Origin of the sequence: Chryseobacterium taiwanense, from assembly GCF_000813825.1 — a bacterium.
Taxonomy (GTDB): Bacteria; Bacteroidota; Bacteroidia; order Flavobacteriales; family Weeksellaceae; genus Chryseobacterium; species Chryseobacterium taiwanense.
On the sequence record NZ_JWTA01000023.1, the window covers coordinates 1 to 42,258 of the forward strand.

At 34.7% G+C, this 42,258-nt stretch carries 37 protein-coding genes; 25 read left to right on the top strand and 12 right to left on the bottom strand.

Going from position 1 to position 42,258, the window contains the following annotated elements; genetic code table 11:
• Positions 1-31: 31 nt before the first annotated feature.
• On the bottom strand, positions 32-295 hold the full coding sequence (locus tag RM51_RS18590; RefSeq protein ID WP_039373162.1) for a hypothetical protein: 264 nt from the start codon (positions 293-295) through the stop codon (positions 32-34).
• A 151-nt stretch (positions 296-446) separates the two neighbouring features.
• On the opposite strand from RM51_RS18590, the gene RM51_RS18595 reads away from it, so the two are divergent.
• Complete coding sequence (locus tag RM51_RS18595) at positions 447-854, top strand: hypothetical protein (protein WP_039373165.1); 408 nt, start codon at positions 447-449, stop codon at positions 852-854.
• A gap of 199 nt (positions 855-1,053) precedes the next feature.
• On the opposite strand, the gene RM51_RS18600 is transcribed toward RM51_RS18595, so the two are convergent.
• Together RM51_RS18600 and RM51_RS18605 are read right to left on the bottom strand one after the other, a co-directional pair.
• Complete coding sequence (locus RM51_RS18600; protein ID WP_039373167.1) at positions 1,054-2,217, bottom strand: iron-containing alcohol dehydrogenase; 1,164 nt, start codon at positions 2,215-2,217, stop codon at positions 1,054-1,056.
• Positions 2,218-2,283: 66 nt separating this feature from the next.
• Complete coding sequence (locus RM51_RS18605) at positions 2,284-3,168, bottom strand: AraC family transcriptional regulator (protein WP_039373169.1); 885 nt, start codon at positions 3,166-3,168, stop codon at positions 2,284-2,286.
• 403 nt (positions 3,169-3,571) lie between these two features.
• Here RM51_RS18605 and purB point away from each other — a divergent pair, with 403 nt between their 5' ends.
• The 7 genes from purB (at position 3,572) to RM51_RS18640 (ending at position 12,428) form a co-directional block, all read left to right on the top strand.
• On the top strand, positions 3,572-4,999 hold the full coding sequence (gene purB / locus RM51_RS18610; RefSeq protein ID WP_039373172.1) for an adenylosuccinate lyase: 1,428 nt from the start codon (positions 3,572-3,574) through the stop codon (positions 4,997-4,999).
• A gap of 145 nt (positions 5,000-5,144) precedes the next feature.
• A complete protein-coding gene (locus RM51_RS18615) occupies positions 5,145-8,840 on the top strand; it encodes a phosphoribosylformylglycinamidine synthase (protein WP_039373175.1) in 3,696 nt (1,231 codons plus the stop codon).
• Positions 8,841-8,950: 110 nt separating this feature from the next.
• Positions 8,951-9,652, top strand: a complete 702-nt coding sequence (locus RM51_RS18620) for a DUF3667 domain-containing protein (protein WP_039373177.1) — start codon at positions 8,951-8,953, stop codon at positions 9,650-9,652.
• Positions 9,653-9,900: 248 nt separating this feature from the next.
• Positions 9,901-10,830 carry a LamG-like jellyroll fold domain-containing protein gene (locus RM51_RS18625; protein ID WP_039373178.1) on the top strand — a complete coding sequence of 310 codons (930 nt, stop codon included), beginning with the start codon at positions 9,901-9,903 and terminating at the stop codon, positions 10,828-10,830.
• Positions 10,831-10,917: 87 nt separating this feature from the next.
• Positions 10,918-11,301 (top strand): ribonuclease inhibitor, encoded by a 384-nt coding sequence (locus tag RM51_RS18630; RefSeq protein WP_052248577.1) that lies wholly within the window; start codon positions 10,918-10,920, stop codon positions 11,299-11,301.
• Positions 11,302-11,469: 168 nt separating this feature from the next.
• Positions 11,470-12,096: an SGNH/GDSL hydrolase family protein gene (locus RM51_RS18635; RefSeq protein ID WP_084111239.1), complete on the top strand. Its 627-nt coding sequence runs from the start codon at positions 11,470-11,472 to the stop codon at positions 12,094-12,096.
• Positions 12,096-12,428, top strand: coding sequence for a gamma-glutamylcyclotransferase family protein (locus RM51_RS18640; RefSeq protein WP_039373181.1), 333 nt, complete (start codon positions 12,096-12,098; stop codon positions 12,426-12,428). Before RM51_RS18635 ends, RM51_RS18640 begins: the two co-directional genes overlap by 1 nt.
• 156 nt (positions 12,429-12,584) lie before the next feature.
• On the opposite strand, the gene RM51_RS18645 is transcribed toward RM51_RS18640, so the two are convergent.
• Entirely contained in the window at positions 12,585-12,941 is a 357-nt protein-coding gene (locus RM51_RS18645) for a diacylglycerol kinase family protein (RefSeq protein ID WP_039373184.1), read from the bottom strand.
• Between the two features lie 197 nt (positions 12,942-13,138).
• On the opposite strand from RM51_RS18645, the gene dnaN reads away from it, so the two are divergent.
• The 9 genes from dnaN to RM51_RS18690 all read left to right on the top strand — a co-directional run bounded on the left by dnaN (position 13,139) and on the right by RM51_RS18690 (position 24,507).
• Positions 13,139-14,269 (top strand): DNA polymerase III subunit beta, encoded by a 1,131-nt coding sequence (gene dnaN, locus RM51_RS18650; RefSeq protein WP_039373185.1) that lies wholly within the window; start codon positions 13,139-13,141, stop codon positions 14,267-14,269.
• A 194-nt stretch (positions 14,270-14,463) separates the two neighbouring features.
• Positions 14,464-15,768 (top strand): TolC family protein, encoded by a 1,305-nt coding sequence (locus RM51_RS18655; protein ID WP_052248578.1) that lies wholly within the window; start codon positions 14,464-14,466, stop codon positions 15,766-15,768.
• 29 nt (positions 15,769-15,797) lie between these two features.
• Entirely contained in the window at positions 15,798-17,054 is a 1,257-nt protein-coding gene (locus tag RM51_RS18660) for an efflux RND transporter periplasmic adaptor subunit (protein WP_039373186.1), read from the top strand.
• A gap of 87 nt (positions 17,055-17,141) precedes the next feature.
• The gene (locus RM51_RS18665) at positions 17,142-17,879 is read left to right on the top strand and encodes an ABC transporter ATP-binding protein (protein ID WP_039373187.1); all 738 of its coding nucleotides are present in this window, start codon (positions 17,142-17,144) and stop codon (positions 17,877-17,879) included.
• A gap of 170 nt (positions 17,880-18,049) precedes the next feature.
• The gene (locus tag RM51_RS18670) at positions 18,050-19,267 is read left to right on the top strand and encodes an ABC transporter permease (protein WP_039373191.1); all 1,218 of its coding nucleotides are present in this window, start codon (positions 18,050-18,052) and stop codon (positions 19,265-19,267) included.
• A 222-nt stretch (positions 19,268-19,489) separates the two neighbouring features.
• Positions 19,490-20,518, top strand: a complete 1,029-nt coding sequence (locus tag RM51_RS18675) for a sensor histidine kinase (protein WP_039373192.1) — start codon at positions 19,490-19,492, stop codon at positions 20,516-20,518.
• Positions 20,519-20,520: 2 nt separating this feature from the next.
• Positions 20,521-21,246, top strand: coding sequence for a LytR/AlgR family response regulator transcription factor (locus RM51_RS18680; protein ID WP_039373194.1), 726 nt, complete (start codon positions 20,521-20,523; stop codon positions 21,244-21,246).
• A gap of 160 nt (positions 21,247-21,406) precedes the next feature.
• On the top strand, positions 21,407-23,809 hold the full coding sequence (gene pheT, locus RM51_RS18685) for a phenylalanine--tRNA ligase subunit beta (RefSeq protein ID WP_039373254.1): 2,403 nt from the start codon (positions 21,407-21,409) through the stop codon (positions 23,807-23,809).
• 293 nt (positions 23,810-24,102) lie between these two features.
• Positions 24,103-24,507: an META domain-containing protein gene (locus RM51_RS18690; RefSeq protein WP_039373197.1), complete on the top strand. Its 405-nt coding sequence runs from the start codon at positions 24,103-24,105 to the stop codon at positions 24,505-24,507.
• Between the two features lie 73 nt (positions 24,508-24,580).
• On the opposite strand, the gene RM51_RS18695 is transcribed toward RM51_RS18690, so the two are convergent.
• The 8 genes from RM51_RS18695 to RM51_RS18730 all read right to left on the bottom strand — a co-directional run bounded on the left by RM51_RS18695 (position 24,581) and on the right by RM51_RS18730 (position 32,015).
• On the bottom strand, positions 24,581-24,820 hold the full coding sequence (locus RM51_RS18695; RefSeq protein WP_002977986.1) for a hypothetical protein: 240 nt from the start codon (positions 24,818-24,820) through the stop codon (positions 24,581-24,583).
• 38 nt (positions 24,821-24,858) lie between these two features.
• On the bottom strand, positions 24,859-26,178 hold the full coding sequence (locus tag RM51_RS18700; protein ID WP_039373207.1) for a hypothetical protein: 1,320 nt from the start codon (positions 26,176-26,178) through the stop codon (positions 24,859-24,861).
• 81 nt (positions 26,179-26,259) lie between these two features.
• Positions 26,260-27,150 carry a 3-hydroxybutyryl-CoA dehydrogenase gene (locus tag RM51_RS18705; protein WP_185095021.1) on the bottom strand — a complete coding sequence of 297 codons (891 nt, stop codon included), beginning with the start codon at positions 27,148-27,150 and terminating at the stop codon, positions 26,260-26,262.
• Positions 27,150-27,572 carry a hypothetical protein gene (locus RM51_RS18710; RefSeq protein WP_039373210.1) on the bottom strand — a complete coding sequence of 141 codons (423 nt, stop codon included), beginning with the start codon at positions 27,570-27,572 and terminating at the stop codon, positions 27,150-27,152. The genes RM51_RS18705 and RM51_RS18710 overlap by 1 nt, the downstream gene beginning before the upstream one ends.
• A gap of 30 nt (positions 27,573-27,602) precedes the next feature.
• Positions 27,603-28,481, bottom strand: a complete 879-nt coding sequence (bla-A, locus tag RM51_RS18715) for a CGA/CIA family class A beta-lactamase (RefSeq protein ID WP_039373212.1) — start codon at positions 28,479-28,481, stop codon at positions 27,603-27,605.
• A 68-nt stretch (positions 28,482-28,549) separates the two neighbouring features.
• Positions 28,550-28,996, bottom strand: a complete 447-nt coding sequence (locus tag RM51_RS18720) for a hypothetical protein (RefSeq protein ID WP_052248579.1) — start codon at positions 28,994-28,996, stop codon at positions 28,550-28,552.
• Positions 28,997-29,058: 62 nt separating this feature from the next.
• Positions 29,059-30,780: a cellulase family glycosylhydrolase gene (locus RM51_RS18725; protein ID WP_039373218.1), complete on the bottom strand. Its 1,722-nt coding sequence runs from the start codon at positions 30,778-30,780 to the stop codon at positions 29,059-29,061.
• Positions 30,781-31,052: 272 nt separating this feature from the next.
• On the bottom strand, positions 31,053-32,015 hold the full coding sequence (locus tag RM51_RS18730; protein ID WP_039373220.1) for a Gfo/Idh/MocA family protein: 963 nt from the start codon (positions 32,013-32,015) through the stop codon (positions 31,053-31,055).
• 125 nt (positions 32,016-32,140) lie between these two features.
• On the opposite strand from RM51_RS18730, the gene RM51_RS18735 reads away from it, so the two are divergent.
• The 8 genes from RM51_RS18735 to RM51_RS18770 all read left to right on the top strand — a co-directional run bounded on the left by RM51_RS18735 (position 32,141) and on the right by RM51_RS18770 (position 42,151).
• The gene (locus RM51_RS18735; RefSeq protein ID WP_039373224.1) at positions 32,141-32,791 is read left to right on the top strand and encodes a protein-L-isoaspartate(D-aspartate) O-methyltransferase; all 651 of its coding nucleotides are present in this window, start codon (positions 32,141-32,143) and stop codon (positions 32,789-32,791) included.
• A 131-nt stretch (positions 32,792-32,922) separates the two neighbouring features.
• The gene (locus RM51_RS18740) at positions 32,923-33,318 is read left to right on the top strand and encodes a DUF1801 domain-containing protein (RefSeq protein ID WP_039373226.1); all 396 of its coding nucleotides are present in this window, start codon (positions 32,923-32,925) and stop codon (positions 33,316-33,318) included.
• A 64-nt stretch (positions 33,319-33,382) separates the two neighbouring features.
• On the top strand, positions 33,383-33,613 hold the full coding sequence (locus RM51_RS18745) for a hypothetical protein (protein ID WP_039373229.1): 231 nt from the start codon (positions 33,383-33,385) through the stop codon (positions 33,611-33,613).
• A 99-nt stretch (positions 33,614-33,712) separates the two neighbouring features.
• The gene (locus RM51_RS18750) at positions 33,713-34,696 is read left to right on the top strand and encodes a 2-hydroxyacid dehydrogenase (protein WP_039373232.1); all 984 of its coding nucleotides are present in this window, start codon (positions 33,713-33,715) and stop codon (positions 34,694-34,696) included.
• A 52-nt stretch (positions 34,697-34,748) separates the two neighbouring features.
• Positions 34,749-35,039, top strand: a complete 291-nt coding sequence (locus tag RM51_RS18755; RefSeq protein WP_039373238.1) for a hypothetical protein — start codon at positions 34,749-34,751, stop codon at positions 35,037-35,039.
• 196 nt (positions 35,040-35,235) lie between these two features.
• Positions 35,236-39,435 (top strand): T9SS type B sorting domain-containing protein, encoded by a 4,200-nt coding sequence (locus RM51_RS18760; protein ID WP_084111242.1) that lies wholly within the window; start codon positions 35,236-35,238, stop codon positions 39,433-39,435.
• A 172-nt stretch (positions 39,436-39,607) separates the two neighbouring features.
• Entirely contained in the window at positions 39,608-40,027 is a 420-nt protein-coding gene (locus tag RM51_RS18765) for an endonuclease domain-containing protein (protein WP_052248580.1), read from the top strand.
• 138 nt (positions 40,028-40,165) lie between these two features.
• Complete coding sequence (locus RM51_RS18770; protein WP_039373243.1) at positions 40,166-42,151, top strand: urocanate hydratase; 1,986 nt, start codon at positions 40,166-40,168, stop codon at positions 42,149-42,151.
• The last annotated feature ends 107 nt before the right edge of the window (positions 42,152-42,258 follow it).

The following is a 42,258-nucleotide window of genomic DNA, read 5'->3' on the forward strand; positions in this document are numbered from 1 at the left end:
TGAGTGGCTTTTTTATTTATTGTCAAAGAGTTTATATATGGATTATACCTAAAATATCTAATATTCCCATAAGAGAAAAGAAAAAACCAATAAGGGTTAGTATAAATATTCCAACCTTATTAATAGTTTTTTGATCCGAAATTATAAATTCTTTTGGGTTATTAGGGTTGTATTTTATTTCAATGGGCTTATCAATATAATTTTTAAAAGAGCGGAACTTATTTATATCAGCAGCAGAATATAAATAAGGTTCGGATTCAATGATCTTTCCATCTTTTATTGAAAAATTAATCATGGGTGTTTGATAACCTTTCCAACCGCGGTTATATTTTAGGATTTTTCCTGTAGTCTAAAAACAACATTTTTTTGTAATTTAGAAAGAAATAAACTGATACCATATTTTTTGGTGTAATTTTTACCAAATTATCAACTTAATATTTAAAAACATGAAAAAAACAATTGTGTTCAGTACCTTGTTCGTTACTGCTTTGGCTTTTGCTCAAAAAGCTCCGGTCGTTGGAGGTGACAGAGATGTTCATGGCTGTATAGCTTCTGCAGGCTATACCTATTCACAAATTAGAAACAAGTGTGTAAGAGTTTTTGAACAGAAAATTAAATTAAAAGAAGTAAGCACAGACAAAAGCTATACTTCAATGACGGCCGTTATTTTCAGCAAAGACATGAAAAAAGCTGAGGTTTTTATTCCCGATGCAAGTGCAAAAAGCATTATTCTTGACAAACAGGGAAAAGAAAAACTTTGGAAAAGCGGGAGTCATATAAAAGACAGTTACACTTTAATCCCTTATAAAAAAAGATATCAGATTACTAAAAATGATGTAGTAATCTATCAGTAAAATAGCTTTCAAAAACAAATCTGAGCCATTCGAAAGAGTGGCTTTTTGATGTAATGGGCAACTGTGTTTTACTTGTGTCATTCTGACGAATTAAGAATCTCAATCGTAGGTAAATAATCTAAAAACTTAAAGTATAAGATCAAAAAACAGGAAACCTCAATGAAATTTCCTGTTTTTTATTTTCAATTTGAATTGAAAATTAAGCGGTTACAGCCTCTTGATAAACAATGCCCTCATAACAAGCATTGTAAATAGCTTTCAACTCATCCAAAGAAGGAACTCTAGGGTTGAAACCTGTACAAGGATCAATTAATGCATTGTTAGCAATGTAATCAAGGTTTTTATCCCAATCTTCTCTTGAAATTCCGAACTCTTTAATCGCTGATTGATTATTAACTTCAGAACGTAATGTTTCGATGGCCTGAGCCAAATCTTCCGCTGTTTCTTTACCGATCACTTTCGCTAAATCAGGAAAACGGTTTGTCGCCTGAGCATTGTAACGAATCACATTCGGAAGGAAAATAGCATTAGAAGCACCATGAGGGATTCCGTACAAAGCACCCACTTGGTGAGACAATGAATGAACAATTCCCAACCATGCATTGTTGAATGCCAAACCAGCCATAAACGAAGCATCATGCATATTCTGACGTGCTGTAATATTGTTTGGGTTTTCTACCGCTTCTTTCAGATTATCAAAAACAATCTCCAAACCACCTTTTGAAAGCGCATCTGCAATATTATTGTCAATATTCGAAACATAAGCTTCCACACAGTGAGTTAAAGCATCAAGACCTGTGTTTGAAGTAACGTGAGCCGGCATTGAAGCACATATTTCGCCGTCAACAATAGCAATATCCGGCGTTAATTCGTAAGAAACGATAGGATATTTCACCCCTTTTTCTCTGTCAGTAATAACAGCAAGACCTGTAGTTTCGGTTCCCGTTCCGCTTGTAGAAGGAATTGCGATAAATTTTGCTTTATTTCTTAAAACCGGAACAGTGAAAGGCTTGATCATCGCATCGAAATCTGCATCAGGATACTCATAAAATACCCACATGATTTTTGCCGCATCAATGGCTGAACAACCTCCTAAACCGATAATCCATTCTGGCTGAAATTTTTGAATCATTTCAGCTCCTTTCATACAAGTTTCAGAGGATGGATCCTCTTCCACACCTTCGAAAATCTGAGTTTCTATTCCTGCTTCGGCAAGGTAAGCAACGGCTTTATCCAATGTTCCGCTCTTTTTCATTGAGCTTCCCCCTGTTACGATTACCGCTTTGGTTCCTTTAATATTTTTTAATTCTTCAAGAGTTCCTGCACCATGGAAAACCTCTCCTGCAATAAATAATTTGCTCATTTTTTTCTTAATTTTTGATGATACAAAAGTAGATAAGCCCAAACAAGCAATGTTATACAAACAGGACTACGCGTTATACATTTGCGCCAGTTCCTGCTGAAGTTCCGTAGGTGTTTCTTTCAGTTTTGCTTTTACGAATTTATTGAGAGCAGAAGGAGAATTAAAACCTAAGTCAAAGGCAATTTCTTTATGCGAAAGGTCGGAAAACATCAACTGACGTTTTATTTCCATTAAAATTCGATTGTGAATGGCCTGAATTGCAGTCTCTCCGCAATGTTTTTTGGTGATTGAATTTAATTTTTTCGGAGTAATTGCTAATTCTTCGGCGTAATATTGAACGGTTCTGTATTGCTTGTAATGCTCATTCAGTAATTTTTTAAAACGAACGTAAATAGGTTTGTCAACCGTTTCTTTATGTAAAATGGGATGTAAACCATGAACAGATTCGATTAAACCTAACAAAAATATTTTGATCAGAAATCTTGCCTGTTCTTTTTTAATCAAACTCGGTTTTTGATAAATTCCCTGAATGATTTTGATCGAGTTCATGCTTTGCTCAAAATCATCATGAGATAAAATTGTACAATTAAGCTGGGTGGAAAGATTAACATTATAAGTGCTCAGTTCATTTTTAAGAATATCGGAACAGAATAATATTTCTTCAAACAGAATGATTTTTCCTTGTAAATCTTGACTTACATCTGAAATAAAATGAACCTGTTCCGGAAATACAACGGAAATTTTTCCGGCTTTCAAAAAGTGAATTTTATCTTCAATATGAAGTTGTAAGGTTCCTTTTTCGATAACAATAATGAGAAAATGATCTTTTTTGTGTGGTTTAAAATAATCTTTCAGATTCCCTTCCGTCAAATCAAAAACCCGAAAAGACAGATTTTTATCTTCTTCTTTTTGAATGTTTTTTTTGATTTCTAATTTTCTCAAACTGCCCATTTCATTATTGTTTTAAAACGAAGCAACAAATTTATGATAAAACATTTTCAGTTTGCAAGATTTATAATAATGAACTTGTTTAAACTTTTATTTGACATTATGAAATTGATAAAATATTTTAAACGCGACGATCGCAAAGAATTTTTTAATAAACTTGAAAATATTTTCGTTCGCAATGGCGTTCCACTTAGCTAAGGCGTAATTATCATTTGCTGAACGAAGTGCCGTTGCGAACGTCGCGTTAAAAATCATTTATGCTAAGTTCAAGTAAGTTTAAACAAGTTTAATTAAAATTTATGAAGCTTTTGACATAAAAATTACTACAATTTGTGTTTAAAAAAAGCATTTTTCTCTCTCGTTTAAAAACCGTATTTTTGCATCATCTAAAAAGTAAAAGAAAAGAATGAATTCCTACAAAAATCCTTTGGAAGAACGCTATTCAAGCGAAGAAATGTTGTTTAACTTTTCTCACAACAATAAATTCCAGAACTGGAGAAAGCTTTGGATTGCCCTTGCTGAAATCGAAAAAGACCTTGGACTTGAAATTACAGACGAACAAATCGCTGAATTGAAAGCTAATGCTGAAAATATCGATTACGATAAAGCAGCTGAGTATGAGAAAAAATTCCGTCATGATGTAATGGCTCACGTTCACGCGTATGGTGATGTGGCGCCTTCAGCAAAAGGAATTATTCACTTGGGAGCAACTTCAGCATTTGTAGGAGATAATACAGACTTAATTCAAATCCGTGACGGACTTTTGATCTTGAAGAAAAAGTTGGTAAACGTGATGAAAAATCTTTCTGATTTTGCGATTCAATATAAAGACCTTCCAACGTTAGGATTCACTCACTTCCAGCCGGCTCAGTTAACAACTGTTGGAAAAAGGGCAACACTTTGGTTACAAAGTTTGGTTCTTGACATCGAAGAATTGGATTTCTTCTTAGAAACATTAAGATTCAGAGGGGTAAAAGGAACTACAGGAACTGCTGCAAGTTTCCTTGAACTTTTCAACGGTGATTATTCTAAAGTTAAACACCTAGATAAAGAATTGTCAAAAAGATTCGGTTTCGAAAAAGTTTTCGGAGTTTCCGGACAGACTTATGACAGAAAAATCGATGCTAAAGTGGTGGCTTTATTAGGAAATATCGCACAATCTGCACATAAATTTACCAACGATTTACGTTTACTTCAAAATCTTAAGGAAATTGAAGAACCATTCGAGAAAAACCAGATTGGTTCATCTGCAATGGCTTACAAACGTAATCCAATGAGAAGCGAAAGAATCGGAGCATTGGCAAAATATGTAATGTCTTTGACAACAAGTTCTGCAATGGTGGCTTCAACACAATGGTTTGAAAGAACATTAGACGATTCTGCAAATAAAAGATTAACAATTCCACAAGCGTTTTTAGCTGTTGATGCCATTCTATTGATCTGGAATAACATCATGAACGGAATTGTAGTATATCCGAACAGAATCAACAAACATATTATGGAAGAACTTCCTTTCATGGCGACAGAATACATTATCATGGAAGAAGTGAAAGCTGGTGGTGACCGTCAGGAAATCCACGAAGTGATCAGAGTTCATTCTATGGAAGCGTCTAAAAAAGTGAAAGAGGAAGGTAAAGAAAATGACCTTATCGAAAGAATCCTGAATGACGATTCATTAAAACTGGATAAATCAAAATTAAAAGAAGTTCTTGATCCTAAAAACTTCATCGGTTTTGCACCAATTCAGACGGAAGAATTCATTGCCAATGAAGTTCAGCCGATCATTGATCAAAACAAAGACTTAATAGGATTAGAGGCTGATCTTAAAGTATAATACAGTATGCAGTCTTTTCGGCTGCATATTTTATTTTAAATAAAAGCTCTGTTTGTCATTCCGTAGGAATCTAGGCTAACATACACCAGATTCTTAGATGACAAATTTTAAATTAAAAATAAATCTAATAAATATCTGACATCTAATGTCTAATAACAAAAGAATTTTCGTAGAAAAAAGAGGAATTTTCGATGTAGAAAGTCCAAAAATTTTTGATGAAGTAAAAGCGGTGGTTCCGTCTATCCAAAGCGTAAAAGTATATAACGTTTACGATATCTTTGGATTAAACGATGGTGAATTCGGAAAAGTGGTCAACAGCACTTTCGTAGATCCGGTTACTGATATTTTACACGAAGAAAACCCCGCAAAAGGGATCTATTTTGGAATGGAATTTTTACCAGGACAATACGATCAACGTGCAGATTCTGCGCAACAATGTATTGCTTTGTTGACTGAAAATGAAAAGTCTAAAGTAAGAAGCGGTAAATTGATCGAATTTGAAGGAGTTTCCGAATCTGATTTAGTGAAAATCAAAGACCTGCTTATCAATAAAGTTGAATCTCAGGAAAAAGATCTATCCATTTTAGATATTCCTGCAGAAGAAACGCCATCAAAAGTTATTATTCACGAAAACTTCATCAATTTTGATGATGCTCAGCTTGAAGAGTTCTTTAACAAGCATGGTTTTGCATTAGGGTTAGACGATTTGAAATTCATTCAGGAGTATTTTAAAACAGAGAACAGAAATCCTACGGAAACTGAACTTAAAGTTTTAGATACGTATTGGAGTGACCACTGTCGTCACACAACGTTTGAAACAGAATTATCAAACATTGAATTCGAAGGAAAGTTCAAACATACATTGGAAACTATTTTCAATGATTATATCGAAAAAAGAAAATTCTTAGGCCGTGAATTGAAACCGATCTCTTTAATGGATCTGGCAACAGTTTGCGGAAGATATTTCCATAAAACAGGCAATTTGGAAAACTTGGTGGTTTCTGACGAAATCAATGCTTGTACGATCCAGATTGAAGCTGAGTACGATGGTAAAAAAGAACCATGGTATTTATTATTTAAGAACGAAACACACAATCACCCGACAGAAATTGAACCTTTTGGAGGAGCTTCAACGTGTTTAGGAGGAGCAATCAGAGATCCTTTGTCCGGACGTTCTTTCGTTTTCCAGGCGATGAGATTAACGGGTGCTGCTGATGTGTTGGAATCTGTTGATAAAACATTACCGGGTAAATTACCTCAAAAAACAATTACAAAACAGGCTGCAAACGGATATTCTTCTTATGGTAACCAAATTGGTTTGGCGACTACAATGGTTTCTGAAATCTATGATGAAGGCTACAAAGCAAAAAGAATGGAAGTTGGTTTCGTTGCCGGAGCGGTTCCTGTGGATTGGGTAAGACGTGAAAAACCTGAAGCTGGTGATTCTATCATTATTTTAGGAGGTGCAACAGGTCGTGACGGAGTTGGGGGAGCAAGCGGAAGTTCGAAAGAACAGGACGAAACTTCTATCCACACGATGAGTTCTGAAGTTCAGAAAGGAAATGCGGTTGAAGAAAGAAAAATCCAGAGATTATTCAGAAATCCTGAAGTTACTAGATTGATTAAAAAATCCAATGATTTCGGAGCTGGAGGTGTTTCTGTAGCGATCGGTGAAATTGCTGATTCTTTGGAGGTGAATCTTGATGTATTACCATTAAAATATGAAGGTTTAAACGGAACTGAACTGGCTATTTCTGAATCTCAGGAAAGAATGGCCGTTGTGGTTGAACCAAAAGATAAAGAACAGTTCATCAAATTCTGTGAAGCTGAAAACATTGTAGCTGTTGAGGTTGCAAAAGTGACAGATTCAGGTAGAATGCAGATGTTCTGGAAAGGCGATAAAATTGTTGACCTTTCAAGAGCATTTTTAGATACGAACGGGTGTTCAAAAAGCCAGGAAGTTAAAATTACTCACCTTAACGAAGTAAAAGAAGAAACTCCGTCATTCAATGAAGAGAACTTCTTGAAAATCTTAGGAGATAAAAATGTAGCTTCTCAAAAAGGATTGTTGGAAATGTTCGATTCTTCTATCGGTGCGACTACGGTTGCAATGCCTTTAGGTGGAAAATACCAGCAGACTTTGATGGAAGGAAGTGTTCAGACATTACCGATCATCGGTGCAAAAGATATTGAAACAGTTTCATTGGCGAGTTGGGGATTCGATGCAGAGATTTCTAAGCAGAACTCTTTGTTGGGAGCTTCTTATGCTGTCGTTGAAAGTGTAGCAAAGATTGTTGCAATGGGCGGTGATTATAAAAATATCAGATTCAGTTTCCAGGAATATTTTGAGAAATTAGGTCAGAATCCTGAAAAATGGGGGAAACCTTTAGCTTCTTTGTTGGGAGCTTACGATGCTCAGATCAACTTTGGACTGGCTGCAATCGGTGGTAAAGACTCAATGAGTGGAACGTATCAGGATCTGAATGTTCCGCCAACGTTGATTTCTTTCGCTTGTGCGAACGGAGAAAAGAAAAACATTATCTCTCCTGAATTTAAGAAGGCAGGAAATAAAGTGTATTTCTTCAATCATATCGCTCAGGAAAACGGACTTCCAAATTATGATGCTTTAAAAGCTGTTTTTGAATTAATTTTTGAAAATATTAAAGCAGGAAAGATTGTTTCAGTAAAAACAGTGAAAGAAGGAGGAGTTGCAGTGGCTCTAGCAAAAATGAGCTTCGGAAACAGATTAGGTGCTGAAATTACGGTTGCTGAAAACGCTTTATTAGCAAAAAATATCGGTAGCTTAATCATCGAATCTACAGAAGAATTAAGCTCTGTAAACCTTCATTTGATTGGAGAAGTTAAAGATTCAAATAGTATTAAAATTAATGAGGTTGAATTCGCGATTGAAAAATTGTTAGCAGCAAATACAAACACTTTTGAGAATCTTTTCCCAACGATTGAAAAAGAAAAATTGACGGTTGAAATCGATGAGAAATTAAACTCGATCAACCCAAGAAATATCATCATCAAAAAGCACGGAATCGCTCAGCCAAAAGTATTCGCACCGGTTTTCCCGGGAACAAACTGTGAGTATGATACGTTGAATGCTTTCGCAAAAGAAGGAGCTGCAATCAGCAGTTTACCTTTGATCAATATCAATCACCAATTATTGGATGAAAGTATTGATGCTTGGGTAGAAGAAATCAAAACTTCTCAGATTTTAGCATTCTCAGGAGGTTTCTCTGCAGGAGATGAGCCGGATGGTTCTGCAAAATTCATTGTAAACGTTTTAAAAAATGAGAAGATGAGAAACGCAGTTCACGAATTGCTAGACAGAGACGGTATGATTATCGGTATCTGTAACGGTTTCCAGGCGTTGGTTAAATCAGGATTGTTACCTTACGGAAGAATCAAAGATTTGGATGAAAATTCTCCAACGTTAGCTCATAACGCGATCAGAAGACATATTTCTCAAATGGTTAACGTAAGAGTAGTGAATGACGAATCGCCTTGGTTGAAAGGAATGAAAGACCAGGTGTTCACCATTCCGATTTCTCATGGTGAAGGTCGTTTCATGGCTTTGGAAGCGGAAATTCAGAAGCTATATGAAAACGGACAGATTGCAACACAATATTTGGATCTGGATGGAAACATTGCTCACGGAATGCCGTTCAATCCAAATAATTCATTGTTCGGAATTGAAGGAATCACCAGTCCGGATGGTAAAATATTCGGTAGGATGGGCCACCCGGAACGTTTTGCAGAAGGGTTGCTGAAAAACATTCCAACTGCGAATTACCATAATATATTCAAAAACGGAGTAGAATACTTCAAATAAAATATCAAACCTCATAGATTTCCTTATTCTATGAGGTTTTTTTATAGCTATTTTCGCGAATAAGTTTATATTTTTGTATCATACTTACAATGATAAAAAAACTTTAACTAATGAACGAAAGGAATTCTTCTGAACAAAAACAAGGAATCAAAAGAATAGATGCAGAATACATTTCGCACGAGATACAACACCTTTTCCATTTTGATAAAGGCTTTCCTTTTACCTTTAAAGAACTTTTGTTACGTCCGGGAAAAGCGGTAAGAGAATACCTTACAGAAAACCGTGAAAAATACGTAAAACCTATTGTGTTTTTAGTCTTCTCGGCAGTTATTTATACCTTTCTCATCCATCTTTTTCATATTGAAGTTCTCATATTTAATATCAAAGGATTGGGAAAAACAGCGGGATGGGAAAATAGTATGTATATCGATGCTATCAATAATTGGGTAGACTCTCATCTTGGATATTCAGCTTTGATCATCGGATTTTTTATGGCTTTATGGGCTAAAATGTTCTTTTATAAAAAAGGCTATAACATATTTGAAATCTTCGTACTCCTATCTTATATTTTCGGAGTCTTTTTTATTGCAGTGTTAATCTTTCTCTTACTTTCAAAATTAACCGGATTATTTATCATCGCTCAGATTGGAGTTTATTTGGTTCAGGTTTATTTTGTGTGGGCAATTGGTCAGTTTTTTGGAGAAAAGAATTTCTTGAATTACGTTAAGAGTTTCATTTGCTTATTCTTAGGAATTATTACTTATAAATACAGTTTATTTTTATTGGCTTATTTGATACATTTTTTTAAGTAAATCAGATCAAATAGAATACAATTTTAATGGAAAACGGATTCGGGTGTTATAACATTCGGATCCGTTTTTTTATTATGAATACAAAAAGATGTTTTTGAATGTGATTTTTATATTTATTTTCAATTAAAATTATCAAATATTTAATTTTGTTTTCATTTTAATGAGCGTTTTTTATTAATTTTAAATAAAATTTAAATACTTTGATTATGCTAAAAAATTACTTTTTCCCTCTTTTTTCATTGTTAATAATGAATTTTGCCCATGCTCAGGCCGGAAATGCATTAGACCTTGATGGGACTAATGATTATGTCACTTTTAGTGTTCCTACCATGTTTAATAGTGTTGCTACTCAGGATTTTACTATTGAAGCAAGGATAAAGCCGACTACCTTTACTACAAACAGGGTATTTTTTGTGCAGACAACGACTTCAAACTATGTGAGTATTATGATCAATAGTACAGGAAAAGTGTATGCCTATATAAATGGAACCACCAATCCTTCTACTTCCGGCTCACTTACTCTGAATGCCTGGAATCATATAGCAATTACAAGATCTGTGAGTACTAGTGAGACATTGATTTATATTAACGGTGTTTTGCAGACTACTGCATCAGGCGGAAGTACATCTTATGGTACGACAAATCTAATGGCTATTGGATCTAAGACAGACGGAACGCAGCTCTTTAAAGGAACGATTGATGAATTTAGAATCTGGAGTACAGTAAGAACGGCAGCGCAAATAACGGCTAATATGGATAGTGAACTGACATTGCCACAAACAGGGCTGGTTTCCTACTATAAATGCAATCAAGGAATAGCAAACGGAAATAACGCGGGTGTCACTACTCTTAATGATGAATTCACCACGGTGAACGGAACTTTACTGAACTTTGCTTTAACTGGTACAACCTCTAATTGGGTTGGAACAAGTAGTTTATCTACAAAAGAAACCAATTTCAATCCATCGCTTTCATTAACGCCTAATCCTGCAGTAAACGAAATAAAAATTTTAGGCTTAAAACAAAGAACTGACTACAAAATTTTTAATGCTACAGGACAGTTTATTAAAACAGGAAATGTGGATAAAGAAAACAATATAATCGAAGTCTCAGAACTCAATAAAGGAATCTACTTTATCAATTTAGGAGAAGAAAAAATGAAATTCATTAAAAAATAAATTTCTAAAAAAATGAAAAGAGTCAAGATTAAAATTGGCTCTTTTTTTATTTTTGAATACATAACGATTGGGAAACAATAATTAAAAATGGAACACGAAAAGGCAAATAAAAAAATGACTGTTATCGATGGGAACCATTTTTCAGATTTAAAAGGTTTCTACGAGGAAATTTCTCAGCTTTTTATGAAAGATCAGGATTGGAAAGTCGGAACTTTAGATGGTTTTGATGATATTCTCTATGGAGTAAGAACGGATATTACGTGGAGAAATTCTCAAAAATCAAAAGAAGATTTAGGATTTAATGTAACTAAAGAATTTTACGAAAATAAAATCCGAATGGGTAAGCCTTTTAATGTACAATTGATTCAGCAAAAACTGGATGAGTTGATGGATGGAAACGGATTAACTTTATTTGAAATTTTAATTGAAATTATAGAATCACACAAAAATATTAGACTAATTTTGGATTGAATTAAACCATTAAGGGATTTAAGATTTTAAGACTAGCTAAACTATCTTTCATTAAGGTCAAAATGGTTAGTATTAGCAATGTCATGCTGAGCGAAGTCGAAGCATCTCAAAAACTATTGTTTGATGGTTTAAAATTCAAAGTAGACAAATAAAAATATAAAAAAGTAAATGAAAAAAATGAGGTATGGTTTGTTCTTTGGTGACAGTATCACTTACGGAGAATATGATGGTGTTTTTGGTGGTTGGGTTGATATTCTGAAAAGATATGCTTTACAGAAATACAATGAAGGAAGTCATGAGTTGATTCTTTTTAATCTCGGAATTGGTGGAGAAACAACAGATGGTTTGGTGAAAAGAATACCCCATGAAATGGCGGCAAGAAATGCTGCAGAAGGAAATATAGTTTTCATTAGTTACGGAGCGAATGATTTAGCCATTAAAGAGGATATTCAAATGGTACATCCTGAAAAATTTGCTGCAAATATTTTAACAGCAATTCAGGAAGCGAAAAAATATTCCGATGATATATACTTGGTGAGCATTCTTCCTTTTTCAAATAATGTGGATGGAGTAGTTGTCGCTTCAGGAAAGTTGAGAACAAATAATGAAGTTTTAGTTTATAATCAAATTCTAAAAAAAATTACGGCTGAAAATTCACTACATTATGTTGATTTTCATTCGGCTTTTTTAGACGATAAAGAAATTTTACTTTCAGCAGACGGTGTTCATCCCAATGAAAAGGGCTACGGAATGATGGCTGAAATTGCAATCCCAATCATTGAAAAATATTTATAATGCCTCAATTATTTTCTTACGGAACTTTGCAGAAAGAGCAGGTTCAAATCGAAACTTTCGGACGAATCTTAAAAGGAGAAAAAGAAACTTTGACTGGATACAAACTTGAAATGCTGGAAATCACAGATCCTGAAGTGTTAAGAAAAAGCAATCAGAAACACCATCCGATTTTAGTGTTTTCCGGAGATATGGAAGATGAGGTAGAAGGGATGTTATTTGAAGTTACAGAGGATGAAATCTTGCAAGCCGATGAATACGAAGTGGATGATTATAAAAGAATAGAAACAGTTTTTAAATCCGGAAAGTCAGGATTTATATATGTTGGAAAATAGATTTGATAATTAAGGAAATCAATAGAGAACGTTTATTTTGTCATTCAGAGCGAAGCGTGGAATCTAGTCATGTTATAAAACTGCTAAGATTCCTACGGAATGACAAACGATTAATTATATTGACTCTTAGATATTCAGTCTTTTACGAAAATAAAATTACTCAAAAATATATTTCCAATAGACTAAAATTCCAACAATTACAGAAACGATAGTCATTAAAACCACTGCACCTGCGGAAATATCCTTAATAAATCCAATTCTTAGGTCAAATTCAGGCTGGACAATATCGCAGAGTTTTTCGATGGCAGTGTTAAAAATTTCAGAGGACAAAACACCGAAAGAAACTATTAAAATGAGAATAGTATCTGTAGAAGAAAGTTTTAGATAAAAAATTAAAAAAAGGTTGATAAAAAAAGCCAAAAGCTCAATCTGAAAATTTCGCTCACTTTTTATCATCAGAAAAACACCTCGGAAAGCGTTCAGAAAACTTTTATGAATCGGTGGTTTTCGCATGATGAAAATTTATAGACAAATATACTCAATTGGGAAAAGGAATTATTAATTTATTCTCATAAAGAGAATCTTCTTTGTATAAAAAGAGAAGGAGAAATATTTAGAAAATTCTTTTGATGGTTGTTAATAACTCTCATAATTATTCTTTTCTATCTGTTTTCTATTTATTATATTTGTAGAAACTTATTTTTAAATCTATGAAATTTATTATTTCAAGTGGTGAACTGCAGAAGGCGTTACAAACTGTAAGTGGTGTAATATCAAGCTCTCAATCGAGACCTATTTTAGAAAACTATCTTTTTGAATTAGACGGAACAAACGTTACCATTACAGCATCTGATGGCGAGACAACTCTTGTAACTTCTCTTGAAGTGAAATCTGATGATACGGGAAAATTTGCTGTTCCTGCTAAGATTTTTCAAGATTTCATTAAGACGTACGGAGAGCAGCCACTTACCTTAGCGGTGAAGGATAATGCGGAAGGAACGGGAAGTCAGCTTGAGATTTTAGATGAAAAAGATAATTTCGCAGTAGCATTAGACAATGCAGATGACTATCCTGAATTACCGGAATTTGACGCTTCTCAAAGTGTTACAATGTCTGCAGGAGTTTTGTCTGAAGCATTAACCAATACACTTTTTGCAACAAGTAACGATTCTCTTCGTCCAGTAATGACAGGAGTATTGTTCCAGTTTGGAGAAAATGAAACAAATTTTGTTTCTACCGATTCTCACAGATTGGTTGTGTATAAAAGAACAGACCTAATGAATGTTGAACCCATGGAGTTCATCATGCCTAAAAAACCTCTGAACATTTTCAAAAATATATTAGCGAGTTCAAATGATGATGTTACGATCGATTTCAACGAGAACATGGCTAAATTTACTTTTGGTAAACATATTTGGATCTGTAGACTGATCGATGGAAAATATCCTAACTATACAGCGGTAATTCCAAAAGAAAACCCGAATGTATTAACGATCAACAGAAACCTTTTGTTAGGAGCAATTAAAAGAGCTTCTATCATGTCAAATAAATCTACCAATCAGGTAAGATTCAAGCTTTCTGCCAATATTCTTCACCTTCATGCAGAAGATACAGAATATGCAAACAAAGCAGATATGCAGATTCCTTGCGATTACAACGGAGAAGATATTAACATCGGATTTAGTTCTAAATTCTTAACGGAAATGTTGACAATTTTAGGTTCAGACGATATTACAATGAAAATGTCTCAGCCGAACAGACCGGGAATCATTGAGCCGCTTGATGGTCTTGAAGACAACGAAAACATCTTAATGTTATCAATGCCGGTAATCGGATTGTAATAATATTAAAAAAAATAAATAAAAAGAGATTGATTGTTCAGTCTCTTTTTTGTTTTTAATACCCTTTTAAAGAATTTAGTACTACTTTCTTATTGTAAAAAACGACTGTTCTTCTATACAATTTCATCGTTTGTCGATTACATTTGATATTGGTTTCATGATTGAGCAATTTTGTTTCGTAAAACAGACAGAAAATGAAACAGTATCTTATTATAGCACTCTTTGTCGGCATCTTGGCGCCTGCTCAAAAAATATGGACGCTTCAGGATTGTCTTAATTATGCAGTAGAAAATAATATCACCGTTAAGAAAACAGTTTTAGATAAAACTACAGCTCAAATTAATTATCAGCAACAGAAAAATAATAAACTGCCGACTATTTATGGTTCCTCTTCTTTGGGACTGACCAACGGATCGAGTATCGACCCTATTACCAGTAGTTTTGTAAACCAAAATATCCTTTCAAACAGTTTTGGGATTTCTGCCAATGCAGTTTTGTATCAAGGGAATAAATTAAACCTTCAGATTGAGCAAAATAAAATGATTTCAGATCAATCAGAGTTATATCAGAAACAAGCTGAAAATAATATTGTTCTGAATGTTCTGAATGCTTATCTACAGGCTTTATATTACTATGAAGGAATTGAAATTGCGAATAATACAGCAAGTTCTTCCGCTCAGGAATTGAAACTTACACAGACAAAATATAAAAACGGAGCCATTTCAAAATTAGAACTGGCGGATGTAGAAACTCAGAATGCACAGAATCAGTATACTGTAGTGAGTAGTGAGAATCTTTATAATCAGCAGGTTTTAAAACTGAAACAGTTGTTAGAATTAGATCCGAGTGTTGATTTTCAGATTGAAAAAGTGGAAATGAACGATTTAATGGACGAAATTCCTGAGAAACAGCAGGTATATGCATTAGCAACCGAAAATCTTCCTGATCTGAAAATTTATGATGCTCAAGGTGAAATTCTTACTAAAAGTCTTGAAATCACAAAAACAGGTTATTTGCCAACACTTTCTGCAACAGCAGGACTCAATACGGGATTTACAAGTACACAGGATTACAGCTACTTTAATCAGGTTAAAAATAACTTCAATAAATCTGTAGGATTGTCTTTAAACATTCCGATTTTCTCTAAAAAACAGAATGAAACGAACGTACAGCTTGCAAAAATAAATATTGAACAGAATAATCTGGATAAGATAAGCGCCGGGAAAACATTGTATTCCAATATAGAAACGGCTTGGCAAAATGCGGTTGCCAATCAGGCTCAGCAGAAATCTTCAAAAGTGGCAAGAGACAATGCAAAACTTGCGTACGATTTGGCAAATAAAAAGTTTGAATTCGGAGGATTGACAACCACTGAGCTTGCGGTAAGTAGAAATACGTATCTCACAAATGAACAGACCTACATTCAGTCAAAATATATGGCGGTTTTGTACACGCAGCTTCTGAATTTTTACCAAGGTAAAACATTGACAACAAACTAAAATAAATATAAAGGATAAAATATAAAGCTATGAATCCAAAATATAAAAAATACTTTAAAAACTCGGTGATTACTCTTGTAGCAGCTATTGCGATCATCTTTATCTACCAATATTTTACTCAGAAAAAAGAGGCTAAGATCTCCATACAAACAGTAAAGATGGCGAAGCAGAATATCACAACATCTGTTACAGCAACAGGAACAGTAGAGCCGGTAGATCAGGTAGAAGTGGGAACACAGGTTTCAGGGATCATTAATCATATTTATGCAGATTATAATTCTCAGGTCAAAAAAGGACAGTTATTAGCGGAATTGGATAAAACCAATCTACAGGAGTCTGTGAACAATGCATTGGCTCAGTATGAAGCAGCTTTGAACGAACTTAATTATTATCAGCAGAATTATAACCGTCAGAATAATATGTTCAGATCAGGAGTGATCAGCAAAGCAGATTACGAACAGGCAGCGTATCAGGTGAAAAATTCACAACAGACCGTAAGTCAAAGAAAAACAGCATTGGCGCAGGCAAGAACAAATTTAAGTTATGCTAATATTTATGCTCCAATTGACGGGATTATTCTAAGCCGTGAAGTAGAAGAAGGACAGACAGTTGCGGCAAGTATGACCACACCTACGCTTTTCTCTATTGCAAAAGATATTACCAAAATGCAGGTTGAAGCTAATGTAGATGAAGCAGATATAGGCGATGTGAAAGTAGGGCAACGAGTGAGTTTTACGGTAGATGCTTATCCTCAGGAAGAGTTTAGTGGAAAAGTTCGTCAGGTGAGATTAGCAGCAACTACAGAGTCGAATGTGGTGACATATACTGTAATTATTGATGCCGATAATTCTGAACAAAAATTAAAACCGGGTCTGACTGCAACAGTGACTATTTTCACACAAGAATTGAAGAATATCAATACAGTTCCGGCAGCAGCAATTAGTTTCAGTCCGGATACAGAAGTCTTACAGAAATACTATCTGCAAAATCAATTGACAGGTAAAGTTCCAGAAACGAAAACGGGAAAAAACAAAGAAAAATATATCTGGATCATCAATAAAGATAAAAGCCTTTCTCAAAAACAGATTATCGTAGGAATTAATGATGGAATTAATGTTCAGGTTAATAATGGATTGACAGGCGATGAACAAATTGTAACGGCTTTGGATGAACAACAGGAGGCTGTAGCGAAATCCGGATCAGAAAGCAGTCCTTTTATGCCGAAAAGACCCAACAGTAACAATAAAAAATCAAGTTCAAGTCAAGGTCCGCCTCCGGGAAATTAAATCAGAGAATTAAATTAAAATTTTGGTCAAGAATAAAGAAACTTAAGCCTTTTGGATTTGACCCCTATAATCTAAAATAAAAGTAGAATGAAACCCATTATCCATATAGAAAATTTGAAACGTGAGTTCAAAATGGGCGACGAAATTGTTCACGCGTTGAAAGGAATTAATCTTACCATAAATGAAGGTGAATTTGTAACCATAATGGGAACCAGTGGTTCTGGTAAATCTACATTTCTGAATATTTTAGGATGTTTAGATCAGCCAACCTCAGGAACGTATGAACTGGATGGTGTTTTGGTAAAAGAACTTAATAAGAACCAACTGGCAGATATAAGAAATAAAAAAATTGGATTCATATTTCAATCCTACAACCTATTGGCAAGAACAAGTGCGCTGGAAAATGTAGAACTGCCATTATTGTATAACCCTAAAGTTTCAGCAGAAGAAAGAAGGGAACGTGCTGTAAAAGCACTTAAACAAGTAGGATTGGAAAGTAGAATTCATCATGTTCCCAGCCAACTTTCCGGAGGACAACAGCAGAGGGTCGCTATTGCAAGAGCGTTAGTAAATCATCCCGTCATTTTATTGGCAGATGAAGCAACTGGAAACTTAGATACCAGAACTTCTTACGAAGTCATGAATCTTTTCCAGGAATTAAATGATCAGGGAATTACTATAGGATTTGTAACCCATGAAGATGACATTGCAAAATTCAGTAAAAGAACAGTGGTGCTAAAAGATGGAAAGATTACTGAAGATCGACAGGTAACCCAAAGATTGTATGCTTCGGAAGAGTTGGCAAAACTACCACCAGCAGAATAGCCAGAGAATTTTTTGTTCTAATATATAATTAGTTTGGTGTGTTTTATAATGAAGACGGATTACATGCAGTAACATTTGCAGGCCAGAAATGAAGCCTGAGAGAAGAGATATAATGAAGAAGAAATGAAGAGGAAGGTCTGCAAATGTTTTAAAAATTAAAAAAGAAAAAAATGAACTTTTTAAACTTACTTAAAATAGCCTGGAAAGCAATTTTGCTTAATAAAACCAGAGCAATGCTTACCATGCTCGGAATTATCATCGGGGTAGCATCTGTTATTGCAATGTTGGCGATAGGAGAAGGATCCAAAGAGAGCATCAAGAAAAATATTTCCAGTATGGGAGCTAACCTTATCACGGTGCGTCCAGGAGCGGGAATGATGGGGGGAGTACGTTCAGATCCATCAGCAATGCAGACCCTTACTTTGGCAGATTATAACGCTTTGAAAAAACAGGTAAAACTGATTAAGAATATCTCTCCATTGGTGAATGGAAGCGGACAAAGTATTGCAGGTTCTAATAACTGGCCAACTTCAATTTACGGTGCATCTCCGGAATATTTGAAAATCCGTGATTGGGGAGTGGAAGAGGGTTCTATGTTTACAGAAGATGATGTGGAAGCGTATGGTAAAGTTGCTGTAATCGGGAAAACAGTTCAGGAAAATCTTTTCCCTAATGAAAATCCTATCGGAAAAATGATTCGTTTTAAAAATATTCCGTTTAAAGTAATTGGAGTTTTAAAAGAGAAAGGAGAGAATACTTTTGGGCAGGATCAGGATGATATTATTATTGCACCTTATACAGCGGTTCAGAAAAGAATTTTGGCACAAACCTATTTACAGTCTATTGTAGCATCCTCTTTAAACGAAGAAAACTCAGAAGCGGCAGTGAATGAAATAAAAGCTGTAATGGAAGCTCAGCACAAAATAAAACCTGATCAAGATAATGACTTCAATGTTTCTTCTCAGCAGGAACTTATCTCTACATTTAGCTCTACCAGTGAAATGTTAACCGTGCTTTTAGTGGCTATTGCAAGTATTTCATTAATTGTAGGAGGAATCGGGATTATGAATATCATGTATGTTTCCGTAAAAGAAAGAACCAAAGAAATTGGGTTGAGAATGGCAATAGGAGCAAAAGGAAATGATATTTTGATGCAGTTTCTCATAGAATCGGTACTTATCAGTATTACAGGCGGAATTTTAGGAGTAATAATCGGGTTGGTTGCTACGTTTTGTGTAAAACAATTTGCAGGTTGGCCGGTAAGTATTACGATGGTTTCCATTGTTATTTCTTTTGCGGTTTGTACGATTACAGGAGTCTTCTTCGGATGGTATCCTGCAAGAAAAGCAGCTCAGGCAGATCCTATCAATGCACTGAGATATGAATAAAGCGAAAATTTAATTTTAAAATTGTAGGGAAAATGCTGGAAAAAATTTTAAATTCACTAATCCAAAGATTTCATAAATCTTCAATTTTCAACGGATTGAATAAGTTTAAATTCTGATGAAGAGAATAAGAAAGGAAATAATTTGAGAAGAAACATTCGTTTTTTTGAAGAATTGATTCCTGTATTTGAACTATTTATGATAAAAACCAAGCAACAATAAACAATGATTAATTTAAAAAATAAAAAATTAGAAGCCAGCTTTCATCTATTGATTTGGCTGGTTCTTTTCTTTCTTCCTGCTGCTTTTTCATTGGGCTCAGATGGGAATTGGCTGGAGCTTTTCAAGCATTTTTGGCTTCAATTGTTTTTTCTGGCAATTATTTTTTATGTCAATTACTTAGTGCTTATCAATTGGCTGTATACGGATAAGAAGCTTAATTTCATACTGATTAATGTGATCCTTATTGTTGCATTAATCATTTTAAAACAACAGATTTTTCAACTGATAGAATCCCAAAGACCTCGAGGTTCAGGAGGAAGACGTCCACCGGAAGCATTCTTTTATTTCATGGACTTTCTGATTTATATGATTCCCGTTGCTTTTTCAATTGCGATAAGTTCCGGACAGAAAATGAAACAAGCAGAAGAAATCAAGCGTGAAGCAGATAATATTAAATTGAAATCAGAACTGCAGCATTTGAAATACCAGTTGCAGCCCCATTTTTTCTTTAATGCTCTAAATAATATTTATTCACTCATTGATTTTGCGCCTGAGAAAGCTAAACATAGCATTCACAGCTTAAGCAAACTGATGAGACACCTGCTGTATAAAACAGATGTAGAAAAAATAAGATTGATTGATGAAATCGACTTTTTGAACAAATACATAGAGCTGATGACGCTTAGGCTGAATGATAATACGAAAGTTTTTACAAGCTTTCCGAAGATGATTCCGAATCTTGAAATTGCCCCTTTGCTTTTCATTTCTGTAGTGGAAAATGCTTTTAAACACGGAGTTTCGGCAACACAACATTCAGATATTAGTTTTAAAATGGAAATTGTGGAAGATGAAATTCATTTTACAGCTTCCAATTCTAATTTTCCCAAAACGGAAACAGATAAAAGCGGTTCAGGAATAGGTGTAGAAAATCTCAAAAAAAGATTAAGTTTGCTGTATCCTGAAAAACATGAATTCCATTCCCATCTCAATAACGGAATGTATATTGCAGAAATGAAACTGAAAACAAAATAAAAATGAGAAAACTTACCTGCCTGATTGCTGATGATGAACCCATGGCTTTGAATCTGATCGAAAGCTATGTCTTAAAAACTCCTTTTCTGGAACTGAAGGCAAAATGTAACAGCGCCATTGAAGCAATGCAGGTATGTGAAGAAGAAAAAAATATAGATCTTTTTTTTCTGGATATTCAGATGCCTGAACTTTCAGGGTTAGAATTTTCGAAACTGTTGCCCACAACATGCAAAGTGATCTTTACAACTGCGTTTGATCAATATGCGATTGACGGTTACAAAGTAAGTGCTTTAGACTATCTTTTAAAACCATTTGATTATAATGAGTTTCTGAATGCCGCTCAAAAAGCGAGAACTTATTTTGAAGCTGTTCCAGAGTCTGCACCGCAAAAAACAGAGAAAAAGCAAAGTTTCATTTTCGTAAAATCAGAATATAGACAGGTTAAAATTGAATTTTCAGAAGTCCTTTATATTGAAGGATTGAAAGATTACGTAAAAATATATCTTAAAGATAATCCTAAACCTATTTTAACATTGATGAGCCTGAAAAAACTTGAAGAAGAATTACCTTCAGAAGACTTTATGAGGGTTCACAGATCCTATATTATCGGATTGAACAAGATAGAAGCCATTGAAAGAAATCATATTGTCATCGGAAATCAGCAGATCGTCATTGCTCCCAATTATAAGAAAACATTAATGGATTATATTGAAGGGAAAAGTTTATAAAAAAAAATATCCCGACTTTCAATTGGCAAAATATGTTGTTTCGTGGGAAATAAAAAGTGAAGTATTTATCTTAAAGTTAGCCCGAAATTTCTCTATCTCTCAAAAAATGACGACATTTGTAGTCGCAAAAATTCATTTAAAAAAGTTTCAAAATAGAGCAATGAAGATATCAAATAACTGGCTGAAAGACTATATTAAAACGGAGATCAAACCTGAAAGAATAGGAGAGTTCCTTACCGATATAGGCCTTGAAGTTGAAGGAATTGAAAAATTTGAAAGTGTAAAAGGCAGCTTGGAAGGGATTGTGGTAGGTAAGGTTTTAACTTGCGAAAAGCATCCTAATGCAGATAAACTAAACAAAACTACGGTAGAAGTAGGAAAAGGAAAAGTTTTGAACATTGTTTGTGGCGCTCCGAATGTAGAAGCCGGACAAACAGTTCCTGTAGCCGTTGTCGGAACTAAAATCTATGATAAAACCGGAAACTTTTTTGAAATAAAAGAAGCAAAAATCAGAGGAGAAGTTTCTCAGGGAATGATTTGTGCAGAAGATGAATTGGGGCTGAGCGAAGATCACGGTGGAATCATGGTGTTGGATGCAGAAAAATATGAAGTGGGAAAAAATTTCGCTGATTATTTCGAACTGACCAATGATGAGGTTTTTGAAATTGGTTTAACGCCGAACAGAACTGATGCAATGTCTCATTATGGGGTTGCAAGAGATTTATATGCCTTCCTTTCTACCAATCAGTTGAAATCTACTTTTGAAAAAGTTTCTTCAGTAGTTTTGAATAATGAAGGTTCTCACGATTTCAAATTAGAAGTTGAGGACGCTGAATTATGCCCAAGATATATCGGAGCAGTAATTGAAGACGTAAAAGTTGCAGATTCTCCGGCTTGGTTAAAAGACAGATTAAAAGCCATCGGATTAAGTCCGATCAATAATATTGTAGATATTACAAACTATATCCTTCATGGGTACGGTCAACCGCTTCACGCTTTTGATGCAGATAAGATTGCGGACAAAAAAGTGAAAGTAGGAACCGTAAAAGAAGGAACAAAATTCACGACTTTAGATGGTGTTGAAAGAACATTAAACGGTTCTGAGATTATCATTAAAGACGGAAAAGACAACCCAATGTGTATTGCTGGAGTTTTTGGTGGTGCCAATTCAGGAGTCTCAACAGAAACAAAAACTATTTTCCTGGAAAGTGCTTATTTTAACCCTGTTGCGGTAAGAAAAGGAGCTAAATTCCACGGATTGAATACAGATGCTTCTTTCAGATTTGAAAGAGGAGTAGATCCGAATATTACAAGAACTGCCATTACTCATGCCATTAAATTAATTTCAGAATTAGCAGAAGGTAAGTTAGTTGGAGAATTGTTGGAAGAATATCCGAAGAAAATAGAAGACAGCTATGTGATCATCAGATTCTCTAAAATTGAGCAGATTTTGGGAACAAAAATTCACAGAGAAAAAGTAAAAGAAATTCTGAAATCGTTGGAAATTCAGGTTTTAAATGAAATTCAGAACGGTTTAGAAATCTCTGTTCCTGCTTACAGAGCTGATGTAACTAGAGAAATCGACGTTATTGAAGAGATTTTAAGAATCTATGGATACAACAAAATTGATGCTCCGCAAAAGATTTCCTTCACTCCTGTAAAGCTGAGTGCAAACGATCAGGATGAATTGGAAAACAACTGGGCAAGAACTTTACAAAGCTTAGGTTTCAATGAAGTAATGAACAATTCATTAACTTCTGTAAAAGATGAAACGGATGCGGTGAAGCTATTGAATCCTTTGAGTGGTGATTTGGCGTTTATGAGAAAATCTTTATTGGAAGGTCTTCTTCAGAATGCAATCTACAATATCAACAGAAAGAATCAGGACATCAAGTTTTTTGAGTTCGGAAAAATCTATCATAAAAAAGATAAATATACTGAGAGAAAGCAGTTGGCTATTTTAGTTTCAGGAAGAGAAGTTGCTGAAAACTGGTTACAGCCAAAATCTGCAACAAGTTTTTATAATTTAAAAGCTTACGTAAAAGTTCTTTTGGAAAGACTTGCAATTGATTATAAAGAAGTTGCTTTGTCAGACGATAGATTCTCTGATGCTTTAGCGTATGAAGTGGATGGAAAAGTGTTAGTAAGAATTGGAAAAGTTTCTGCTCAGCAATTGAAAGATTTCGATATCGATCAGGAATGTTTCTATGCAGAAGTTGAATTGGAGTTTGCTCAGGAATTGCGTTCTAAAAATGAGTTGAAGTTCAAGGATATTCCTAAATTCAATAAGATCAGAAGAGATTTAGCTCTATTGATTGATAAGAGCGTGAATTACGAAGATCTGTATGAAACTGCTAAAAAGAATAAGTCTCCTTACATTAAAAACATTAATTTGTTTGATGTATACGAAGGGAAAAACCTTCCGGAAGGTAAGAAGTCTTATGCAATGAGTTTCGAGCTTTTAAACGAAGAAAAAACGTTAGAAGAAAAAGAAATCGCTGCAGTAATGGAATCTTTGATTAAATCTTTCCAGAAAGAATTCAATGCTGAATTGAGAGGATAATCTTAAAATGATTATTAAAAATATATCAGAAACGGACTTTGTAAAAAGTCCGTTTTCTTTTTATAGATGCTTCGACTACGCTCAGCATGACACTTCTAATACATATTTTTACTAGAGATTAATGTGTCGCGATGTCATGCTGAGCGAAGCCGAAGCATCTTTTCCTAGAAAAACAAGTGCTAATTCTCTGAAAATTCACAGTAAAAAAATAACTGTTAAAAAAACATAAATTTTTTAGACCATCCTGTAAATAATATAATTTCCGTAAATTTGGGTTAAATCAAAAGAGAAAAATGAAAAACCTTTTTTTAAGCATATGCACAGCAGCAGTTCTAGTATCGTGCGGAACAGTGGCTTCTTCTTCAAAAGCAGGAAAATCACAACCTTCAATTGCTAATACAAAATGGACTTTAGCAGATAACGTAAAAGGTCAGACTCCAACATTGAATGTAGAAGGGGCGAAAATAAGCGGAAATTCGGGATGTAACAGATATTTTGGAGCCGTTACTATGGAAACAGCTTCTGGTAAGTTTGCTGCTTCACAAATGGGATCTACCAAGATGGCTTGTGATAATATGAGCGTTGAGAAAAACTTCTTGGATATGGTACAGAAAGCAAACAGATATGTGGTTTCCGGAGAGAGCTTAGAATTGTATCAGGACAATCTTTTATTACTTAAATTCAATAAAGCAGAATAAGAAAGCAAAGAATATATAAAAATAAAAGGAACTCTATTGAGTTCCTTTTTATGTTTTATAGGATTATTGTTTATTAATCTTCCTCTTCTTCGTCGTACTTAGCCAACTCTTCATCACACCACTTGAACGCAGCTTCTACTACTTTAGTAGCTTCGTCAGCCATAGTTTCTTCATCATCACCTTCTAGATCATCTAACCACTCAACTTCTTCTTCTTCAACGTTTAAGATGAATCTTGGATATTCTGTATGAACTACGAAAAGATCTTCCGGAAATTCTGAATTATCTGCTAATAAAAACTTTGGTAATTTCATTTTTTTAATGTTTTAACTTTAAATCAAAGATAACAAAATTATTGGTATTTGTTCTTGTCGATTTTAATTTTTTGTGAAACTTTATAATAGGTCAGCGTTGTTTTTTTTAAGGTATCAGAAGTTTTAAATGTTACCTCTATATTTGAATTTACCGTACTTATAAGTTCAGCAACCTGCATTTTTTCCAGATCTTCCATAGATTTTAAATAGAATTGTAGCGGAACATTATCCAGGTGTTCAGACTGTAAAAAATGTTTTACTTCTTTTCTGTTTTCAAGATAATTTCCTTTCGAAAGCCACGTGAAAAAAACTCCTGACATAATGCTTAAAATTCCGATAACGTAGACTTTAACATCAAAGAGTTGAAATAACTTTCTAAAATAAACCAGCCATAAGGGAAAGCTGAACGGAGCAAGTATTCTGTACCCAATTGCATCTACAGGATAAAAATACTGGATGAAAAACGAGCAGATAATTCCAAAAACACTCGTGAAGATAATGAAAAACTCTGTATTCGTAAGCTTATATTTTGTAAACAGGAAAATCATAATAAGAATATTCAAAACTCCTAACCCGTAAATTCCGTAATTAACAATTCCACCTCCCGGGTCAGACATATGGATGAATGGATTGAAAGTGGTAGAAAGTCCTTCAAACAATTCCTTTAAAAGTTTAGAAGTAGGATAGAGCCCTATCTCCAAAGATTGTTTTATATAATCCTCGTTAAAGTAATCAATAAATAGAAGTTTATAAAGCACTATATAAACTCCTGAAATAATCCCGGAAAATAGAAATACACGTCCGTATTGACGTTTATAAAATAAAAGTCCGTATAAACCTACCGCTCCCATAAAAAATAAAGAACTGTATCTTATATTGTACAGAGCAATTAAGCTTAAAGAAAGATAAATAACAGCACTTCGGGTTTTGAGATTTCCTTTAATAATTTGATCCGAAACATACAGGAAAAGAAAAACAAATGGTAAAATACAGGCTTCACTTAAAGTGGCTGCGAAAATAGAAACAAAGCTGAAAAGAGCTACTAAAACGGTAGACTCCCGCGAATAAAAATTCTTTTTCCATGAGAAAAAAACAATAAAAAGCACCGCTACAATTCCGACAATTTTACTCGCCCAAAATTCATCGGTTCCTAAAAAAGTAAAGATTTTAATACTCAGTGGATATCCTAAAGGAGTAATGGTATTGTCGATCTCCGGAAGTACATGAGCAAATTTCATATATCGGATAGAATCAGGGCTTACTCTTCCTTTTTCATTGAGTAAAAAACGTAAAATGGTCACCATTACAGTAATGATGACCAATAATATCTGAATATTTTTTTCTTTAAATTTTATCAAGGTTGTGGTAATTAGGTTATAGAGGGTAGCTTTTAACAAACCAAATGTATAACTTATAACTCACAACTCATAACGTAAAGTCTATTTTGAGAACATTTTCGCTACTTTTTCAGCTTTTTTGCTTTCAGAATAGTCATAGAAACCTTCTCCTGATTTTACTCCAAGTTTTCCAGCCATTACCATGTTGACTAACAATGGGTTTGGTGCATATTTAGGATTCTTGAATCCGTCGTACATTACGTTTAAGATCGCTAAACAAACGTCAAGACCAATAAAATCCGCTAATTGAAGAGGTCCCATCGGATGAGCCATTCCCAATTTCATTACCGTATCGATTTCTTCAACTCCTGCAACACCGTTATATAATGTTTCGATAGATTCGTTGATCATCGGCATCAAAATTCTGTTAGCTACGAATCCTGGATAATCGTTTACTTCTACAGGAACTTTTCCTAAGGTTTTGCTCATTTCATAGATTGAATCAAACGTTTCTTTAGATGTAGAATATCCTTTGATGATTTCAACCAGTTTCATGATTGGAACAGGGTTCATAAAGTGCATTCCGATTACTTTATCAGCTCTTTTTGTAGCTGCTGCAATTTTAGTAATAGAAATAGAAGATGTATTGGTAGCCAGAATACAGTTTTCAGGGGCAAATTCATCCATCTGACCGAAGATTTTCAACTTCAACTCCTGATTTTCAGTCGCAGCTTCTACGATAAGATCTGCAGAACCTACAGCATCCTGAAGTGCTGTGAAAGTCGTAATATTTCCTAAAGTTTCAGCTTTTTGTTCTTCTGTAAGGTTTCCCTTTGCAATTATTCTGTCAAGATTGGTAGTAATGGTTTTCAAACCTCTGTCTAAAGCATCTTGAGATATATCCACCAAGTTTACTTTAAATCCGCTTTGTGCAAAAGTATGTGCAATACCATTCCCCATGGTTCCTGCTCCGATAACTACAATGTTTTTGATCATTTTGATTTTTCTTTTTTATAGATAGTTAAATTATTTAATTTGTTTAAATTTTCTTTGCTTAAAGATTGGGTAGGCGTGAAAAACACAGATCCGTCACTGCTGCGATTTCTCTTATTATTTTGTGATATTACCGTTTCTTCAAGACCTTTTATGAATTGTTTTCTTTTAGATTTAGAAAGAGCATCAATTCCGATAAAAAGCTTGAATTCACCTTCTCTCCCAAGTCCCGACTGTCTGTAGACCTCAATCGGTTTTCTTTTGTTTTTACTTTGAAAAGTTTCAATATACGTCATGACAGGGTTGGTTGAGGGAGTTCCGCAACACATGCTGTTGTAATCCAGATAAAGATACGTTTCACTCTTCTGCGCAAAGAAAAATGCACAGGTAAAAATTCCTATTATTAAAAATGTTTTTTTCATTTTAACGGTTTTAAAATTAAGCTTTAAATTTTACTTATTAAAATAATCCCAAACAGTCTTTGAAATGTCTGAAATCATTTTACAATTGACAGCATCTGTTTCCATTGAATTACTGACAAATACAGCTATTGCATAATGCTTGCCATTCGGTAAAGTAATGATCGCAATTTCGTTTTCAGCCCCTGTTAAACCCGCATCATTCTTTCCTGAAGCTCCCGTTTTTCTTGCTGCAGGAGTATTTTTAGGAAGTTGTTCAATTAATTTGTTTAATCCTGTTGAAGTAGATAACATCACCTTCATTAAGTAATCTGTGGATTTTTTTGATAACAGCTTTCCGTCATAAAATTTTTTCAAAACATCTGTTGCAGAGTTCATGGTGCTGTAGTTTTCATACTGAACATTCCAGTCTTTGTGCATCGCTTCTTCATTATACTTAATTTGAAAGCCTTTTACTCCTTTAGAATCCATAAACTTCTGAACGGTTTGTGTACCTCCCAATAAATTCAGCATAATATCACAACCATTGTTATCACTTCTTGCAACGGTCATTTCAAGAATTTCACTTAAAGGAACTTCAACACCGCCATTGGGATACTTATCGCGAAGAGGCGACCATGTATTTTCCAGTAAATTAGATTTATTTAATGCAATTTTTTGATCTAAAGAAAGTTTTCCTTTGTCTACAAAATCTAAAACGGCAGCTACAATATGAAATTTAAAAACACTTTGCATCGGCAGTTTTTTGTCTGCATTTTTGCTGTATTTAAAACCATTTTCAAAACCCAGCACAGAAACTCCGACTGTTGCTTTTTTATCTTTGATAATGGAGTTGATTTTTTGATCTAAAACGGATTGCTGAGCGAATATAAACGCTGAAATCAAAAGGAAAAACAGACTTATTTTTTTCATAATAATAGAGATTAAAAAATCCTTCTTAAAAATTAAGAAGGATGGTATTCAAATATAAATAAATTAATTTACATCATACGTCCGAAAGCAGCAAACATGCCCCATAAAATCATAAGAATATAGATTCCCATTATTACAATGGTAAGAATTCCGATGAACTTATAATGCGATTTAATGTACTCAAATGAAGAAGTAAGGCTTGCTTGGTTATTGGTACGCAAAGCATTCTTCATATTAGACGAAAATTTATACAGGTAATTAATCGGTACGAAATAAAAACCGGCAATAAGAATATAAAAAATACCTACAAAAACACCGCCTCCAAAAGGACCAAAGCTAGTCGATGCTCCTATAACCATTATAAATAAAGCTACAACCACCATCAATCCAAGACCGACAAAGCCTAGAATAGATAAAAAGTTAGCCCATTTTGCGGTTTCTGTAAGAAATTCTCTTGAAATTCTGTCGATTCTTAACTCCTCGAATTGTTCGAAAGGAGATTTTGTTTCCATCATAGTTATAATTTTTCTGCAAAATAATTAAATTATTCGAACTCTGCTTTATTAGTTCCAAAATATTACTTTACTTCAAAATATTTCAGATTAACTCCGTCATTCTCAAAATAAATTCTGATTTTATTTTCTCCTTTTTTTAGATTAATTCCTTTGGCAGAAACGGTTTTCCAGATTTCATTTCCTCCGGTTGAGCTTAATGAAAATGTTGCCAGTTGTTTGCCTGAAGCATCTTCAAGTCTTATTTTTGCAGCATTTTTGCTGGAATAAGTAAGGTCAAAAGTATACGCTTTATCCGATTTCACATTGATGGTATACTGTAACCATTCTCCGCTTTCTGTTTTCCCAACATAGTATTGATGGTCATTGGTTTTATAAATGTCAACCCCGTCATTTCTTAATTGGTTTCCTGAATTCCATTCCGATCTTTTAGCAGGATCACTTACCCAAAGGTTGATGAAATCTTTATCTAAATAAGCGGAGCCCATTCTTCCCAAATCATAATCTGTTGCTGAGATTTTTCCCGGAGCCTGAAGATTTTTAAAAGGTTTTGTAGAATTCTCTTTAGTTTGTCTAAACATGGCATCAATAACATCATTTTTGATTTCGACATTATTAAACTTATAGTTATCTGCAATCTGCATTAAAGTTTTTTCAGCAAATTCTTTGGATGGTTTTTCACCTCCGTTTTTCCAGTAATCTAACAGTTTTTGATATTCCGGAGTGATTTTTACATTGGTAATTCCGGCTATATTATCAATCTTTTTCATCGGCCAGAATGCATAACCAATATTATGTTTGTCTAAAAGCTGTATAAGTTCTGTAAACCATACATTTGAGTTTTCTCCTGTTTCTCCCAACCAGATGGGAACATTGTGTTTTTCTCTTAAATCTAACGCAAATTTTAAGGTTGCATCATCGTTGTAATTCCAGTATTTATGGAAACTGAACGCCATATTATTATCCCAAAGTGGTGTTAAACCATTGTAGTTATTTCCCCATCCGTTTCCTTCAATAATGATGATGTGCTTTTTATCAACAGTACGAATCGCCTCCGTAATCTCTTTTTGCAATTTCCAAAGAGGAGCATTAGACATTTCGTCTGTTCCATTAGGATTTTTTCCTGTGAAGTTGATGTTGGGTTCGTTGATCAGATCATAACCTCCAATCCACGGTTCATCTTTATATCGTTCTGCCAGTTTTTTCCATAAAGCAATTGTTTTTTTCTGATTTTCTTCGCTGTCCCAAAGTGAAGGCTTCGTTTTATTATTATCAGAAATATTGACGTCATTTCCTTGTCCTCCCGGAGCTGCATGAAGATCAAGAATCAGATACATTTTGTTGTCTGCACACCATTTTAAAAGATCATCAGTCATTTTAAAACCTTCTTCCAACCAAGTATTTTGTCCTTTTTTAGGTTCTTTTTCGATAGGTAAAGTATACAGATTATAATGCATAGGAAGCCTGATCGAATTGAATCCGGCTTTCTTCAGAAAATCAATGTCCTGTCTGGTGATCCCATTGTTAAGATAGGCTGCATAAAATTCATTCATTCCGTCTTCACCAATCAGTTCAGCAATTTTCTCTTTGATTTTATATTGTGGACCTGCAAAATCAGCGGTTTTCAACATATAACCTTCCTGCAGCATCCATCCTCCTAAACCGAGGCCTCTTAATTGTATATTTTCTCCTTGGTCGTTTACGATCTTCTGACCATTGGTCTTTAATAATTGTGATGTCCCAAATTGAGACAATAAAAAAGCGGATAGAAGGATGACTCTTTTCATAATAGTTTTAATTATTTAAATAATAAGGGATTGTTTTTAAGAATTTGAGTTTATACAATGACAAATATATTTAAAAATTGTTGAATAAAAATTAAATAATCAATAAACCCAAAAGATTTTGTTTAAAAAAATGAAGAGATTGGAGCTAAATAGAGACTCTTAATTAAGCTTAATGAAAAGAATTCTAGTCAAACTATTTGAAGTTAATTCACACAAAAAAAACGGGCTTTTGCCCGTTTATGTATGATATAAAAATTAATGTAATTTAAAGTTTATGAAATCAGCTTCATAATCTCCAAAGCAATTTTTAAAGCTTCTGTTCCATCTTCAAGAGAAACTTCAACATGTGTATCTTCAGTAATAGAATCTGCGAAAGAATTTAATTCATCCAAAATCGCATTATTAGGCTGAATATTTGGATATTCAAACAAAATCTGATTCTTTTCTCCATCAGCGTTTTCAATAATCATATCGAATGGAGTCGGTTCTGCGGGAGCATCCTTCATCCGGATTACTTCCGCCTTCTTCTCAAGGAAATCAACAGAAATATAAGCATCTTTCTGGAAAAAACGGCTTTTTCTCATCGCTTTCATCGAAATTCTTGAAGTCGTAAGATTCGCAACACATCCGTTTTCAAACTCTATTCTTGCATTGGCAATATCCGGAGTTTTGCTGACTACACAAACACCACTGGCATGAATGTTCTTAACCTTAGATTTTACAACACTTAATAAAATATCCAGATCGTGAATCATTAAATCCAACACCACAGAAACATCCGTTCCACGAGGATTGAATTCAGCCAGTCTATGGATTTCGATAAACATCGGATCTTTAATATATTCTTTCGTTGCCATAAAAGCAGGATTGTATCTTTCAACGTGTCCTACCTGAGCTTTGATACCATTTTCACGGCATTTGTAAAGAATTTCCTCAGCTTGCTGCAATGTTTGGGTTACCGGTTTTTCAATAAAAAAATGAAGCTTTTTTTCGATAGCTTTTAATGCATAATCGTAATGATAAATGGTTGGAGTTACAATATCCAGCATCTCAATTTGATCAAGCAACTCATCGAAATTTTCAAAATATTTATATCCGAATTCGGCTTCTATTTTTTTTCCGTTTTCTGCATCTTTGTCATGAAATCCTACAAATTCATACTTATCAGATTGATTTAGAAGACGTAAGTGTATCTTTCCTAAATGTCCGGCACCTACCAAACCTGCTTTTAACATAGCTGTATTAAATTTTTGTAAAGATAATAAAGAAGTTAGATTTCAAAGGTTAGAATTTGTTTTTTTGTGGATAAATCTTTTCTTGAATCTCGGAAATCTAACATCTAATTTCTTATTTTTGTGACATGCAGGATTCGTTTGTACATAAGGGGAAAAGAAAGATTTTGGTTGATTATCTTAGAAATAGGATCGGGATTTCGGATGAAAATGTACTTTCGGCAATGAATGAAGTTCCGAGACATCTTTTTATTGAAAGCATCTTTGAGGACTTTGCTTATGAAGACCGTGCTTTCCCTATTTTAGCCCATCAAACGATTTCTCACCCTTCTACGGTAGCGGAACAATCAGAACTTTTACAGGTAAAACCGGGTGAAAAAATATTAGAAATTGGAACCGGTTGTGGGTATCAGACGGCAGTTTTATTAGCCATGAAAGCTCACGTCTACACGGTGGAGAGACAAAAAGATCTTTTTGATTTTTCAAAGAAAAAACTTCGTGAAATGCATTTGTTTCCTAAATTTCAGAGTTTTGGAGATGGTTTTGCCGGACTTCCCACCTTTGCTCCTTTTGATAAAATCATTGTAACCTGTGGTGCATCAATATTACCAACAGAATTATTGAAACAGCTAAAAGTTGGAGGGAAAATGGTTATTCCTTTAGGTCCTACCGATGAACAGGTGTTATTCAGATTCACAAAAGTATCACCTACCGAATTTGAAAAAGAAGAATTTGGTGCCTATAAATTTGTTCCGATGTTGGGAAGCACCAATCAGTAAATTCTCATACTATACATAAGATTTTAAAAAGGATTGTTTAACTTTAAACAGTCTTTTTATCATTATGTAAGAATCTAAGCAGTTTGGATTCCTACGGAATGATAGAATGGTATTAAAATTAAGATCAAAACATGAATTCCGATATCCAAACATACATTGAGTCACAAACAGAATCTGATCAACGGATCTGTTTAAAACTCTCCGAGATCATTAATGAAAATCTAATAGAAGCCGAATCAAAAGTATGGCATGCCCATCCTGTCTGGTTTTTAGATGGAAATCCGATTGTAGGCTATAGCAAGCAAAAGAAAGGGATTCGGTTGATGTTTTGGAGCGGAAAATCATTTAATGAAGAATTGTTAAATGTTCATGGGGTAAAATTTCAGGATGCTTCTGTTTTTTACAATGATGTCTCTGAAATTAATGAAGACGATTTAAAAAGATGCCTCGAAAAATCTGAAAAAATTCAATGGGATTATAAAAACATTGTGAAAAGAAAAGGACAATTAATTCAAATAAAAAAATAATTTTTGATGGGTTCGGAATGATAATTGGACTCAAGGTAAAACTAATCTTTTAAATCTTATTATCATGGACACGAACAGATTTAAAGCATCACACGACTTCAGTAATATCCAGAAAAACCTTTCTCATAACAGGGGATATCATACAGGAAGTCATTCTCAACAAACCGATATGAAAAGTTTAGCTCATGAAGCATCCAAAAATGGTTTCATGACTCACACTCAAAAAACGGCTAAAGAGGTTTGGATGGAAATTCAGGAAATGAATTCCAAATCTTGGAATAAACATCAAAGATGACAAAAAATAATTTTTACTATTAAAGTTAGAAAAACCTTGCTTTTAACACGAGTAAGGTTTTTTATTTGAAAAACAATCAAAATTAATTACAAAATAAAAATGAAGGTATTCGTAAACAAGAGAATTCCCGAAATTGGAATTCATATGCTGAAAGACGCAGGATTGGAAGTTTTTATTCCTGAACATGAAAATTTATCTCATGATGAATGGCTGAGCTATTGTAAAAGCAACGATGTCATTTTGAGTGTAGGGGGTGAATTTAAATATGACAAAGATTTCTTTGCAGAATGTCCGAATATAAAGGCGATCGCATTGTATTCAGTAGGTTTTGATCATGTGGATATTCAGGAAGCTAATCACAGACATATTCCTGTGGGAAATACGCCTGATGTTTTAAGCAGAGCTACTTCAGATGTTGCATTTTTATTAATGCAATCGGTTGCAAGACGAGCAAGTTATAACTTTGAAAAAGTAAAATCCGGAAACTGGGGCGATTTTGATCCTCTACACGCATTGGGACAAGAATTGTATGGTAAAACATTGGGGGTTTTTGGCTTAGGAAGAATCGGTTTTGAGATGGCAAAGAAATCTCAGAAAGCTTTTGATATGAACATTATTTATCATAACCGTCATCAAAACAAAGAAGCTGAAGAAGAATTGAATGCAACATACGTTTCCTTTGAAGAGCTGATTGCACAGTCTGATGTTTTAAGTATTCACGCCAATTTCAGACTGGAGCAGAAAGAGTTGTTCAATACTTCGGTATTCGAGAAAATGAAAGAAAATGCGATCTTCATTAATACGGCAAGAGGAGGCTTCCACAATCAGAAAGATCTGTATAATGCCCTTGCTGAAAAGAAAATCTGGGGAGCAGGGTTAGATGTTACCAATCCTGAACCTATTTTTAAAGAAGATCCTATTCTGGGACTTTCAAATGTTTGTGTTCTTCCGCATATTGGCTCTGCAACCATAGAAGCAAGAAACGGAATGGCAAAATTAGCTGCAGAAAACCTGATTGCCTTTTCAAAAGGAGAGAAAATGCCGACGTGTGCAAATCCTGAAGTTTATTCTCAAAATTCTTAGGAACTTGGAATTATTTTTGTTTACATTTATATAACCACTAAATACGACAATTATGATACCTGAAAATAGCGAACAAGAGCAAAACAGAAGATTAGAACAGCGAGAATATAAGTCAAACGAAGATATTTTTAATCGCGAAAAACATATTCCGCTCGATGGAGATGGAAAACCCATAGAAGATGAAGAACTGTATGACAGTCTAGACAAAGGACTGGATATTCCGGGAGTAGATGATGACGATGAAATGGAAGAAATCGGCAGTGAAGATGAAGAAAATAATTATTGGAGTCTCAGTGACAATGAAGATGATCACGAAGAGGAAAATGATGATGTTTTGACTTAAATAATGTACCGATCATAAAAACAAGCTTTACTTAATGAGTAAGGCTTGTTTTTGTTATTATTTAAAATACAAATGATTATGTAGTAATTATATAGATTTTTTATATGTTATTTAATATAAATAAATAGTTATTATTGAATATTCTATAAATAAAAGTGGTAAATTTATCATATGTTAGTGATTAATTATTTAGCTTATGATGAATATTTTACGAATTTTATTCTTATTCATTAGTGCTTTAAGCTTCTCTCAGGCTCCGGTAAATGTGAAAGTGAAAGATGCAGCAGGAAATGAAAGCTTCAATGTTACCTGTACTAATGATCTCGATGCAAACGGCTGCATAGCACTTCATGTGGAATATCCTGTGCTCAAGCAGACTACAAGTTATGAAGCTACTCAGGAGACCTACAATCCTCCGATTCCGATGAATCAGGGAACATCATTAAATGCCAATTATGATGATCTTTTTGCTGCAAAACTGGATTTACCTTTCAAATTTTGTTTTTACAATCAATATTTCGATGCACTTATTGTAGGTTCAAATGGAATGGTAACTTTCAATTTGAATCAGTTGGGAAATATCAATTATCCGAATGTTCAGTGGCAGAATCCAAGTACGAGCCTTCCTAAAAATTCGATTTTCGGGGTATATCATGACATGGTTTTTTCATCAGGAGATTCTTCGGAAATTTATTATTCAACTATTGGAACGGCGCCTTTCAGAAAGTTTGTCATCAACTTTTTTGATGGGAGAGTTTCGGGCTGTACAGACCGGTCTTCATCACAAATCGTTTTGCATGAAACAACTAATGTAATCGAAGTCTTTGTTGAAAAAAAATTGCTCCCTTGTCCGACGAGGAAGTTTGAAAATGCACTCATTGGAATAAGCAATAATGACGGAACTCAAGGAGTTTCTCCGGCGGGCAGAAATACAGGAGTTTGGCAGGCGATGCAGGAAGGTTGGAAATTTAATCCGCTTGGAAATGTAATTCAGCCCAACGTTACCTGGACAAATTCTGCGGGACAGACGGTAGGAACAGGAATTCAGACGACGGTTTGCCCGACTGAGAATGATGTTTATACAGCGAATGTGAAATTTAATATTTGTGGCAACAGTGATCTGACAATAACCGATGATTTTCCGTTAACATTTGATCCGACCTATCCGGCTGCGAAAAACTATACCCAGAATTTTTGTGGAAATACGTCCGTTAATCTTACTTTAAATAGTTTCAATGCTAATGTAACTTCACAAAATCCGGTGAATTTTACCTTTAGTTATCACTCGAGTTTGCAGGATGCGCAGAATAATGTCGGTGCTTTGCCAAACAATTTTACATTAGCCAATAACACCATTTTATATGTAAGAATTCAAAATCCAACAACGCCAACTTGTTATCGTGTAGCCGTTTTAACTTTAAATTTATTAAGTAAAAGTTTAATTAAAGATACTGTAGAACTGTGCGATACCAACAATGACGGAGTAGAGCAGAACTATAATGTAAGCCTGTTAAATCATGAGCTTTTCGTTGCCGGAACAACGGGAATTACTTATTTCAATACCCAATCTGATGCTCAGAATAATATAAATGCGATCACTACAGCAAATATTACAGTAAGCACGAATCTTTGGGTAAGGCTTCAGGAAGGAGCCTGTACTTATATTTTAGGGCCGGTTCATTTTCAGTTTAAGCCGGGTGTGAATCTGAATTCACCAATCAATTTTCCATATACGATTTGCGATATTAATGCGGATAATCAGGAACCTTTTGATTTTACATTAAATATAGGTCCATTAATTTCAACACAAACCGGAGCTGTTTTTACAGTTTATAATACCTATGATGAAGCTTATAACGGAAACGGAAGTGTTGTAAATACTATAAAAGAAGGAGTTTATACACTTTATATAAGAGTTCAGGTTCCTAATGGCTGCTTTGCAGTTGCAACAGTGAATATGAACGTAACTTTCACAAAAATTCTGGCTAATGAAAAAAATGAATACATCTGTTTTAATGGAACGGATGATATCAGCATTAATTTAAATACACTTTCAAACGGAATGCTGATTTCTCCTGCAACCGTTCCTGTGACTGAATTTTACAACAGTTCTGCTGCTGCCAATTTGGGAACAGGATCAATCAGTCCGAACCAGACCATTACGACAGACGGAAATTTTGTAACACAAACCTATTTTGTCCGGTTTGAAATTTCAGATCAATGTTTTACAGTAAGACCAATTACAGTAAATTTGGTTCATCCGGTAATTGTTCAGTCCAGTTTTGCAATTTGTGATTTTAATAATGATAATTCGGAAAATATACAATTATCTCAATATTCATCAGCAATTGTCGGAAGCCAGAATGCATCAGTAATTTTTTATCCTACTTTGGCAGATGCAACCAATGGAACAAACCCGATTACCAATCTTACCGTTACAGGAACACAGCAGATTTTCGTTAAAATTAATTCTTACAATTGTCAGCAGATTTATCCGGTGAATCTAAGCTTAACATCTACTCCAATTGTGAATTCCCCCGTGAATATTACTTTAAATAATATTTGTGACAATAATAATGACGGAAGTGAAATTTACGATTTAACGCAGGCTCAGCCTCAAATTACTTCTGCTGCAAATGTAAGTTTTACGTATTATGTAAATTATGATCCGGCAACGCATACTTTTTCCAATGAAATCACAAATCCGACACAATTTGTAGTTACAGCAGGAAATGCAACGGTTTTTGTGAAGGTTAAATTAAATAATGGCGAATGTTTTTCAACTGCCCAGATCAACATTCAAATGACGTTTTTACCGCCAGTAGTTTTAAACAGTGCGAATTTAAATACATGCGATGAAGATTTTAATTTAAGCGAAACCTTTCAGCTAAATGATGCGATTCCGCAATTGTTTATTTCGTCACAAAATACACAGCCTTTGTCTGCTATGACGATTTCGTATTATAATACACAAGCTGATGCCAACGCCGGAAATCCGGCAAATCAGATAGGAACTTCGATTACGACGAGTATTTCTTCAATTCAGGTTTGGGCGAGATTCCAGTCACAGACGACAGGTTGCTATTCGGTTGCGCCCATTCAGCTGAATACTTATTTTCCTCCAAAAGCCATCAATTCTACAATTACGGTTTGTGATGAAAATTTAGATGGAAGCTATGAAGTGAATTTATTGAATTTTACAAATTTAATGGTTGATATTCCGAGTCCTGCGAATTCATTTACCTTTTATCTGACTCAACAAAATGCACAAAACGGAACAAATCCGATTGCAAATCCGGCTAATTATTCTGCAAATCCTTTCCCTGCACAAATTTGGGTGAAAGTTCAGAATATGCCGGGTTGTGATGATATTGCGACGATCAGTTTTGTGTTTGGAAATAAAGTGACTTTACAAAATAACGGACCTTTTCAGTTAGAAACCTGTGATACAGGAAATGATGGAATCGAGATTGTTAATTTAACGCAATTTCAATCACAAATTTATACAGGAGCGAACGTTACGTTCACTTATTATCCGACTTTAGCTGATCTTAATGCGGGTACAAATGCCATCTCAACGCCTGGAAATTTTAGTTATAATCAAGCTTCAGGTTCAAATATTGTTTATGTAAAAGTGAGTGTTCCCGGTTTTTGCCCAAGTGTTGTAGAAATTCATTTAGTTTTAAAGAAAACTCCGATTTTTGATATCCCGACACAATATTTCTGTCCGGAAGGCTCCTTGGATTATACGGTTCATATTGAAGGGTTTACCATTGTAAGTTATGTTTGGACAAACCCTTCAGGACAGATAATTTCCACTACGGATACCATTACAGGAATTACAACAGTTGGAACTTACACCCTTACTGTAACGGCAAGCAACGGCTGTTCTTACACCGAAACTTTTGAAATAAAACATTTTGAAGTTCCTGTAATCGAACAAATTGAAATTAATGGAACGACCGCAACAGTTCATGCAACAGGCTCGAAACCAATCTTATATTCTATCGATGGCATGACGTGGCAGGCAAGTAATATTTTCTATAATCTGCAGACCGGAATCATTACTTTCTATATAAAATATGCAGGAAGCGACTGTATTGTGAAACAGCAAAGCGTAATTTTAGATATTAAAAATGCCATCACACCAAACGGAGATGGATTAAATGATCACTGGATTGTTAAAAATCTTCAGGTTTTCGGAGATAAAATGTCGACCGTAAAAATCTTTGATCGTTATCAGGTATTGGTTTTCGAACAGAGCTCAAACAAACAATTCTTTTGGGACGGAACAATTAAAGGCAGACCTGTTCCTACATCAAGTTATTGGTATGTGATTACCCTTCCGGATAGTAGAACCTTTACAGGATGGGTTTTAGTGAAAAATAATAATTAATTTTAAAGATATATTTACAAACAAAAGCCTCATTGAATTTTCGATGAGGCTTTTTATTTTTGAAAAGAAAAAACACAATAAAATCATTCCAGCTATCCACAACGAAATTCCCCTCCTTTGGAGGGGTGGGGGGTGGTTAATATGACACAACAATTTAAAAAAACAACAAATAATGAAAGAAATCCTCACCAAAATCAACGGAGTTCCCATTCGAAGAAACTTCGTAGAAAACTTACCTTACAATCCCAAATTAAAACCATTGCTCAATGGAAAAAGGAAAGCGGGAATTCTCAGTGAAGTGCTGTTCTGGAAACAGGTTCGGGCGAGAAGTTTCCATAGAATAGATTTTGACAGACAACGAATTATTGGGAATTATATCGTTGATTTTTATGCTAAAACTCTTGGATTAGTCATAGAAATTGATGGATGGAGCCACGATAACAAAGGGTCTTATGATATTGAAAGACAAAAATACCTGGAATCTTTCGGATTAAATGTATTTAGAATTACAGACTTTGATATTAAAAACAATCTGAGTGTAGTGATGAAAGATTTAGAAAATTTCATTATCGAACATTATAGTCACCAGTAAGAATATACACAACAAAATTCCCCTCCTCCGGAGGAGGGGAATTCTTCGGAATTGCAAATTTTCGCACATTAGTTGCACGGATTTTCGAATTTGAATATCTTTAAAACTTTGAAATTTAAACTGAACTTAAACTGTACTATGACTTTCCAGGAACAGATACAACAAGGCATTCCAAGCCAGTTACCACCATCCAGACCTTACGAAACCAATATCAATCATGCTCCGAAGCGTAAAGAAATTTTAGGGGACGAAGAGAAAAAATTAGCTTTAAAGAACGCTTTACGTTATTTTGAACCTCAGTTTCATGCGGAATTGCTGCCTGAATTTAAAGAAGAGTTAGAAAAATACGGAAGAATCTATATGTATCGTTTCCGTCCGGAATATGAGATGAAGGCGAGACCGATTTTTGAATATCCGGGAAAATCTGAGCAGGCAAAAGCGATCATGCTGATGATTCAGAACAATCTGGATTATGCAGTGGCACAGCATCCCCATGAACTCATTACCTATGGTGGAAACGGAGCGGTGTTCTCCAACTGGGCACAATATCTTTTGACAATGAAATATTTGTCTCAAATGACGGACGAGCAGACTTTGGTGATGTATTCAGGGCATCCGATGGGATTGTTTCCTTCACATAAAGATGCGCCGAGAGTAGTCGTTACCAACGGAATGATGATCCCAAACTATTCTAAGCCGGATGACTGGGAGAAATTCAATGCGCTTGGTGTGACACAATACGGACAAATGACAGCAGGAAGTTATATGTATATTGGTCCGCAGGGAATTGTTCACGGGACAACGATTACTGTTTTAAATGCTTTCAGAAAAATACATAAAGAACCTCAAGGCGGACTTTTTGTGACTTCAGGATTGGGAGGAATGAGTGGAGCTCAGCCGAAGGCAGGAAATATCGCAGGATGTGTTACCGTTTGTGCTGAAGTCAATCCAAAAATCACAAAAATTCGTCACGAGCAGAAATGGGTGAACGAAATCCATGAAAACCTTGATGAACTGGTAGCAAGAGTAAAAAATGCTCAGGAAAACAAAGAAACCGTTTCTTTGGCTTACCTTGGAAATATTGTTGAGGTTTGGGAAAAATTCGATAAGGAAAATCTGAGAATCGATATCGGTTCAGATCAGACTTCGCTTCACAATCCGTGGGCGGGAGGATATTATCCTGTCGGGCAAAGTTTTGAAGAATCCAATAAAATGATGGCGGAAGATCCTGAATTGTTCAAGGAAAAAGTTCAGGAAACATTAAGAAGACATGCGGCAGCCATCAATAAACATACAGAAAAAGGAACCTATTTCTTCGATTACGGAAATGCTTTCCTGTTGGAAGCTTCAAGGGCCGGAGCCGATGTAATGGCAGAAAACCCTACGTTGGGAAGAGAATTTAAATTCCCTTCTTATGTCCAGGATATTATGGGGCCTATGTGTTTCGATTACGGTTTCGGACCGTTCCGTTGGGTATGTACGAGCGGAAAACCGGAAGATTTACATAAAACTGATGATATTGCCTGTGCAGTGCTGGAAGAAATTCAGCAGAACTCTCCTGAAGAGATCCAACAGCAGATGAAAGATAATATTCAGTGGATCAAAGGAGCGCAGGAAAACAAGCTTGTGGTAGGTTCACAGGCAAGAATTTTGTATGCCGATGCAGAAGGAAGAATGAAGATTGCAGAAGCTTTCAATAAAGCCATTAAAAACGGGGAGATCGGACCGGTAGTATTGGGAAGGGATCATCACGATGTTTCAGGAACAGATTCTCCATACAGAGAAACTTCCAACATCTACGACGGTTCAAGATTTACCGCAGACATGGCAATTCACAATGTGATTGGTGATAGTTTCCGTGGGGCAACCTGGGTTTCTATTCACAATGGAGGCGGTGTTGGTTGGGGAGAAGTAATCAACGGTGGTTTCGGGATGTTACTGGATGGAAGCGATGATGCCGACAGAAGATTAAAATCGATGCTGTTCTGGGATGTGAACAACGGAATCTCAAGACGTAGCTGGGCAAGAAATGAAGGTGCTATTTTCGCAATTAAAAGAGCAATGGAAATAGAACCTAATTTGAAAGTAACGTTGCCAAATTTTGTGGATGAGAGTTTGTTTTAAAACTTTTTAGATATTGAAAAACCTGCTGTGAGGCAGGTTTTTTTAATATTATGGATTACGATTTTGCCAGTTTTACTTTTGTTAGTAATCATGTAAAAGAATTAGGT

What these genes read in the sequence shown, in the direction of transcription:
- RM51_RS18590 (WP_039373162.1), bottom strand. Translation starts at nt 295, where the DNA reads ATGATTAATTTTTCAATAAAAGATGGAAAGATCATTGAATCCGAACCT.
- RM51_RS18595 (WP_039373165.1), top strand. Translation starts at nt 447, where the DNA reads ATGAAAAAAACAATTGTGTTCAGTACCTTGTTCGTTACTGCTTTGGCT.
- RM51_RS18600 (WP_039373167.1), bottom strand. Translation starts at nt 2,217, where the DNA reads ATGAGCAAATTATTTATTGCAGGAGAGGTTTTCCATGGTGCAGGAACT.
- RM51_RS18605 (WP_039373169.1), bottom strand. Translation starts at nt 3,168, where the DNA reads ATGGGCAGTTTGAGAAAATTAGAAATCAAAAAAAACATTCAAAAAGAA.
- purB (WP_039373172.1), top strand. Translation starts at nt 3,572, where the DNA reads ATGAATTCCTACAAAAATCCTTTGGAAGAACGCTATTCAAGCGAAGAA.
- RM51_RS18615 (WP_039373175.1), top strand. Translation starts at nt 5,145, where the DNA reads ATGTCTAATAACAAAAGAATTTTCGTAGAAAAAAGAGGAATTTTCGAT.
- RM51_RS18620 (WP_039373177.1), top strand. Translation starts at nt 8,951, where the DNA reads ATGAACGAAAGGAATTCTTCTGAACAAAAACAAGGAATCAAAAGAATA.
- RM51_RS18625 (WP_039373178.1), top strand. Translation starts at nt 9,901, where the DNA reads ATGAATTTTGCCCATGCTCAGGCCGGAAATGCATTAGACCTTGATGGG.
- RM51_RS18630 (WP_052248577.1), top strand. Translation starts at nt 10,918, where the DNA reads ATGGAACACGAAAAGGCAAATAAAAAAATGACTGTTATCGATGGGAAC.
- RM51_RS18635 (WP_084111239.1), top strand. Translation starts at nt 11,470, where the DNA reads ATGAAAAAAATGAGGTATGGTTTGTTCTTTGGTGACAGTATCACTTAC.
- RM51_RS18640 (WP_039373181.1), top strand. Translation starts at nt 12,096, where the DNA reads ATGCCTCAATTATTTTCTTACGGAACTTTGCAGAAAGAGCAGGTTCAA.
- RM51_RS18645 (WP_039373184.1), bottom strand. Translation starts at nt 12,941, where the DNA reads ATGCGAAAACCACCGATTCATAAAAGTTTTCTGAACGCTTTCCGAGGT.
- dnaN (WP_039373185.1), top strand. Translation starts at nt 13,139, where the DNA reads ATGAAATTTATTATTTCAAGTGGTGAACTGCAGAAGGCGTTACAAACT.
- RM51_RS18655 (WP_052248578.1), top strand. Translation starts at nt 14,464, where the DNA reads ATGAAACAGTATCTTATTATAGCACTCTTTGTCGGCATCTTGGCGCCT.
- RM51_RS18660 (WP_039373186.1), top strand. Translation starts at nt 15,798, where the DNA reads ATGAATCCAAAATATAAAAAATACTTTAAAAACTCGGTGATTACTCTT.
- RM51_RS18665 (WP_039373187.1), top strand. Translation starts at nt 17,142, where the DNA reads ATGAAACCCATTATCCATATAGAAAATTTGAAACGTGAGTTCAAAATG.
- RM51_RS18670 (WP_039373191.1), top strand. Translation starts at nt 18,050, where the DNA reads ATGAACTTTTTAAACTTACTTAAAATAGCCTGGAAAGCAATTTTGCTT.
- RM51_RS18675 (WP_039373192.1), top strand. Translation starts at nt 19,490, where the DNA reads ATGATTAATTTAAAAAATAAAAAATTAGAAGCCAGCTTTCATCTATTG.
- RM51_RS18680 (WP_039373194.1), top strand. Translation starts at nt 20,521, where the DNA reads ATGAGAAAACTTACCTGCCTGATTGCTGATGATGAACCCATGGCTTTG.
- pheT (WP_039373254.1), top strand. Translation starts at nt 21,407, where the DNA reads ATGAAGATATCAAATAACTGGCTGAAAGACTATATTAAAACGGAGATC.
- RM51_RS18690 (WP_039373197.1), top strand. Translation starts at nt 24,103, where the DNA reads ATGAAAAACCTTTTTTTAAGCATATGCACAGCAGCAGTTCTAGTATCG.
- RM51_RS18695 (WP_002977986.1), bottom strand. Translation starts at nt 24,820, where the DNA reads ATGAAATTACCAAAGTTTTTATTAGCAGATAATTCAGAATTTCCGGAA.
- RM51_RS18710 (WP_039373210.1), bottom strand. Translation starts at nt 27,572, where the DNA reads ATGAAAAAAACATTTTTAATAATAGGAATTTTTACCTGTGCATTTTTC.
- bla-A (WP_039373212.1), bottom strand. Translation starts at nt 28,481, where the DNA reads ATGAAAAAAATAAGTCTGTTTTTCCTTTTGATTTCAGCGTTTATATTC.
- RM51_RS18720 (WP_052248579.1), bottom strand. Translation starts at nt 28,996, where the DNA reads ATGATGGAAACAAAATCTCCTTTCGAACAATTCGAGGAGTTAAGAATC.
- RM51_RS18725 (WP_039373218.1), bottom strand. Translation starts at nt 30,780, where the DNA reads ATGAAAAGAGTCATCCTTCTATCCGCTTTTTTATTGTCTCAATTTGGG.
- RM51_RS18730 (WP_039373220.1), bottom strand. Translation starts at nt 32,015, where the DNA reads ATGTTAAAAGCAGGTTTGGTAGGTGCCGGACATTTAGGAAAGATACAC.
- RM51_RS18735 (WP_039373224.1), top strand. Translation starts at nt 32,141, where the DNA reads ATGCAGGATTCGTTTGTACATAAGGGGAAAAGAAAGATTTTGGTTGAT.
- RM51_RS18740 (WP_039373226.1), top strand. Translation starts at nt 32,923, where the DNA reads ATGAATTCCGATATCCAAACATACATTGAGTCACAAACAGAATCTGAT.
- RM51_RS18745 (WP_039373229.1), top strand. Translation starts at nt 33,383, where the DNA reads ATGGACACGAACAGATTTAAAGCATCACACGACTTCAGTAATATCCAG.
- RM51_RS18750 (WP_039373232.1), top strand. Translation starts at nt 33,713, where the DNA reads ATGAAGGTATTCGTAAACAAGAGAATTCCCGAAATTGGAATTCATATG.
- RM51_RS18755 (WP_039373238.1), top strand. Translation starts at nt 34,749, where the DNA reads ATGATACCTGAAAATAGCGAACAAGAGCAAAACAGAAGATTAGAACAG.
- RM51_RS18760 (WP_084111242.1), top strand. Translation starts at nt 35,236, where the DNA reads ATGATGAATATTTTACGAATTTTATTCTTATTCATTAGTGCTTTAAGC.
- RM51_RS18765 (WP_052248580.1), top strand. Translation starts at nt 39,608, where the DNA reads ATGAAAGAAATCCTCACCAAAATCAACGGAGTTCCCATTCGAAGAAAC.
- RM51_RS18770 (WP_039373243.1), top strand. Translation starts at nt 40,166, where the DNA reads ATGACTTTCCAGGAACAGATACAACAAGGCATTCCAAGCCAGTTACCA.